This window comes from Streptomyces sp. NPDC007929 (genome assembly GCF_042959065.1).
GTDB lineage: Bacteria > Actinomycetota > Actinomycetes > Streptomycetales > Streptomycetaceae > Streptomyces.
On sequence record NZ_JBIBKD010000005.1, the window covers coordinates 454,672 to 511,736 of the forward strand.

50 protein-coding genes (2 of these 50 only partly in view) are annotated in these 57,065 nt (G+C 72.0%); 22 read left to right on the top strand and 28 right to left on the bottom strand.

All coding sequences use genetic code 11. The annotated features are described in order from the left end of the window. Both ACFZDE_RS19500 and ACFZDE_RS19505 read left to right on the top strand, forming a co-directional pair. A protein-coding gene (locus ACFZDE_RS19500) for a DUF952 domain-containing protein (protein WP_391201018.1) crosses the window boundary here: on the top strand, positions 1-284 show its 3' portion. 79 nt of this gene lie to the left of the window's left edge; the window shows 284 of its 363 coding nt (coding positions 80-363); its start codon lies off the left edge, out of view; the stop codon is at positions 282-284. Positions 285-288: 4 nt separating this feature from the next. Continuing rightward, complete coding sequence (locus ACFZDE_RS19505) at positions 289-969, top strand: DUF4328 domain-containing protein (RefSeq protein ID WP_391201019.1); 681 nt, start codon at positions 289-291, stop codon at positions 967-969. Here ACFZDE_RS19505 and ACFZDE_RS19510 read toward each other — a convergent pair. The 10 genes from ACFZDE_RS19510 to ACFZDE_RS19555 form a co-directional block, all read right to left on the bottom strand. Continuing rightward, positions 920-1,783 (bottom strand): putative RNA methyltransferase, encoded by an 864-nt coding sequence (locus ACFZDE_RS19510; protein WP_391201022.1) that lies wholly within the window; start codon positions 1,781-1,783, stop codon positions 920-922. The genes ACFZDE_RS19505 and ACFZDE_RS19510 overlap by 50 nt on opposite strands. A 276-nt stretch (positions 1,784-2,059) precedes the next feature. Next, the gene (locus tag ACFZDE_RS19515) at positions 2,060-2,593 is read right to left on the bottom strand and encodes a hypothetical protein (RefSeq protein ID WP_391201024.1); all 534 of its coding nucleotides are present in this window, start codon (positions 2,591-2,593) and stop codon (positions 2,060-2,062) included. Further along, positions 2,577-3,068, bottom strand: a complete 492-nt coding sequence (locus ACFZDE_RS19520) for a sigma-70 family RNA polymerase sigma factor (protein ID WP_390998875.1) — start codon at positions 3,066-3,068, stop codon at positions 2,577-2,579. Before ACFZDE_RS19520 ends, ACFZDE_RS19515 begins: the two co-directional genes overlap by 17 nt. Beyond that, a complete protein-coding gene (locus ACFZDE_RS19525) occupies positions 3,065-3,679 on the bottom strand; it encodes a class F sortase (RefSeq protein ID WP_391201025.1) in 615 nt (204 codons plus the stop codon). Before ACFZDE_RS19525 ends, ACFZDE_RS19520 begins: the two co-directional genes overlap by 4 nt. Next, positions 3,676-4,008: a sortase-dependent protein gene (locus tag ACFZDE_RS19530; protein WP_391201028.1), complete on the bottom strand. Its 333-nt coding sequence runs from the start codon at positions 4,006-4,008 to the stop codon at positions 3,676-3,678. Before ACFZDE_RS19530 ends, ACFZDE_RS19525 begins: the two co-directional genes overlap by 4 nt. Before the next feature lie 182 nt (positions 4,009-4,190). Then, complete coding sequence (locus tag ACFZDE_RS19535; protein ID WP_391201377.1) at positions 4,191-4,847, bottom strand: response regulator; 657 nt, start codon at positions 4,845-4,847, stop codon at positions 4,191-4,193. Positions 4,848-5,203: 356 nt separating this feature from the next. Further along, positions 5,204-6,436 (bottom strand): histidine kinase, encoded by a 1,233-nt coding sequence (locus ACFZDE_RS19540; protein ID WP_391201030.1) that lies wholly within the window; start codon positions 6,434-6,436, stop codon positions 5,204-5,206. Between the two features lie 5 nt (positions 6,437-6,441). Further along, positions 6,442-8,646, bottom strand: coding sequence for an MMPL family transporter (locus ACFZDE_RS19545; protein WP_391201032.1), 2,205 nt, complete (start codon positions 8,644-8,646; stop codon positions 6,442-6,444). Between the two features lie 131 nt (positions 8,647-8,777). Next, complete coding sequence (locus tag ACFZDE_RS19550) at positions 8,778-10,706, bottom strand: glycoside hydrolase family 97 catalytic domain-containing protein (RefSeq protein ID WP_391201035.1); 1,929 nt, start codon at positions 10,704-10,706, stop codon at positions 8,778-8,780. A 190-nt stretch (positions 10,707-10,896) separates the two neighbouring features. Beyond that, positions 10,897-11,442, bottom strand: a complete 546-nt coding sequence (locus ACFZDE_RS19555) for a hypothetical protein (protein WP_391201037.1) — start codon at positions 11,440-11,442, stop codon at positions 10,897-10,899. Positions 11,443-11,567: 125 nt separating this feature from the next. Between ACFZDE_RS19555 and ACFZDE_RS19560 the strand changes: the two genes are divergently transcribed. After that, on the top strand, positions 11,568-12,911 hold the full coding sequence (locus tag ACFZDE_RS19560) for a BTAD domain-containing putative transcriptional regulator (protein WP_391201039.1): 1,344 nt from the start codon (positions 11,568-11,570) through the stop codon (positions 12,909-12,911). A 93-nt stretch (positions 12,912-13,004) separates the two neighbouring features. On the opposite strand, the gene pip is transcribed toward ACFZDE_RS19560, so the two are convergent. Next, entirely contained in the window at positions 13,005-13,967 is a 963-nt protein-coding gene (gene pip / locus ACFZDE_RS19565; RefSeq protein WP_391201042.1) for a prolyl aminopeptidase, read from the bottom strand. A 99-nt stretch (positions 13,968-14,066) separates the two neighbouring features. On the opposite strand from pip, the gene ACFZDE_RS19570 reads away from it, so the two are divergent. Together ACFZDE_RS19570 and ACFZDE_RS19575 are read left to right on the top strand one after the other, a co-directional pair. Beyond that, positions 14,067-15,272: a helix-turn-helix domain-containing protein gene (locus ACFZDE_RS19570; protein ID WP_391201044.1), complete on the top strand. Its 1,206-nt coding sequence runs from the start codon at positions 14,067-14,069 to the stop codon at positions 15,270-15,272. A 191-nt stretch (positions 15,273-15,463) separates the two neighbouring features. Continuing rightward, complete coding sequence (locus ACFZDE_RS19575) at positions 15,464-15,847, top strand: ATP-binding protein (RefSeq protein WP_391201046.1); 384 nt, start codon at positions 15,464-15,466, stop codon at positions 15,845-15,847. Between the two features lie 204 nt (positions 15,848-16,051). On the opposite strand, the gene ACFZDE_RS19580 is transcribed toward ACFZDE_RS19575, so the two are convergent. Then, complete coding sequence (locus tag ACFZDE_RS19580) at positions 16,052-16,927, bottom strand: LysR substrate-binding domain-containing protein (RefSeq protein WP_391201049.1); 876 nt, start codon at positions 16,925-16,927, stop codon at positions 16,052-16,054. 100 nt (positions 16,928-17,027) lie between these two features. On the opposite strand from ACFZDE_RS19580, the gene ACFZDE_RS19585 reads away from it, so the two are divergent. Next, positions 17,028-17,393 carry a nuclear transport factor 2 family protein gene (locus ACFZDE_RS19585; protein ID WP_391201051.1) on the top strand — a complete coding sequence of 122 codons (366 nt, stop codon included), beginning with the start codon at positions 17,028-17,030 and terminating at the stop codon, positions 17,391-17,393. 75 nt (positions 17,394-17,468) lie between these two features. Here ACFZDE_RS19585 and ACFZDE_RS19590 read toward each other — a convergent pair whose 3' ends face one another. After that, entirely contained in the window at positions 17,469-18,461 is a 993-nt protein-coding gene (locus ACFZDE_RS19590) for a substrate-binding domain-containing protein (RefSeq protein WP_391201380.1), read from the bottom strand. Positions 18,462-18,729: 268 nt separating this feature from the next. Between ACFZDE_RS19590 and ACFZDE_RS19595 the strand changes: the two genes are divergently transcribed. Continuing rightward, positions 18,730-20,784, top strand: coding sequence for a glycoside hydrolase (locus ACFZDE_RS19595; protein ID WP_391201054.1), 2,055 nt, complete (start codon positions 18,730-18,732; stop codon positions 20,782-20,784). Between the two features lie 282 nt (positions 20,785-21,066). Here ACFZDE_RS19595 and ACFZDE_RS19600 read toward each other — a convergent pair whose 3' ends face one another. After that, positions 21,067-22,515 (bottom strand): DEAD/DEAH box helicase, encoded by a 1,449-nt coding sequence (locus ACFZDE_RS19600; RefSeq protein ID WP_391201056.1) that lies wholly within the window; start codon positions 22,513-22,515, stop codon positions 21,067-21,069. Between the two features lie 154 nt (positions 22,516-22,669). Further along, complete coding sequence (locus ACFZDE_RS19605) at positions 22,670-22,873, bottom strand: cold-shock protein (RefSeq protein WP_003991681.1); 204 nt, start codon at positions 22,871-22,873, stop codon at positions 22,670-22,672. Between the two features lie 347 nt (positions 22,874-23,220). Here ACFZDE_RS19605 and ACFZDE_RS19610 point away from each other — a divergent pair, with 347 nt between their 5' ends. From ACFZDE_RS19610 to ACFZDE_RS19620, 3 genes are all read left to right on the top strand, one after another. Continuing rightward, positions 23,221-25,428 (top strand): MMPL family transporter, encoded by a 2,208-nt coding sequence (locus tag ACFZDE_RS19610; protein WP_390998906.1) that lies wholly within the window; start codon positions 23,221-23,223, stop codon positions 25,426-25,428. 108 nt (positions 25,429-25,536) lie between these two features. Beyond that, positions 25,537-26,772: a histidine kinase gene (locus ACFZDE_RS19615; RefSeq protein WP_390998909.1), complete on the top strand. Its 1,236-nt coding sequence runs from the start codon at positions 25,537-25,539 to the stop codon at positions 26,770-26,772. Further along, positions 26,769-27,449, top strand: a complete 681-nt coding sequence (locus ACFZDE_RS19620; protein ID WP_390998911.1) for a response regulator — start codon at positions 26,769-26,771, stop codon at positions 27,447-27,449. The genes ACFZDE_RS19615 and ACFZDE_RS19620 overlap by 4 nt, the downstream gene beginning before the upstream one ends. Positions 27,450-27,579: 130 nt before the next feature. Here ACFZDE_RS19620 and ACFZDE_RS19625 read toward each other — a convergent pair whose 3' ends face one another. Next, complete coding sequence (locus ACFZDE_RS19625; RefSeq protein WP_391201058.1) at positions 27,580-27,900, bottom strand: GYD domain-containing protein; 321 nt, start codon at positions 27,898-27,900, stop codon at positions 27,580-27,582. A gap of 561 nt (positions 27,901-28,461) precedes the next feature. Between ACFZDE_RS19625 and ACFZDE_RS19630 the strand changes: the two genes are divergently transcribed. After that, positions 28,462-29,670, top strand: coding sequence for a cation:proton antiporter (locus ACFZDE_RS19630; RefSeq protein WP_390998917.1), 1,209 nt, complete (start codon positions 28,462-28,464; stop codon positions 29,668-29,670). Positions 29,671-30,032: 362 nt separating this feature from the next. Continuing rightward, positions 30,033-30,509: a hypothetical protein gene (locus ACFZDE_RS19635; RefSeq protein WP_391201060.1), complete on the top strand. Its 477-nt coding sequence runs from the start codon at positions 30,033-30,035 to the stop codon at positions 30,507-30,509. A gap of 76 nt (positions 30,510-30,585) precedes the next feature. Here ACFZDE_RS19635 and ACFZDE_RS19640 read toward each other — a convergent pair whose 3' ends face one another. The 7 genes from ACFZDE_RS19640 to ACFZDE_RS19670 all read right to left on the bottom strand — a co-directional run bounded on the left by ACFZDE_RS19640 (position 30,586) and on the right by ACFZDE_RS19670 (position 37,505). Further along, positions 30,586-30,873: a DUF4190 domain-containing protein gene (locus tag ACFZDE_RS19640; RefSeq protein WP_266459800.1), complete on the bottom strand. Its 288-nt coding sequence runs from the start codon at positions 30,871-30,873 to the stop codon at positions 30,586-30,588. 128 nt (positions 30,874-31,001) lie between these two features. Further along, on the bottom strand, positions 31,002-31,598 hold the full coding sequence (locus tag ACFZDE_RS19645; RefSeq protein WP_391201061.1) for a TetR family transcriptional regulator C-terminal domain-containing protein: 597 nt from the start codon (positions 31,596-31,598) through the stop codon (positions 31,002-31,004). A 19-nt stretch (positions 31,599-31,617) separates the two neighbouring features. Further along, positions 31,618-33,681, bottom strand: coding sequence for a discoidin domain-containing protein (locus tag ACFZDE_RS19650; protein ID WP_391201063.1), 2,064 nt, complete (start codon positions 33,679-33,681; stop codon positions 31,618-31,620). Between the two features lie 749 nt (positions 33,682-34,430). Next, positions 34,431-34,778, bottom strand: a complete 348-nt coding sequence (locus ACFZDE_RS19655; RefSeq protein ID WP_390998930.1) for a MerR family transcriptional regulator — start codon at positions 34,776-34,778, stop codon at positions 34,431-34,433. Between the two features lie 470 nt (positions 34,779-35,248). Further along, entirely contained in the window at positions 35,249-35,488 is a 240-nt protein-coding gene (locus ACFZDE_RS19660) for a CBS domain-containing protein (RefSeq protein ID WP_390998933.1), read from the bottom strand. Between the two features lie 55 nt (positions 35,489-35,543). Next, positions 35,544-37,121 (bottom strand): DEAD/DEAH box helicase, encoded by a 1,578-nt coding sequence (locus ACFZDE_RS19665; RefSeq protein ID WP_391201065.1) that lies wholly within the window; start codon positions 37,119-37,121, stop codon positions 35,544-35,546. Between the two features lie 180 nt (positions 37,122-37,301). Then, positions 37,302-37,505, bottom strand: coding sequence for a cold-shock protein (locus tag ACFZDE_RS19670; RefSeq protein WP_020119326.1), 204 nt, complete (start codon positions 37,503-37,505; stop codon positions 37,302-37,304). A gap of 730 nt (positions 37,506-38,235) precedes the next feature. On the opposite strand from ACFZDE_RS19670, the gene ACFZDE_RS19675 reads away from it, so the two are divergent. Next, positions 38,236-39,528 (top strand): DUF5933 domain-containing protein, encoded by a 1,293-nt coding sequence (locus ACFZDE_RS19675; protein WP_391201383.1) that lies wholly within the window; start codon positions 38,236-38,238, stop codon positions 39,526-39,528. 64 nt (positions 39,529-39,592) lie between these two features. After that, on the top strand, positions 39,593-40,363 hold the full coding sequence (locus ACFZDE_RS19680; RefSeq protein WP_391201386.1) for a hypothetical protein: 771 nt from the start codon (positions 39,593-39,595) through the stop codon (positions 40,361-40,363). On the opposite strand, the gene ACFZDE_RS19685 is transcribed toward ACFZDE_RS19680, so the two are convergent. Continuing rightward, complete coding sequence (locus ACFZDE_RS19685) at positions 40,357-40,584, bottom strand: hypothetical protein (protein WP_390998937.1); 228 nt, start codon at positions 40,582-40,584, stop codon at positions 40,357-40,359. The genes ACFZDE_RS19680 and ACFZDE_RS19685 overlap by 7 nt on opposite strands. A gap of 147 nt (positions 40,585-40,731) precedes the next feature. On the opposite strand from ACFZDE_RS19685, the gene ACFZDE_RS19690 reads away from it, so the two are divergent. Next, entirely contained in the window at positions 40,732-41,601 is an 870-nt protein-coding gene (locus ACFZDE_RS19690; protein ID WP_391201067.1) for a hypothetical protein, read from the top strand. 9 nt (positions 41,602-41,610) lie between these two features. On the opposite strand, the gene ACFZDE_RS19695 is transcribed toward ACFZDE_RS19690, so the two are convergent. Next, the gene (locus tag ACFZDE_RS19695; RefSeq protein WP_391201389.1) at positions 41,611-42,201 is read right to left on the bottom strand and encodes a sigma-70 family RNA polymerase sigma factor; all 591 of its coding nucleotides are present in this window, start codon (positions 42,199-42,201) and stop codon (positions 41,611-41,613) included. Positions 42,202-42,535: 334 nt separating this feature from the next. Beyond that, positions 42,536-43,240 carry a hypothetical protein gene (locus ACFZDE_RS19700; protein ID WP_391201069.1) on the bottom strand — a complete coding sequence of 235 codons (705 nt, stop codon included), beginning with the start codon at positions 43,238-43,240 and terminating at the stop codon, positions 42,536-42,538. A gap of 217 nt (positions 43,241-43,457) precedes the next feature. Here ACFZDE_RS19700 and ACFZDE_RS19705 point away from each other — a divergent pair, with 217 nt between their 5' ends. The 6 genes from ACFZDE_RS19705 to ACFZDE_RS19730 all read left to right on the top strand — a co-directional run bounded on the left by ACFZDE_RS19705 (position 43,458) and on the right by ACFZDE_RS19730 (position 53,875). Next, complete coding sequence (locus tag ACFZDE_RS19705; protein ID WP_390998947.1) at positions 43,458-43,895, top strand: NfeD family protein; 438 nt, start codon at positions 43,458-43,460, stop codon at positions 43,893-43,895. A 29-nt stretch (positions 43,896-43,924) separates the two neighbouring features. Further along, positions 43,925-45,040, top strand: a complete 1,116-nt coding sequence (locus ACFZDE_RS19710) for an SPFH domain-containing protein (RefSeq protein ID WP_391201071.1) — start codon at positions 43,925-43,927, stop codon at positions 45,038-45,040. Positions 45,041-45,262: 222 nt separating this feature from the next. Further along, positions 45,263-45,895, top strand: a complete 633-nt coding sequence (locus tag ACFZDE_RS19715) for a DM13 domain-containing protein (protein WP_391201073.1) — start codon at positions 45,263-45,265, stop codon at positions 45,893-45,895. A 241-nt stretch (positions 45,896-46,136) separates the two neighbouring features. Next, positions 46,137-46,553 (top strand): hypothetical protein, encoded by a 417-nt coding sequence (locus tag ACFZDE_RS19720; protein WP_390998955.1) that lies wholly within the window; start codon positions 46,137-46,139, stop codon positions 46,551-46,553. Between the two features lie 136 nt (positions 46,554-46,689). Beyond that, on the top strand, positions 46,690-48,726 hold the full coding sequence (locus tag ACFZDE_RS19725) for a flotillin family protein (RefSeq protein ID WP_391201075.1): 2,037 nt from the start codon (positions 46,690-46,692) through the stop codon (positions 48,724-48,726). Between the two features lie 97 nt (positions 48,727-48,823). Continuing rightward, positions 48,824-53,875: a DNA repair ATPase gene (locus ACFZDE_RS19730; protein WP_391201076.1), complete on the top strand. Its 5,052-nt coding sequence runs from the start codon at positions 48,824-48,826 to the stop codon at positions 53,873-53,875. On the opposite strand, the gene ACFZDE_RS19735 is transcribed toward ACFZDE_RS19730, so the two are convergent. Next, on the bottom strand, positions 53,872-54,342 hold the full coding sequence (locus tag ACFZDE_RS19735; RefSeq protein WP_391201078.1) for a DUF5990 family protein: 471 nt from the start codon (positions 54,340-54,342) through the stop codon (positions 53,872-53,874). The two genes, ACFZDE_RS19730 and ACFZDE_RS19735, sit on opposite strands and share 4 nt — an antisense overlap. A gap of 90 nt (positions 54,343-54,432) precedes the next feature. Then, on the bottom strand, positions 54,433-54,882 hold the full coding sequence (locus ACFZDE_RS19740; RefSeq protein ID WP_391201079.1) for a hypothetical protein: 450 nt from the start codon (positions 54,880-54,882) through the stop codon (positions 54,433-54,435). 740 nt (positions 54,883-55,622) lie between these two features. Here ACFZDE_RS19740 and ACFZDE_RS19745 point away from each other — a divergent pair. Then, positions 55,623-57,065 carry the 5' portion of an RICIN domain-containing protein gene (locus ACFZDE_RS19745; protein ID WP_391201392.1) on the top strand. It continues 696 nt past the right edge of the window, so only the first 1,443 of its 2,139 coding nucleotides appear in the window; its start codon is at positions 55,623-55,625; the stop codon falls past the right edge of the window.

Below are 57,065 nucleotides of genomic sequence, written 5' to 3' on the forward strand. Positions count from 1 at the left end.
AGGGCTTCGTGCACTGCTCCCCGGACGAGGCGACCACACTGGCCGTCGTCAACGCCTTCTACCGGGATGAGGCCGGGCCCCTGCTGGTGCTCGCCCTCGACGAGACGCGGCTCACCGCCCGGGTGGAGTGGGAGGCGGCGGCCCCGGCCCCGCCGCCCGGGGTCAGCGGGGCCACCCTCTTCCCGCACGTGTTCGGCCCCCTCGACCGGGACGCCGTCGACCACGTCCTGGAAGTGCGGTTCGACGGGGAGGGACGGGCCTCGGAGTTGCGTACGGCAGGATGATCGAGTGATCGAACAGAACTCCACCCCGGCCCCGCCCGGCCCCGTCCTGCGCCCTGTCCGGGGAGCCGCCCGCTGCGCCGTCGCGGCCCTCGCCCTGGCCGCGCTCGCCTGGGTGGCCCGGGCGGTCTGGCACCTCCGGCTCTCCCTCGCGGGGCAGCCGGCGTCCGGCCCGCCCGACCAGGGCGAGGGCGTGCACCGCCCGCTGAACGCGCTGGAGGACTCCTACCACCTGGTCGCCTCCTTCGGCAGCGCCGTCACGGCCGTGTGCGCGCTCGCGTTCCTGTTCTGGCTGGACCAGGTGCGGGACAACGCCAAGACCCTGTCGGGCACGGCCCCGCGCTACGGCTACCCCTGGCTCTGGCTGGGCTGGATCGTGCCCGTCGTGAACCTCTGGATACCCCGGAGCGTCGTCGCGGACGTCCACCGCTCGGTCTTCCCCGAGCTGCGGCTGCCCGCCGTCGTCAACTGGTGGTGGGGCCTGTGGCTGGCGGGCCTGGCCGGCGGCGTGGGGATCATCTACGCCGACGACACGGACGAGGTCATAGCCCGTGCCTACAGCGAGGTCTGGCCCCTGCTCGCCGCCGACCTGGTGATCGTGGCGGCGGCCGTGGCCGCCGCCCTCATGATTCACACGCTCACGACGGCCCAGCGGCAGCGCCTGGACGCGGGCGGTACACCGACGTGACGAACGAGGCGGTGACCCTCACCGGCGTCGCCATCCGCGCCACCCGGTCCCGCAGTTCCGCCGCGTCGATGTGACGCGCGGCCGGGCTCATGGTCATCAGGGCGGTGACCTCCCCGGCCGTGAGGCTCATGGAGTACTCCAGCGGCTCGGCCCGCTCGCGCCGAAAGCGCGCCCCCAGGGTCCGGCGCAGACGGTCCTCCTTCAGCGGGTCGACGTCCGGCAGCCCCGTGAGCACGCGCAGTTCGCGCAGATGGCGAGCCGTGGGGGTGACCACGAGCAGCGCGCCGTCCGGGCCGAGGACGCGGTGGAACTCGGGCCCGTTGCGGGGTGCGAAGACGTTGAGGACGAGGTCGGCGCAGCCGGTGCGCACCGGCCACGGCCGCCATACGTCCCAGCCGGCCGCCTCCGCCCGGGCATGCGCGCGGGCCGCCGCGCGCAGGGCGGGCACGGAGCTGTCCAGCCCCAGCCCCAGGGCCTGGGGGAGGGCGTCCAGCACGGCCGCGAGGTAATGACCGGTGCCCGCCCCGGCGTCCAGGACGGTGGCGTCCGGCGGGGCCAGTTCCCCGGCGAGTCCCGCGAGGGTACGGGCCAGCGGTTCGTAGTGCCCGGCGCTGAGGAACGCGGCCCGGCCGCGGACCATGTCGGGGGAGTCGGCGCTCGGCGCCCGCCGGTGGCCGGTCAGCAGGCTGACGTAGCCGTGGCGGGCGATGTCGAAGGTGTGGCGCCGGGCGCAGCGCAGGGCGCCGTCGGCGCGCCGCAGGGCGGCCGGGCACAGGGGGCAGGTCAGGACGGACAGGAGTCGGTCGGAAGGCAAGGGTGCTCCTCGGAACGCGGCGCACCGCGGTGGGGCGGTGATGCGCGCGCGGGCGGCGGACGGTGAGACGTCGGCGCCCGCCGGCCGGCTCGCCGTGAACCGGCGGCCGGGGGGCGGGTACGCCGAGGACGGCGACGTGAGCGACTCACGTCGCCGTCCTCACCGCGGCGTCAGAGGAAGCAGTGAGGCAGGGCGTTGCATGCCAGTGCCATACGCCCAGGCTACCGGGTGCGGAGGCGACGGGCGGGGGCTGACCCCGGCGGCCTCCTGCGCAGGTCAGCGGCTGCTGTCCGTCGTACCGCGGTCTGTGCTCGTGCGGGCGCTGGACGGCACCGGCCGCACCGTTGTGGGCGCGGTCGACGGGATGCGGGACACGGCCGCCGGGCCGCTCTCCTCGTCGGTGGCCGGGTCGCTCGTGCCCGGCCGGGGCAGGCCCGGGGCCGACGGAGGGGAACCCGGCGGACGGGACTCCGAGGGGCGGGAGTCCGACGGAGACGGCGCGGGGCTGGGGGACGCCGAGGGGGTGGGCGGCGCCGTCCTGGAGGTGGGCGGGGCCATCGGAATCGTCGGGGTCGCGGGGCGTTCGGGTGCCGTGTCGCGCAGGGGTACGGCGATGAGGGCGGCCGCGACACAACACAGCCCCGCCCCGGCCGCGGTGCGCAGCAGACGGCGGCGGCTCGCCCGGCGGCGGATCGTCTCGAACTGGCCGGGAGGCGCGCCCAGGTAGTCGGGGGAGGAGGGGCGCAGGATCACGGCGAGCGGGTCGTCGGCGCCGGACTGCGGGCCGTCGTCGTCAAGGCGTGTGGTCAAGGCTTCTCCTCAGGTGGGCGCGGAGCAGTTCCCGGGCCGCGTGCAGGTCGGCCTTGACGGTTCCTTCCTTGCGTCCGGTCAGCGCGGACACCTCCCGGATCGGCATGTCAGCGTAGTAGTGGAGGAGGATCGGGACGCGCAGTCGCTCCGGCAGCGACTGCACGAGCAGCCGCACCGAGGGATCGGCCTGTTCGGGGTGGGGGCGTACGGCGGCCTCCGAGGTGACGCGGTGCATGGCCCGGCGCTCGCGCTCCAGTTTGCGCCAGTGGTCCCGGACCAGGTTGGCCGCGGTGACGTAGAGGAACCCGCGCGGTTCCTCCACGGACGTCCAGCGGGCCCAGAGCCGGGTGAACGCCTCCGAGGCGATCTCGTGGGCCGTCCCGTCGTCGTCGACGAGCCGGCGGCACCAGCCGGCGAGGCGCGGGTAGAGGGCGGCGAACAGCTCGGACGCCGCCTTCTCACGGGACCGTTTCAACGCTCTCCAGAGGTGGGGGACTTCGTGCCGCTCAGCGCCGCGAACACGATCACGTTGTCCGCATAGCCGTCGCCGGTCCGTGCTCCGCCGCAGGTGATCAGCCGCAGCTCCGGGCGGTCCACGTTCCCGTAGACGTCGTCGGCCGGGAAGTCGGTTCTCGGGACGGTCCGCACCGCCGTGACGGCGAACTCCGCGGCGGTGCCGTTCTCCAGGCGCGCCACGATCCGGTCGTCCCGGCGCAGCCGGTCGAGCCGGCGGAAGACGCCGTCGCCGTACGAGCCGACCGTGACATGGCCGAGGATCACCGACGGCCCGTTCGCGCCGGGCGTCGGCGAGTGCCGGTACCAGCCCGCGCGGTCGTGGGCCGTGACCGGCGGGACCCGCACGGTGCCGTCGGCCGCCAGCCCCAGCCGGATGACCGGGGTGTCTACGCCGATGGCCGGGATCAGCAGCCGGACCGGGACCGAACGGGCCAGGGGGCGGGCCCGCTTCGCCGGGACCGGCCCAGTGGCGTCCGCAGGCCGGGATTCAACGCCCTCGTGGCTCGTGCACGCCGTCAGCAGGGACGCCAGCGCCCCGGCCGTGAACGCGCGCCTGGAGAACGAGCTCATGCCCCGGTCGCCCGGCGGCGGCGCACGACGAAGACCGTGCCGCCGCCCAGGGCGAGCACCGCGGCGGCGCCCGCGCCGACCGCCGTGCCGCCGGTCCCGGACGAGCCGGCCGCCGCCACACCGGTGTCGGGCGCGCCGCTCGGCCGGACCGACACCTGGTCCTCGGCCGGGGCCCGGGTCGGCTCCGCGCTCTGCGCGGGACGGGTGGAGGGCGCGGCGTCCGAGGCGACCGGGCTCGGGGTCGCGGGCCCGTCCGCGAACGCGGGCCCGCCACCCAGCAGTACGGCGGTGCCCGCGAGGGCCAGGACGCTCAGGACAGTTCGGCGCATGGAATCGCACTCCTTCGTCGGTCCGCCCGACGGTCGGCGGGCGGGGTGACAGTTCGTGCGGAGAGACGAGGGGGCGGCAGGACGGGTTGTAAAAGGATGGCAAAGCCCGGGCCGGAAACAATCAGCTTGGGGCTTGGGGCTTGGGGCTTGGCGCTTGGCGATCGGGGCTTCGGGCTTGAGGTTCACGGCCGCCGCAACAACCCCCGCTCCATCGCCACCACCACCGCCCTCGTACGGTCGTTGACGTCGAGCTTGGCGAACAGCCGGAGCAGATGCGTCTTCACGGTGGCCTCGGCGATGACGAGGCGGCGGCCGATCTCGGCGTTGGTGAGGCCGTCCGCGACCGCGTTGAGCACATCCGACTCGCGGGCTGTGAGCGGGACTTGGGCGGGCTGGCGCATCCGGGCGACGAGCCGCTCGGCGACCCGGGGAGCCAGCACGGTCTCGCCGCGGGCCGCCGAGCGGATCGCGTCGGCCAGTTGTTCACGGGTGGTGTCCTTCAGGAGGTAGCCGATCGCCCCGGCCTCCACCGCGCGCTCGATCTCGGCGTCGGTGTCGTAGGTGGTGAGGATCAGCACCCGGGTGTGGGGGAAGCGCGTCACGATCTCGGTCGTGGTGGCCACCCCGTCCAGTACGGGCATGCGCAGGTCGACCAGGGCGACGTCGGGCGCGTGCCGCTCGACGAGGTCCAGGGCCGCGCGGCCGTCGCCCGCCTCGCCGACGATCTCGATGCCGGACTCGGAGGCGAGCAGAGCCACGACTCCGGCCCGCATGACGGTGTGGTCGTCAACGACGACGACCCGCAACGCACCACCGCTCCTGTCCGCCCCGCCGGCCAGGCTCGCGCCGCCGGTGATGCCCGCGCCGCCGGTCAGGCCCGCAGCGCCGCTCCTGCCCGCTCCGCCGGTCGTGCCCGCTCCGCCGGGCAGGCCCGCGCCACCCGGCAGGCCCGCGCCGCCGCTCGTGCTCGCGCCGCCGCTCGTGCTCGCGCCGCCGGTCCTGTCCGTGCCGCCGGTGATGCCCGCAGCGCGGCTCCTGCCCCCGCCGCCGGTCGTGCCCGCTCCGCCGCTCCTGCTCGCGCCGCCGGTCAGGCCCGCGCCACCGGTCGTGCCCGTGCCGCCGGTGATGCCCGTAGCGCGGCCCCCGCCACCGCCCTCGGTCGCCCCCGCGCCGTTGGTCTGGCTCCCGCTGTCCGTCATGCCCGGTCCCCGTTCTCGTTGCCGGTCGTGCTGCTCGGGCCTGGCGTGTCCGTCTGCGGTATCAGCGCCAGCACCCGCGTCCCGTCCCCCACCGAACTCGTCACCGTCAGTTTCCCGCCCAGCTCCGCCAGGCGTTTGCGCATCCCGTCCAGGCCGAAGCCCGCCGACTCCTCCACCAGGAACCCCGCCCCGTCGTCGGTGATCTCCAGCTCCACCCCGTACGGCTGCCGGGCCAGGACCACACCCACCGTGGAGGCGCGGGCGTGCTTGCGTACGTTGGCCAGGGACTCCTGCGTGCAGCGCAGCAGCGCGATCCGGGTCTGCTGGTCGCACTCCAGGTCCTCCAGCTCCGCGTCGACGGTCAGGCCGGTGTCCTCGGCGAAACGGTCCAGGGTGCGGCGCAGGGTCCCGGCGACCGAACCGGCCACCGCCCGGCCCGGGCCCTGGACCGATCCGACCAGCTCCCGCGCCTCGGCGAGGTTCTCCCGGGCGGTGGACTCGATCGACCGCAACTGCTGGGCGCTGCGCGCCGGATCCACCTCCAGCCCCGCACGGGCCGCCTCGGCGAGCACGATGATCGAGGCGAAGCCCTGCGCGAGGGTGTCGTGGATGTCCCGGGCCATCCGCTCCCGCTCGTCCGCCGCCCCCTGACGCAGCTGCGCCTCGGACAACTCCGTCTGGGTCTCCTCCAACTCGCTGATCAGCCGGGCCCGTTCGGCGCTCTGCTCGACCACCGAGTGTGTCCACAGCCCGATCAGCACACCCACGGCGACGACGATCAGCGTCGAGACGAGGATCTCGGTGAAGAACTCCACCGTCCACCCGTCCTGCCGCGCCACGTTCCCGGCCAGGGTCGCGGCCGTGGCGAGCCCCAGGAACACCATCGAGGCCCGCGGCGTCCGCCCGAACATCCAGTAGTGCGGCAACGTCACCATGAACAGCGCCGCGTAGTTGCCACGCAGATACGCCAGCCCGCCCAACGCGACGACCAGCACCGAGAGATACACGTGCGGCCGTACGACGGGGTTGGCGGGAAAGCGGTACAGGATCGCGTAGCACAGCACCATCGCACCCAGCAGGGCGAGCGCCACGTACTTGCTCCCGCCGGACCGCTCCATGCCGACGAGCCCGACGGCCATCAGCGCGAACAGCAGCCAGCACACCGCGTTCCAGCGGCGCAGCGAGGTGGGCCAGAAGGCGTCGGCGGTGGACCCGGCGAGAGCGGTCATACCCCTCAACGTACGTCGGCCACCGCGCGGGAGGGCGCCCGGTCCCCGCGGGCGCCGAGCGCCCGCCGCACCGCACGCGAGGGCCACCAGCTCGCCTCGCCCAGCAGCAGCATCGCCGCCGGCAGGATCATCACCCGGACCACGAACGCGTCGATCAGCACGGCCGCCGCCAGGACGAATCCGATCTGCTTCATCTCGATGATGTGCAGGAAGACGAAACTGGCGAACACCGTCGTCATCACCACCGCCGCACTAGTCACCACGCTCGCCGAGGAACGGATGCCGTCCAGCACCGCCTGCCGCGTGGGCACGCCCGCGAGCGCCGCCTCCCTGATCCGGCTGACCACGAACACCTGGTAGTCCATCGACAGTCCGAAGAGGATCACGAGCAGGAACAGCGGCACCCGCGACCCGATCGACCCGGTGGAGTCGAAGTCCAGCAGCCCCTCGGCCCAGGTCCCCTGGAAGACCAGCACCAGCAGCCCGAGCGCCGCGGCGGCGGACAGCAGGTTCAGCACGACCCCGAGCAGCCCGAGCACCACCGAACGGAAGGCGTACACGGTCATCGCGAACGTCACCAGCAGCAACGCGCCCAGCACCAGCGGCAGTTTGCCGTTCTGGTGGGCGGGATAGTCGGCGTAGCGGGCGACGTCGCCGCTCACGCCGTACTCGGCGCCGCCGATCCGGCCGACGGTCGCGGGCAGGAAGTCGTCCCGGAGCCGGTCGAGGGAGTCGTGGGCCTCCTCGGAGTTGCCGAGGTAGGGCACCTTCAGCTCCAGGGTGCTGGTGCGGTCGTCGGCCGAGGTGCGCAGCCGCGACGCGCCGGTGAACAGCGGGTCGGCCTGTGCCCGCCCGGCCACCTTCCGCAGGGCGGCGACGACCTCCCCCGCTCGCGCGGCATCGGCGCGCACCACCACCTGATGCGTCACCCGCCGCTCGGGAAACGCCTCGTTGAGCCGGTCGTACACCCGCATCGCGGGGATCTCCCGGGAGTGGGTGTCCCGGCTCATCTCGGTGATCTTCAGTCCGGCCAGCGGTACGACGAGGGAGAGCAGGGCGAGCAGCGAGACGCACAGGGTGGCCAGGGGGTGCCGGGCGGCGGGCCGCAGCAGGGCGTCCCACACCCGGCCGCCGCCTCGCTCCCCGGGCGCCCGGCGGACCGGCTTGCCACGCTCGGCCTGCCGCCGCGCGCGGCGCTCCGCCCGCTGCCCGAGCTTCACGAGCAGCGCGGGCAGGGCCGTCAGCGAACTCGCCACCGCCACCAGTACGACCACGATCGTGCCGGTCGCGAGGGAGGAGAAGATCACGTCGGAGGCCAGGTACAGCGTCGACGTGGAGGCGACCACGGCCATCCCGGAGACCACGACCGCCCGGCCCGAGGTCGCCGCGGCCAGCTCCACCAGCGCCTCGGAGGACAACCGGCCGCCGGAGCGGGCCCGTTCCTCGCGCTCGCGCTTGAGATGGAAGAGCGTGTAGTCGACGCCGACCGCGAGGCCGATCATCAGGATGACGTTCGTGCCGACCCCGGCGTCGGGCGACACGTGGGAGACGACCATGGCCAGCCCGATCGCCGCCGCGATCGACGACAGCGCCAGCAGCAACGGCACCCCGGCCATGGTCACCGACCCGAACACCACCAGCAGCGTGAGCAGGGTGACGGGCAGGGTGATCGCCTCGGAGAGCGCCAGGTCGTCACTGCGCTGCTGGTCGACGCCCTTGCTGACGGAGGGACTTCCGGTCTCCTCCAGCAGCAGCCCGGGGTGGCCCTTCTGCACCGCCGCGGTCTGCGCCTGGAGCGTGTCGACCTTGTCCTTGGCGTCCCGCTCCTCGCCCTTCAGCGCCACCTCGACCATCAGGGTCCGGCGGTCCTTCGACAGCGACGGGTCGGCCACGCCCGCCACGTCGGGCAGTCGCCGCATCCGGTCGGTGAGATCCTCCGCGGCGGCCCGGGCGGCGTCCTGGTCGAGGGCGCCGCCCGAACGGGAGGAGATCAGCACCTGCTCGGCGGCCCTGCGCTCCAGATGGGCCTCGGCGGCGAGGGCCTCGGCACGCCCGGCCTCTCCGACCCGGTAGTCCGCCGTCGTCGCACTGTTCGTGCCGACGGCACCGCCGGCCCCCAGACACAGCACCACGAACACCAGCCAGCCGACGATCGCCTGCCAGGGGTGCCGCGCACTCCAGCGCGCCATGCGCACAGTCAATGAGTTCATGCCCAAAAGCGTTGCTGAACTGGGCAGTTGCCGGACAGAGGCACTCGGTTGAACCTGCCGTCCACCGACCGGCGGACCCGGCCCCAGGGGGTAACCCCCCACCCCCTGTCGGGGAAACCCCCCCAAGGGGCTCAGCCCGGCTTCAGTACGACCGCCTGTCCACCCGCCGGGGCCATCGCCATGTCGAGGCTGTCGTCACGTGTGACGGTCCTGGTGCTCACCACGACCGGGGTCTGGTACGGATTGGCGCCCGGGGTGCCGTCGGCGTAGACCGTCGCCGTGTAGGTGCCGCCGCCGAGGAAGGACAGCGGCAGGGACAGGGTCCTCGACGACTCGTTCGTCATCGCGCCGAGGTACCAGTCGGAGCCGCTGCGCCGGGCGACCGCGACGTACTCGCCGATCGAGCCGGCCAGGGTGCGACTCTCGTCCCAGGTGACCGGGACGGCGTTGAACCAGGGCAGGCCGGGCCAGTTGGCGGGGTTGCTGTACTTGGACGGCTTGTCGTACCAGAAGCAGAAGTTGAGGGGCTGGTAGTACACGGCGGCCATCGCCATCTGGTGGGCGTTGGTCGTCTTGTCGCGGGACTGGCCGTAGCAGATCGTGTAGTCCATCGGGCCGCCGATGTTGCGGGCGAAGGGCAGCGTCACGTTGTGGGTGGCGGTCGGGAACTGCTCGTTGCCGCGCACGCCCTCCAGGCTGATCCAGTTCGGGTACGTCCGCTCGTAGCCGAACGGCCGGACGTCGTCGTGCATGTCGATCAGCAGCTCGTACGCGGCGGCCGTCCTCGCCCAGCCGATGATCTGGTCGGTCATCGACTGGGTCCCGTCGTTGATGAACCCGAGCTTGATCCCCTGCACGCCCCAGCTCTTGTACAGGCCGAACAGGGAGTCCGCGTCGGTCAGCGCGAGCCGGTTGACGTAGAGGAAGACGCCGACGCCCTGGCTCGTGGCGTACGAGATGACCGACGGCAGGTCGATGGCGGCGATGGGCCGCGTGGCGTCCGGGGTGGTGAACTCCGGGCCGTACCAGCCGGCGTCGTACTCGATGTACTGCAGGCCCCGCGCCACGGCGAAGTCGACGCCCTGGAGGCCGGCGGCGGTGCTGAGTTCGCAGCGGAAGACCTTGCCGGGCTTGATCCAGGACGTGTCGGCCAGGGCGGCGGGCGGGGCGAGGTTGAGGACCAGTTCGGCGTTGTCGACGAGTTCGGAGTGACTGGAGCCGATCACCACGGCGCGCCACGGGGTGGCGAAGGGCGTGGTCACGGTCGTGGTGGTCTCCACCGGGCCGGTACCGCGAGCGGTGTGCTCCATCAGGAAGGCGGACAGGGCGTCGGTCTCGCCGGGCACCGAACCGAGCATCATCCGGGGGTAGTTCACCCGTGCCGACTCGCAGACGCAGGCGATGAGGCCGTCCGGCAGCGTGGCGGTCAGGGGCAGGTCGGTGAGGGGGCCGTTGTCGGTGCCCGCGGCGCCGCTGACCGGCACGGCACCCGGCGCGACCGGCTCGTAGGCGTCCTCGTCACGGGCGCTGTAGACGGTGGTGCCGTGGGGGAACACGAACGTCGTGAGCTCGTCCGCGATGGTGACGGTGCCCCGGTCGAGCAGGACGTAGCGCAGGGCGACGCCGGTCTTGTAGGCGCGGACCTCCACCCGGAACCGGATCCCGGTGGCCCGGTCCCTCAGATCCCAGCGCTGCTCCTGGTAGTGGTCGGTGACCGTCGCGTTGCGGCCGTAGACCGGGGTCCAGGTGGCGCGGTGAGTACGGTGCCGGTGCCCGACCGCTCTGACATCGTTGCCAAGAACCGTGCCGTCACCGAGCCGGAGCCCGAGCCCCGAGTCGCCGATCACCGTCCTGCCGCCACGGCGAACGGACCAGCGCAGGGCGCCACCGACGATCGCCAGGCTGACGGACGTACCGCCGAGCCGCGCGGTGAGGCTCTCCGGCCGATCACCCCCGACCGCGTGCGCCGGACCCCCGACGGCGACCGTTCCGGCCCCCGCGGCAGCCCCCTTGAGCACGGTCCGCCGGGACGTCGGCCACTGCTGTGCTGGACCACTCATCGCACGAACCCCTCTCACGCCGTATCCCGGCGGCAGTAAGCGTTTCAGTAAGCGTTTTCCACCGACAGCAAGTTGTACGGGGTGCGGCGAGAGGGGGTCAAGATGTCTGCGGCGAACTGTGCTTGTCCGGGGCCGGGCCGCGCGGGTAGGTCGTTGTCGACGCGCTCGACCGCGATGCGGGGCGGACGGCTCAGTCGATGCGGGCGCAGAGGTCGTCGGTGGTCGCGTGGGTGAGGGCTATGTTCTTGGAGCCGTCGGTGCCGATGTCCATCGTGTAGGCGCCGTCGATGATGTACAGGCCGCGTGGCAGATTGCCCGTCGCGAGGCCGACCAGCACCGGGCCGTGCACCGCCCAGAACTGCGAGCCGTCGTCGCGGTACTCGACGAGGGCCGAGCCGCTCGCGTCGGCGTCATGGGAAGCGCCGGTGTCGGTGTTCGTGACGCGTATGACGAGATCTCCCCGGTACGCCACCCACCGTGCCGTGCCGTCGGGGTGGGTGCTCAGCACGCGCTGCTCGACCTCGTCGACGACGGGCTCGCCGTGCACGGGGAAGTCGCACCGCACACCGGCGCCGACGTCCCACGGCGCGGAGGGCGCGGGCTCCCAGCCCTGGGCGTCCGACCGGGCATCGGCGGAAACCGGTTGCGGGGCAGCTGCGTTCGCGGCGGAGGCCGGGTGCGTGCCCAGGAGCGCGGCCGTAAGGGCCAGGGGGGCCAGGAGGGTTCGGTGGCGCATGGGTCTCCTCGAGGGATCGGTGGAACGACATGGAAGGTGCGCCGAAGGTTCTCCGTCGAGTCTGACCAAAGCCTCACCACGCCCCCGGCCGGGCGGCGACCGCACCGCTACGCTGCCGGGCAGTCATGGATTTTCAGCTGCTCGGTCCGTTCGCCGCCCGTCACGAGGGGCGGTCCGTGCTGCTCGGCAGCCGCCGTCAGGAGCGGTGCCTGCTGGCGGTCCTGCTGCTGCACGCCGGCCAGGCCGTTCCCACCGGCCGCCTCATCGACCTCCTTTGGGACGACGACCCGCCCGCCTCGGCCCGCGCCACCGTCCACACGTACGTCGGCCGGCTCCGCGCAGCGCTCCGGCCCTGCGGGGTGTCCGTCGAGACCCGGCACGACGGCTACGCCGTGGCACAGGGCCCGCACCGGATCGACGCCCAGGAGTTCACCCGGCTCGTCGGGCAGGCGGCCGACGCGCGTGACCCGGTGGAGCGGATCGGCCACTACGACCGTGCCCTCGCCCTCTGGCACGGCCCGCTGCTCGCGGACGTCGCCGACGACCGGCTGCGCGCACGCCTGGGCGGCCGGCTCGCCGAACTGCGGCTGTCGGCCGTGGAACAACGGGCATCCGCCCAGCTCGACATGGGTCTGCACGAGCGGGTCGTGGCGGACCTGGCCGCGCCGCTCCAGGAGCACCCGACCCGCGAACGCCTCGTCGCCGCCCGGATGACCGCCCTGCACCGCACGGGCCGCCGGGCCGAAGCGCTCCAGTTGTACGGGTACACCCGGGCGCTCCTCTCGGACGAACTCGGTGTCGAACCGGGCCGGGAACTGCGCGAGCTGCACGAGCGGATGCTGAGCGGCGACCCCCGGCTGGACCGGCCGCCCGGGCCCGTCTACGCGGTCCGGGTCGACGACCAGTGGCTGCCCTGGACCACGAGCGGGCACCCCGCACTGGAGTTCTGCAACACCTACGCCGGCTGGGGCGGGGAGCCGCGGCCCGGGTCGGAGTGGCTGCCCGGCTACGCCAGCCTCGCCGTATGGGCCGGGCACCTCGACCTGATCGAGGAGCGGCAGACCGCCCGGCTGCGCGAACAGGCCCTGCACCGGCCGGAGGAGGCCGCCGCCGCTCTCGACGAGGCCCGGCGGTTCCGCAGCGACCTGTACGCCTGCCTGACCGACCCGCAGGACGGCCGGGCCTTCAAGGCGGTCGCCCGTGTGGTGGAGGAGGCCGCGAGGGGCTCGGTCCTCACCCGGGGCGTGGACGGCCTGGCCCGCTGGCGCCCCTCCCCCTCGGCGGGCCTGCGACTGCCCCTCCACGCGGTGGCCCGCCCGGTGGGCGAACTGCTCACCGACCCCCGCCGCTTCACCGTCCGCACCTGCCCCGGCCCCGACTGCGGGTGGCTGTTCCTCGACGAGAGCGGGCGGCGGAGGTGGTGCAGCCTGAAGACGTGCGGGGCGGGGCGAACGCCGGGCGGCTGCTGACGGCTGACCGCGATCGGGCTCCGTATCTGCGTCTGGCAGGGCTTTTGCGTGGCTACGGCCTTATGTCTCCACGCCCCCGCTTCGGCGCGTCCCTCACACCCCCCGGAACCCATCCGTCGCCGCCAGTAGCGCCGCTGTCGTGGAGGTTCCCGACAGCCCGTGTCCCTCGTCGCCGATCAGGACGAGTTCCGCGTCGTGCCAGACCTGGGCCAGTTGCCACGCGATGTCCACGGGCCCGCTGATGTCCATCCGGCCGTGGATCATCACGCCCGGGATGCCGTTCAGCTTCCCGGCGTCGCGCAGCAGCGCACCGTCGTCCAGGAAGGCGGTGTGCCGCCAGTAGTGCGTGACGAGGCGGGCGAAGCGCATCCGGAAGAGCGGGTCGTCGTAGCGGGGGTCGGGCCGGTGGCCCGGGTCGGTGGAGACGTGCACGTCCTCCCATCGGCACCACTCCCGCGCGGCCCGCTCCCGTACCGCCGGATCGGGGTCGGCGAGCATCCGGGCGTAGGCGTCGACCAGGCTCCCGTCGCGCTCTGACTCCGGTACGGCGTCCCGGAACCGGGCCCACTCCTCGGGGAAGATCCGCCCCATGTCCCGGGTGACCCACTCCACCTCGCGCCGCGTGGTGCTGGTGACGCTGAACAACACCAGCTCGGACACCGACCCTGGGTGCCGCTCGGCGTAGGCCAGCGCGAGGGTCACGCCCCAGGAGCCGCCGAGGACCAGCCACTCCGCGATGCCGAGGTGCCGCCGCAACCGCTCGGCGTCGGCGATCAGATGGTGCGTGGTGTTGGCGGCGAGCGAGGTCCGCGGATCGGCGGCGTCGGGCGTGCTCCGCCCGCACCCGCGCTGGTCGAGGAGCACGATGCGGTACGCCGCCGGGTCGAACAGCCGCCGCCAGAACGGCCCCGCCCCCGACCCCGGACCGCCGTGCAGCACCAGGGCGGGCTTGCCGGCGGGGTTGCCACAGGCCTCCCAGTACACGCGGTTGCCGTCGCCGACGTCGAGCATGCCGTGCGCGTACGGCTCGATGCCGGCGGGGTAGAGCTCGGGCATGGGGGAGGTCCTCTCCGACTGCCTTGCAAGGCAGGGCAGTTGCTTGATCCGTCACAGCGTCGCCAGGTGCCCCACCCTAGGGCGGCGTACCGTGGCACCGTGGCAAACGAAGACCTGGGACGGACCCTGCGCCGCCTGCGCCGTCTGGCCTCTTTGACGCAGGAGGAACTCGCGGAACGCTCCGGCGTGTCCGTCGATGTGATCCGTCAACTGGAGCAAGGACGCAAGCACTCGGCACGCCTCCCTACGCTGCACGCGCTGGCCAATGGTCTGGGCGTGGAACTCACCACGCTCTTGGGCGACCCGCCCGCGGTCTCCGCCTCTGGTGAGAACGACGGGCCACGCTTCGTCGCCGTACGCCGTGCCATCATGCCCGTGCTCTGGGGGCCGGACCCGGAGCCGCCAGGGCCGGACTTCTCGCTGGAGCGGTTGCGTGAACAGATCGCGGACGGCTGGACGCAGTACCACGCGGCCGAGTTCGACACTGTGATGAAGGCGCTGCCCGACTTGATCTCGGATGCGCGTACCGTAACTTCGTCGACAAGGGACGAGGACCGCCGGGCCGGTTACGCCGCTCTCGGCAAGGCACTTCAGCTGGCCGGACACGTCGCCGTACGGATGGGCAAGACCGACCTCGCCCTGACGAGCCTGGAGCGAGCCATACAGGCCGCGGAACAGTCCTGCGAACCGCTGCTCGTGCCGATGATCGTCAACTCCACGGCGTGGACCTATCAGCGGCAGGGGCGCCTTGAGGACGCGCTGGGCATCGCGGTACGGGCCGCTGCCGACATCGCGGACGCCGAGACGGCCGACGGCCTGAAGGTGTGGGGAGCGCTGACCATGAGCGCCGCCACGTCAGCCGCCAGAAGCGGCGACTACGAGCGTGCGGCATCCATGATGGAGACGGCGGAGAAGGAAGCCGCGCGAGTCGTGAAGCTGCCCGACAGCGGCGACCACCGCATGGTCAGCGTCTTCAGCCCGTCGTCGGTCCGCATCGAGCGCGTCCGGCTGGCCGTCCAGTACGGCCGTCCTCACGACGCCCTGGCGCTGGCCAAGGGCATGCGCCTGAGCAAGGACACCCCACCGTCCTGGCGGACCTGGCTGCTTCTGGACGTGGCCAGGGCCCATACGGACACGGGGGACGCAGCCGGGGCGGTGAAGACCTTGGAGTCGCTGCGCCGAGTCGCGCCGACGTGGATGCAGCACCACACATTGGCCATGGCCATCGTGCGCGACTTGTGGGCGCTCCCCCACCATCCGCCGGGACTGCGCCCGTTGGCGGAGTTCCTGGGAATCGCCGAATAGCGTTAAAAAAGTGGGACGTTGCGCCCCTGTCAGCGTCATGGGTATGCCGCTTACATGACGGTCAGTGCCCCGGAGACCGCGCGAATCGGGCCCGGGGCTCGGCCGATCCGAGAGAGCAGACCGACATGCCGCACCCTGCGAAGCGCTCGCGTTCCACTGGCTGTCCCGGCTACAGCGAGACCCTTCCGCGCATGCCCGAGAGCGTCGGCACGGCCCGGCGCCTGGTACGCATCGCGCTGGCCGCCTGGAGTCTGGACGACCTTGCGGACGACGGCGTGCTGATCGTTTCCGAGTTGGTATCCAACGCTGTTCAGCACGCGCGCAGTCGTTCCATCCGAGTGGCGGTCAGTCGTCCCGAGATGGTGCGGGTGCGCATCGGCGTCGTCGACGAGTGCAGACGGTTACCGGAGGTGCGGGAGCCGCGTGAGGGAGCCGAGAACGGGCGTGGCCTGGCGCTTGTGGGTGCGCTGGCGAAGGACTGGGGACCGACCGGCTGCCGTGGGGCAAACGGGTGTGGGCGGAGCTGCACGGGGAGTTGCGCGGATGACCGGCACGAGGAGCCCCTGGGTCGGTGACTTGGTCCGTGACGAGGCCAATGACCGGCTCGGTGTCGTCACGGATGTCCTCGCCGGTGTGATCTGGGTGCTGCGCCCCGAGTGCGGACCCGGCCGGTGGACGTCACGGCAGCCGGAGCGACTGAGCATGGTGACGCCGAGAGCGGAGAGACGGCCGTAGGAGTCTGGGGGGAGTTCACCGTCGGCCGGCATGGACGTGCGGTGTCAGACGTTGAATGCCCGCTCGCAGTGCCTGAGCAACTCACGTACCGAAGGGCTCCGCCCACTCCGCCAGACCAGGGCGAGCAGCGCCGGTGTCTCGACGTCGTCGATGGTGCGGACTACGACCCGGTCGCTCCGGCCCGACGCCATCGACTCGCTGAGGACGGCCACGCCGAGCCCGCGGGCCGCGAGGTCCACGACGGCGTCCGCGGCCCCGGCCTGCAACGCGATCCGGGGCCGCAGATCCCGCGCGGCGCAGGCACCGTCGAAAACGGTACGCAGGCCGGTGCCTGGGGGCATGCACACGATCGGATGGGCGGCGACGTCCCGCAGCACCACCCGCCGCCTCGACGCCAGCGGGTGACCGTCCGGAACCACCACGACGAGCCGCTCGCTGATGATCGTCAGGGCCTCCAGCCCTTCGGGGACGGCAGCCGTCCCGACGAGGGCCACATCGAGCGTGCCGAGGCGCACCGCTTCGATGAGCCGGTCCGAGTTTTCCTCCAGCAGGGCGATCTCCACCCCCGGATGGGCCCGGTGGAACGCGGCGAGAGCGTCGAACAGGGGTGTGACGGTGCAGCCGATGACCATCCCGACCACGAGCCTGCCCCGGATCAGGCCGGTCACCTCACCCACCGCCTGTCCGACCGCCCCTGCCGCGGCGAGCGTCGCACGGGCGTGGTCGAGCGCCGCCCTGCCCGCGGCGGTGAGCGTCACGGTGCGTGCGGCCCGGTCGAAGAGCTCGGCTCCGAGCTCACGCTCCAACTGGCGGATCTGGGCGCTGACTCCGGACTGGCTGATGTGCACCCGCTCGGCGGCCCGGGTGAAGTTCCGCTCCTCGGCGACCGCGATGAAGTACTCCAGCTGCCTTAGTTCCATGACTTCAGATTCTAGTTTCGATCAGATCCATCTGTTGGACTTCTGATCACCGCACGGTGAGGCTGGAGGTACCGAGGAACACCGAGGTAAGGAGGACTCCGTGCCGGAGTACGAGAAGGCCATGCGCCCCGAGGACATCACCCGTCTGTTCGTCGAACGCTCAAACGCCGGTGACGCGGCCGGAGTCGCCGCGCTCTACGAGGAGAACGCGGTCCTCGCATACCCGCCCGGCCGGCGCACGGTGGGCCGCGAAGCGATCCGCGCGCTCTGGGAGAAGGTCCTGGCCGACCGCCCCCGCTTCGAGCCGGAAGCGCCGCTACCGACCCTGGTCAGCGGCGACATCGCCCTGACGTCGACCCCGCCCAAGGACGGGGCGGGTGCCCGCGCGCAGGTGGTCAGGCGCCAACCAGACGGAAGCTGGCTGCGCGTCCTCGACCAGCCCGAGTTCACCCCTCCCGCCGGATGAGGCCGAAGCGAACCGGCGCCTGACGAGCCTTAGCCGCGTCAACAACGCATCAGGTCAATACAGCTAGATCGTGGCCTAGCCCCGCCCCCGCCGCGCTCCCGTACTCGCCCGCCGCACCAACCGCGTGGGCACCAGCGTCGTCCCGTGTTCCGCCCCGTCCTCCCGCATCTTGCTGAGCACCCCCTCCACGCACAACCGCCCCACCTCCGCGAAGTCCTGGTGGATGGTGGTCAGGGGCGGGAGGAAGGACGCCGACTCGGGGATGTCGTCGAAGCCGATGACACTGACGTCGTCGGGGACGCGCAGGCCGCGTTCGTGCAGGGCCCGGAGCAGGCCGAGGGCCATCTGGTCGTTGGCCGTGAACACCGCCGTGCACTCGGGGTCGTCGGCCAGTTGGAGGCCCGCCCGGTAGCCGGACTCGGCCGACCAGTCGCCCCGGACCAGGGGCGGCGTCACCCGGCCCGCCTCGGTGAGGGTGGCGTACCAGGCGTTGGCACGGCGCTGGGCGGCGAAGGAGCCCTCCGGCCCGGCCAGGTGCCAGACCGTGTCGTGGCCGAGGTCCAGCAGGTGCCGTACGGCGTCCCGGGCGCCGCCCGCCTGGTCGGTGTCGACGACGGTGTAGCGGTCGCCGGCGTCGGAATCGGCCACGACGACCTGCACGCCGGGCGGGAGGGAGACCGTCGCAGCGTCGAGCAGGTGTATCTCCATGATGACGATGACGGCGTCCACGGCGAGCTCGCCCAGCCGGGAGAAGGCGCCGTTCACCTCGTCCTGGGTGGGGACGGCCACGGGCAGCAGCGTGACGGCGTACCCGTGCTCGGCGGCGGAGTTGGCGATGGCCTCCAGGGTGCGGATGTTGCCCATGGTGGACAGGGAGAAGGTGATCACGCCTAGGGTGCGGAACTCGCCCCGGCGCAGCGCCCGGGCCGCGCTGTTGGGGCGGTAGCCCAGCTCCCGCATGGCCGCCAGGACCTGTGCGCGGGTGTCCTCGGTGACGCCGGGGAACCCGTTCGAGACGCGGGAGACGGTCTGGGAGGAGACCCCGGCGAGCTGGGCGACGTCCGCCATGGACGCGCCCTGGCGGGGCCGGGCCGCACGCCGTCTCGTACGGCTCGCGCCTCCTGGCTGGATCTCGCCGTTCACGGTGCCACCTGCCCCTCGTTCCCCTCGCCGCGCACCTGGCGCAATTTTCGGTCCGGAACGAGTCCTTGACCCCTGAGATTCGGACAGTGTAGACATCCCGCCAGTGGATGTTTACGTAAACATTGCCTAGCAGAAAACAGCGGAAATCGTACGAGAAGGCGCCACACCGCACCAGAGCCCTGGAGTACTCGAGATGGCACACCGCACCCGCAAGAGAAGGCTCCTCGGGGCCATCGGCGTCACCGCCGTGGCGACCGGAACCCTCCTGGCCACCACCACCCTGCCCGCCGCGCACGCCGAACCGGCCCAGGCCGCGGCCGCCGGGGTCACCGTCCGGCCGGACCCCTCGTACTCGGGGGACAGGTTCGAGGGCTGGGGCACCAGCCTGGTCTGGTTCGCCAACGCCACCGGCGACTACCCGCCGGCGATCCGCGAGAAGCTCTACAAGCTCCTCTTCGGTGACGACGGCCTCAACCTGAACATCGCCCGCTACAACATCGGCGGCGGCAACGCCCCGGACGCCAAGGACTACCTGCGGGCCGGTGGCGCGGTCGAGGGCTGGTGGAAGGCCCCGGCCGGGACCACCCGCGAGGACGTCGACTGGTGGGACGCGGACGACCCCGCCGACTGGAACAAGAAGGCCGACAAGACGCAGCGCTGGTGGGTCGACCGCATCAAGAAGGACATCACCCACTGGGAGACCTTCAGCAACTCCCCGCCCTGGTTCATGACCGAGAGCGGCTACGTCTCCGGCAACTTCGACGCGGGCAAGGACCAGCTGAAGCCGGGGTCGGTCGACGACTTCGCCAAGTACCTGGTGGGCGCGACCGAGCGCCTGGAGAAGGCGCACGGCATCAAGGTCGACACCCTCGACCCGTTCAACGAACCCAACACCAACTACTGGGGTACGAAGCTGGGCGAGGACGGCGAGCCGACCGGCGGACGCCAGGAGGGCGCCCACATCGGCCCCGAACTCCAGCAGAAGGTGATCCGCGCCCTGGCCCCGGTCCTGAGGAAGTCCCGGTCGGACGCGGAGATATCCGCGATGGACGAGACCAACCCCGGCACGTTCGCCACGAACTGGAACTCCTACCCGCAGGAGGTCCGTGACCTCGTCGGCCAGATGAACGTCCACACCTACGGCACCGGCCAGCGCACCACCGTCCGCGACCTGGCCAAGGCGGCCGACAAGCCGCTGTGGATGAGCGAGGTCGAGGGCGACTGGGGCGACGGCCAGAGTTTCACGGACATGCGGCCCGGCCTGGGCCTGGCCCAGCGCATGGTGGACGACCTGCGTGAACTGGAGCCCAAGGCCTGGGTGTTCTGGCAGCCCGTCGAGGACTACGACAACATGAAGCCGGGCGGCGAGTCCGCCAAGGGCGGCAACTGGGGCGAGATCCAGCTCCCCTTCAGCTGCACCGCGAAGGACACCCTGAAGTCCTGCCCGATCTACACCAACACGAAGTTCGACACGGCCCGCAACTTCACCCACTACATCAAGCCCGGCGACCGGCTGATCAAGACGGACGACACGTCCAGCACCGCGGCGGTCTCCCGCAAGGGCGACGCGGCGACCGTCGTCCACGTCAACAGCACGGCCGGGGCGCGTGACGTCACCCTCGACCTCTCCAAGTTCGGCCGGGTCTCGTCCCGCGCCACCGTCACCCCGGTGGTGACCAGCGCCGACGGCAAGCTGGAGAAGCAGAAGCCGGTCCGTGTCAGCGGCAAGCAGGCCACGATCGCCGTGCCCGCCCAGTCGGTGACGTCCTTCCTGGTCAAGGGCGTCTCGGGGGTCGCGAAGGACGCGGCCGAGCTGCGCAAGGGCCACACCTACCGCCTGACCGGCGTCCAGAGCGGCAAGGACCTCACCATCGCCGGCAACGGCACCGGCCTGGTCATCAGGACCCCGAACACGACCGACCCCAGCGGGCAGCAGTGGCGGGTGGAGCAGATCCGCGGCGAGGACAACCGCAAGCGCTACGTCCTCACCGAGACCGGCACGGACAAGCGCCTGGCCATCCGTGACGGATCCCTGGTCGCCGAGCCCGACGAGGGCCGCCGCGACGCCGCCACGCAGTGGATCGCCTCCTCGACCGGGGACGGTTCATGGACGTTCGTCAACGCGGCGACCGGGCAGCTCCCGGATGTCGGCGGTCAGTCCACGAACGACGGCGCCTCCGTGGGCGTCTGGCAGCCGAACTCCGGATCCAACCAGCGGTGGAGGGTCACGGAGGTGGCGGGCGACTGATCCCGCGCCTCCCGCCCTCCATCCGGCGCGTCGTCCGGCCCTGAACACCGGACGACATGGATGACCCGCGTACACCCTCGACGCCCCCTGCACCACGGCCGCCCTCCGGCCGCGGCGCCGGGGGCGTCACATGTCAGGCTTCCGCGCACCCTGAGTGGCCTTGTGCCGATCAGCCCCACCGCCCGCAGCCCCGGCTCGTCCCGGGACAGCCGCAGCAGGCCCTCGAACGGGGAGAGCACGGTGCTGCGGCCGGCGCCGGGCGCGTTGGGCCCGGGGGCCGGTTCAGCGGCGGCGGCCCCGGGACGGCCTGCCGCGCCGTCCGTTGGAGGCGGAACCCGTGCGCGCCGGGGGCTTCTGGGCGGGCGGCGGGGTGAGGACGACGGGCACACCCGACGGCTCCCGCGCCCCGGTGATGCGGCTGAGGTCGTCCTCGTCCGAGCGGACCCGGGTGACCTGCGGGGTGATCCCGGCGTCGGACATCAGCCGGGTCATCTCGCGGCGCTGGTGCGGCAGGACCAGCGTGACGACGGTGCCGGACTCCCCAGCCCGCGCGGTACGGCCGCCGCGGTGCAGGTAGTCCTTGTGGTCGCCGGGCGGGTCGACGTTGACGACGAGGTCGAGATTGTCGACGTGGATGCCGCGGGCGGCGACGTTGGTGGCCACCAGCACCGAGACCTCGCCGTCCTTGAAACGGGCCAGGGTCCTGGTGCGCTGCGACTGGGACTTGCCGCCGTGCAGGGCCATGGCGCGCACACCGACGGCGAGCAGCTTCTTGGCCAGCCGGTCGGCGGCGTGCTTGGTGTCCAGGAACATGATCACGCGTCCGTCGCGGGCGGCGATCCGGGTCGTGGTGGCGTGCTTGTCGTCGTCCTCCACGTGCAGCAGGTGGTGCTCCATCGTGGTGACCGCGCCCGCGGACGGGTCGACGGAGTGCACCACCGGGTCGTGCAGGTAGGTGCGGACCAGGCGGTCGACGTTGCGGTCCAGGGTGGCGGAGAACAGCATCCGCTGCCCGCCGGGGCGCACCTGGTCGAGCAGGGCGGTGACCTGCGGCATGAAGCCCATGTCGGTCATCTGGTCGGCCTCGTCGAGGACGGTGATGTCGACCTGGTCCAGACGGCAGTCGCCTCGGTCTATGAGGTCCTTGAGCCGCCCGGGCGTCGCGACGACCACCTCGGCGCCGGTGCGCAGCGCGTTCGCCTGCCGGCCGATCGGCAGGCCGCCGACCACCGTGGCGATCCGCAGCCGCAGCGCCTGGGCGTACGGGGTGAGGGCGTGGGTGACCTGCTGGGCCAGCTCACGGGTCGGCGTGAGGACCAGGGCGAGCGGCTGGCGGGCCTCGGCGCGCCGTCCGTCGACACGGGCCAGCAGGGCGAGGCCGAAGGCGAGGGTCTTGCCGGAGCCGGTGCGGCCACGGCCGAGCACGTCCCGGCCGGCCAGGGAGTTCGGCAGAGTCGCCGCCTGGATCGGGAACGGGGCGGTCAGGCCTTCGGCGCGCAGTGCGGCCAGCATCCGCTCGGGCAGGTCGAGTGCGTCGAACGTCTCGACGGCCGGCAGTGCCGGGGTGACGGTGACCGGCGGGGCGAACTCCCGGCTGGGCGCGGGGCGGCGCCCGCCGCGGCCGCCGCCTGCGGGACGGGAGGCGGCGCCTGCGCCGCCCGGCTTACGGCCGCGGAAGCCGTTGCCGCGGGAGTGGGGGGAGCCGTTGCTCCTGCGAGCTGTGCGGTCCATGAAGGAACCTTCCTCGATGCGGCACGCGTCGAGGAATGCGCGACGGCAGAGCAAGAGCCGCGGGATTCGCAAGAGTTGAGCCGGATTGCGACAAAACGAGCCGAGGCCCGCACCGCGAGGGTGCGGGCCCCGGTTCAGGGCATACGCGTACGCGTCAGGCGGGAACGATGTTCTCGGCCTGCGGGCCCTTCTGGCCCTGCGTGACGTCGAAGGTGACCTTCTGGCCTTCCTGGAGCTCACGGAAGCCAGAGGTGGCGATGTTCGAGTAGTGGGCGAAGACGTCCGGGCCGCCACCCTCCTGCTCGATGAAGCCGAAGCCCTTTTCCGAGTTGAACCACTTCACGGTACCGGTAGCCATATGAATCTCCCTTGAGGGCAGTACTCAGGGCCCGCACCTTGCGGACCCGTAGTCGCCGAAATGATCACCCTAAGGAGATCCGAGAATCCTCGGAAACAAAAAAGAGTGCTCGTGTCGACAAAGGTCGAAAGAGCACTCGAAGTCTCTGGGAACCAAAACTGCAACGCCAGCCAAGGTAGCACAGGCGGCGTCGGACGGCTCGGGAATCTCGTACCCGGGGTGGAGCCGGGTGCCCCGCGTACTGCGTTTCGAGTACCGCAGAGTGTCGGCAGGCGCACGACGACGGGACCCCCCTTCCGCGGACAGTCTGGACGGACGTTCGACATCAGATGGGGAGACCTGCTGCCGTGGCTGAATTCCTGTATCGAGTGGGCCGTCTGGCCTTCCGGCGACGCTGGTACGTCGCCCTGGTCTGGGCGGCCGTCCTGGCCGCCGTGGGGCTGGGCTCCCTCAAGGCGCCGGGGGCCGTCGAGGAGGAGTTCTCGATGCCCGGCATCGAGTCCCAGAAGGCGTTCGACCTGATGGAGGAGCGCTTCCCCGGGGCCACCGCCGACAGCGCGACGGCCAGGGTCGTCTTCATCGCGCCGGGCGGCGAGAAGGTCACCGCGGCGGGTAACAAACAGGCCATCGAGAAGGCCGTGGCCGGACTCGGCGACGGCACGCAGGTCGCGAGCGCCGTCGACCCGTTCCAGGCGAAAACGGTCAGCCAGGACGGCACGACGGCCTTCGCGACTGTCACCTACAAGGTCGGCTCGCACGACCTCACCGACGCCAGCCGCGACCACCTGGAACGGGCCATCGACGAGGCCCGGGACTCCGGGCTGACCGTCGAGGCGGGCGGCACCGCGCTGAGCCAGGAGGGCGGACCGGGCGGCGCTGCCGAGGTGATCGGCGTCGCCATCGCCGCCGTCGTGCTCCTGATCACCTTCGGCTCGCTGGCCGCCGCCGGACTGCCCCTGCTGACGGCCGTGGTCGGTATCGGCGTGAGCATGGCCACGATCCTCGCGTTGTCCAGTGCCCTCGGCCTGTCCACGACCACCGGCACCCTGGCGATGATGCTGGGCCTGGCCGTCGGTATCGACTACGCCCTGTTCGTCGTCTCCCGCTACCGGGAGGAGCGCGCCCGGGGCCGCACGCCGCAGGAGTCGACGGCGCTGGCCGTCGGCACGGCAGGCTCCGCGGTGGTGTTCGCCGGGCTCACCGTGGTGATCGCGCTGGCGGGGCTGGCCGTGGTCGGCATCCCGATGCTCACCAAGATGGGGCTGGCCGCGGCGGGCGCGGTCGTCGTCGCCGTACTGGTCGCCCTCACCCTCGTCCCGGCGCTCCTGGGCTTCTGGCCGAACGCCGTGCTCAGCCGGCGGGCCCGCAGGAGCGGCCGGATCGAGGAGGGCACCGGGACGAACGCCGGCACCCGCTGGGCGCGGTTCGTGCTGCGCCGCCCCCTGCCCGTCCTGCTGCTCGGCGTCGTCGGTCTCGGTGCCCTCGCCCTGCCCGCCGCCGACCTCCAGCTGGGCATGCCCGGGGACGAGGCCAAGCCGACCTCCACGACCGAGCGCCGGGCCTACGACGCGCTCGCCGAGGGCTTCGGGCCGGGCTTCAACGGGCCGCTGACCGTCGTCGTGGACGCCAAGGGCGCCGCCGACCCGAAGGCCGCCGCCGACCGGGTCGCGCAGGAGATCGGCGGCACCGAGGGCGTCGTGTCCGTCTCCCCGGCCCGCTTCAACGACGCCGGTGACACCGCGGTCTTCTCCGCGGTGCCCGCCACCGCGCCGACCGACGAGAAGACCAAGGACCTGGTCACCACCATCCGGGACGAGCGCCCCGGCATCGAGTCCGGCACCGGCGCGAGCTACGAGGTCACCGGCACCACCGCGATGAACATCGACATCGCCGAGAAGGTCCAGGCGGCGCTGATCCCCTACCTGGTCGTCGTGGTGGGTCTGGCGATCGTGCTGCTGCTGGTGGTCTTCCGGTCCCTGCTCGTCCCGCTCAAGGCGGCGCTCGGCTTCCTGCTGTCGGTGCTGGCCTCCCTCGGCGCGGTCGTCGTGGTCTTCCAGCAGGGCCACGGCGCCGAACTCCTCGGCGTGGAGCAGACCGGCCCGATCATGAGCCTGATGCCGATCTTCCTGGTGGGCATCGTCTTCGGCCTGGCGATGGACTACGAGGTGTTCCTGGTCTCCCGGATGCGGGAGGCGTACGTCCACGGCGAGCCGGCCGCCGGTGCGGTGACGTCCGGCTTCCGGCACAGCGCGCGGGTGGTGGTGGCCGCGGCCCTGATCATGATCGCGGTGTTCGCCGGGTTCATCGGTGAGAGCGACTCCATGATCAAGATGATCGGCTTCGGGCTGGCCGCCGCCGTCCTGCTCGACGCGTTCGTGGTGCGGATGGCGATCGTGCCGGCCGTCCTCGCCCTGCTCGGCGACAAGGCCTGGTGGCTGCCGAAGTGGCTGGACCGGGCGCTGCCCCGGGTCGACGTCGAGGGCGAGGCCCTGTCCCGTCCGGAGCGGGAACCGGCCCAGGACGCGGCCCCCGACCTGGAGCCCGCGCGCACCTGAGGAAGCCGCAGCGCAGGGCCGCCCGTGGCGAAGGACACGGGCGGCCTCCCGGGCGTTCTGGCCCGAAGTCGACCACGATGGTCCCAGTCCCACCGACCGGAGAGCCCGATGAGCATCCCCCTGGAGCGTCGCTACGCGGATCGCGTCGAGGAATTCGCCGAGCAGCACCCCTTCCTCATCGACCTGGCGATGATCTCGGCACTGATGGCCTGCGCGGCCTTCGGCATCTCGCTCACCCTGCCCGGCGCCGACCCGCCCGACCAGGACCCGACCGGAGTGATCCTCATGGGCGTGGCCTGCCTCGCGCTGCTCAAGCACCGGGCCTTCCCACGCACCGTCGTCGTGATCACCATGGGCTGCACCGTGACAGTGGTGATGATGGGCTACCTGCTCACGCCCCTGCTGCTGGCACCGATCATGGCGGCGCTGTACTGGCTCGCCATCCTCACCGACCGCGCGACCACCCGCGTCTACGGCCTCGCCACCATGGTCGCGGTGATCGTCGCGGCCGTGTTCTCCGCGTCCATGGACCACATCTCGCTGCTGCTGCGCACGATCGGCCCGTTCTTCTGGCTGATGCTGCCGCTGGCCGCCGGGAACATGACTCGGCTGCGGCGCGCCTACCTCCAGGCCGTGCAGGCCCGGGCCGAGCACGCCGAGCGCACCCGCGAGGAAGAGGCCCGGCTGCGCGTCACCGAGGAGCGGATGCGCATCGCCCGGGAGCTGCACGACGTCGTCGCCCACCACATGGCCCTGGCCAACGCCCAGGCCGGCACCGCGGCGCACCTCGCCCTCACCCGCCCCGAGGAGTCCCGGAGGATCCTCGACGACCTGACCGGCACCACCTCCTCGGCGCTGCGGGAGCTGAAGGCCGCGCTGGGCCTGCTCCGCCAGGACGGCGAGCTGCCCGGCGCCGAGTCGCTGGAGCCCTCCCCGGGCCTGTCCCGCCTGCCCGAGCTGGTCTCGGCGTGCGAGTCGGGGGGCCTGGAGGTCACCGTCACCACCGAGGGGCAGCCGCAGCCGCTGTCGCCGGGCGTCGACCTGACCGCGTACCGGATCGTGCAGGAGGCGCTCACCAACGTCACCAAGCACGCCACGGCCGAGGCCGCCCACGTGCTCCTCGCCTACACCGGGTCCCGGCTGCTGATCACGGTCACCAACGACGGCCCCAGCAAGCCGGAGGCCGCCCGGGGACGCGGCTTCGGCGTGATGGGCATGCGCGAACGCGCCCTGTCCATCGGCGGCGAACTGTGCGCGGGCCCCCGCCCCCAGGGCGGCTTCGAGGTCACCACCGCGCTCCCCCTGCAACCCGCCCTCCACCTCGCGGAAGGAACCACCGCATGAGCATCAGGGTGCTGCTCGCCGACGACCAGGCCCTGCTGCGGGCCACCTTCCGCATCCTCATCGACTCGTGCGCGGACATGGAGGTGGTCGCCGAGGCCTCCGACGGCGCCGAGGCGGTCGCCCTGACCCGCAGGCTCCGCCCCGACATCGTCCTGATGGACATCCGCATGCCCGGCACCGACGGCCTGACCGCCACCTCCGAGCTGTGCGCGGATCCCGCACTGTCCGCCACCCGCGTCCTGATCCTGACCACGTTCGAGACGGAGGACTACGTCGCCCAGGCCCTGCGCGCCGGGGCCAGCGGCTTCCTCGGCAAGGACGTCACCGCCGACACCCTGCTGTCCGGGCTGCGCACGGTGGCCTCCGGCGAGGCTCTCCTGTCGCCCGTCGCCACCCGCTCCCTCATCACCCGCTTCCTGATGGCACCCGCCTCCGACGCCTCGCTCGCGCCACCGGAGCGTCTCGCCGATCTCACGGGCCGCGAGCGCGAGGTGATGGCGCTGGCCGCGGAGGGCAGGTCCAACGCGGAGATCGCCGAGGACCTCACACTGAGCCCGCTGACCGTGCGCACGCACATCCACCGGGCCATGACCAAACTGCACGCCCGCGACCGCGCCCAGCTGGTCGTCATCGCCTACCAGACGGGACTGGTGCGGGCCACACCGCCGGTGACGTGAGCGGACTGGTCTACGGCCTGCCGTAGGCCGCCACCATGATCTTCTCGGCGGTGCGGTTCATGTCCGGGCCCTTGGCGTCGGTGGAGTTGACGCTGTAGACGAGGGTGAAACGGTAGCGGGGGCGGGAGGTTCAGGCGCCGGGTGCGCGGAAGGGGACCTGGCGGCGGGCGGCCTCGTCGATCTCGTCGTCGGTGAGCAGGGGGGTGGCCCGGGTCTGCACGGCGCCGCTGGCCTTGACGGTGAGGGCGGCGGCGGCCATGGAGACGCTGTCGGGGAAGTCGACGATCACGACGAGGTCGTCCGCCCCGAAGGCGTAGTACATGGCCTCGACCCGCCCGCCGAGCCCGGCGACGGTCTGCTCGACGGCGGATCGCCGGCCACTCGCGCCCTCCCTGAGCAGCCCGCGGGCGCCGTCGGCGGTGTAGGAGGCCTGGATGAGGAATTTGGGCATGCGGCAGGCCTTCCCGAGACGGCCCGGGCGGTCACCCGGACCGGGCCGCGTTCACTCTTTGGCACGCGCGCCCGATCGAGGGTTTCGTCCTTCCCGGAACGTGTGAACGATCAGCCGCTGTTGACGTGCGATAGGATTCTTTACCGAGCTCTTACGCTCGGTTGAGCGATGCCGTGCACAGTCGTACGGCCGCTCGGTTCGTCGAAACAGTGGCCGCCCGGTTTCCGGGCCGGCGTGAGGGGGGCGTGACATGGGGCGAGTAGTGCCTGTCCGCGTTCACAACGCCGCCCGTGACGGCGTCCCTGATACCGACCGCGCCGCCTGAGCGGTCTCCTCTCCGTCCGACGCGTGACACCTGACGCCTGACCCCCGCTGTCCGGGGCACGGCGCACCGTCCGCGTCCCCCGGCCGACCACGGCCGCGGCGGAGCACACCACCGGGCCACCCATCCCTTTCCACGCGAGGGCACGCACCGCCGCGCCGCTCGCCGAGCCTCACCCACGGGCACCCACGCCCACTGGCACAGACGCCGCAGACCCGATCACCGGAGGTCAGACGCCCGTGCACGACACCACCGCCATGCTCATCGAACTCGGGGCGATCATCCTCGCCCTGGGACTCCTTGGACGCCTCGCCGGACGGGTGGGCTTCTCGCCCATCCCCCTCTACCTGCTGGCCGGACTCGCCTTCGGCCAGGGCGGCATCCTGCCGCTCCAGGCCAGCGAGGAGTTCGTCGCCACCGGCGCCGAGATAGGCGTCATCCTCCTGCTGCTCCTGCTCGGCCTGGAGTACAGCGCCTCCGAGCTCGTCACCACACTGAAGACCCAATACCCCTCCGGAGCCGTCGACTTCGTGCTCAACGCCCTGCCGGGAGCCGCGATGGCCTTCCTGCTCGGCTGGGGGCCGGTGGCCGCCGTCGCCCTGGCCGGGGTCACCTGGATCTCCTCCTCCGGGGTTATTGCCAAGGTGCTGGGCGACCTGCGGCGGCTCGGCAACCGCGAGACACCGGTCGTCCTCGGGGTGCTGGTCCTGGAGGACCTGGCCATGGCGGTCTACCTGCCGATCCTCACCGCGCTGCTGGCCGGGGTGAGCCTTGCGGGCGGCGCGGTGACCCTGCTGATCTCACTGGGCACCGTGGGCGCCGTTCTCTACGTGGCGCTGCGGCACGGCCGCCTGGTGAGCCGTGCCGTGTCCTCCGACAGTGCCGAGATGCTGCTGCTGGCCGTCCTCGGTCTCACCCTTCTCGTGGCGGGCGTCGCCCAGCAGTTGCACGTGTCGGCCGCCGTCGGCGCGTTCCTGGTCGGCATCGCCCTGTCCGGTGAGGTCGCCGAGGGCGCCAGCAGTCTCCTCACCCCGCTGCGGGACCTGTTCGCCGCGGTGTTCTTCGTCTTCTTCGGCCTGCACACCGACCCGGCCGCCATCCCGCCCGTGCTGCTGCCCGCACTCGCCCTGGCCGCCGTCACCACCCTGACGAAGATCGCCACCGGCTGGTGGGCCGCCCGCCGCGCCGGGGTCTCGCCCCGGGGCCGCTGGCGCGCGGGCGGCACGCTCGTCGCACGCGGCGAGTTCTCCATCGTCATCGCCGGACTCGCCGTCGGCGCCGAGCCCCGCATCGGCCCCCTGGCCACCGCCTACGTCCTGATCCTGGTCGTCCTCGGCCCGCTCGCGGCCCGCTGGACGGAACCGCTGGCCCGCCGGGCGACCCGCCGCCCGGCCCAGCCGATGCCGGTCGTCGAGCCGGTCAAGGACACGGCCCCGGCCCACCGTTGAGCGCGGCTCGCCGCGACGAGGACGTCGCGCGTGGCCTGCGCCGGGCCGGTCACCGGCGCATGGACTGTCTACGCGAGCTCTACGGGGCCTTCTGTCCCGACGAGGGCGAGGTCGAGGGCCCGCTGCCGCACACAGGTCCTCGCGGTGGTCAGGGAACGGTTGCTGAGCTGAGCGGCTTGGCGTGAACAACTGCTCTGCTCGCGGTAGCAGTTGCGGGCCCGAAACGCCGCAGGCGTCACCGGCTGGCTGAATCGGGTGTTTCCCGGGCAGGGCCGTGCTGGCACCCTGGCGAGCAGCCCGGGAGCCGGTGGGGGAGGCCAGGGGGAGAATTCCGTCCAGGAGGACCGGAAGGAAGCACCAGCATGATCGAGTGGATGCCCCTGGGCACCGGAGCCAGGCCCGTACCGCAGCCCGTGGCCACACCGCTGGTCTGGGCCGGGGCCGGCGGCGGTGCCCTGGTGCTGGTGGCGGTGGTCAACATCGTGGTCGGGCCCGACCGGCCGGAACTGGCCCTGCCCGCGCTGTCCCTGCTGGCCGCCCTGCTGGGCGTGTGCGCACGCTTCACGGCCGCCCCCGGGACGGCCCTGCTGTGCTGGCTGTTCCTCAACGGCTTCGCCATACCGCCCGCCGGTGCCCTCACCTGGGCCGGGCACCGCGACACCACCTGGCTGGCCTGCCTGCTCACCGCCGCCCTCATCGGCACGGCCCTGGCCCGTCTCGCCCACGCCCGCGCCGCCTACCGCCGCCTCGCCCCCGGCCGGGCCCGGCCCGACCTCGCGACCGGCGACGGACCCTACGATTCCGCTCGCCCGGACAGACGCCACCGCCCGGAATGGTGACCTGCCGGGGCCGCGTACCCGGCCCGCGGGAGGACCGGGGCCGCGTACCCGGCCCGCGGGAGGACCGTGACGGGGGCTAGCCGCCGACGTACCAGCTGAAGCCGCCGTTGCTGCTGGCCACGGCCAGGAGCACGAGCCACAGCACCACGTCGACGATGCCGAGGATGATGCCCGCCTTCGCCATCCCGGCGCCGTTCCTGACCGACGCCTGGCGGCGGGCGACGGCACCGAAGACGATGGCCAGCGGACCCAGGATGATGTTCAGGAAGAACAGGCCGATGATGCCGCAGCACAGGCTCGCGATCGCCAGGCCGTTGGTGCGCGAACCGGAGGACGCGGCAGAAGAACCGCCGTAACTCGCCATGGAGAACTCCCAGTTGTCGATGGCGCGGACCGAAGGGGGCCGCACTCTCCTCACTTTCGACTCGTTGTGTTCGAATGCCCCTCAGAGCCGTTCCCATGACAACCAGTTCTGGAGAAGGGGCCGGCCCCTCAGTTCTCGTCCACCAGCCCGGCGACATGCGCGGTGACCATGTCGAGGACGCCCGCCCAGGCCGAGTCGTCGCCGAGCACGAGGTGGCTGAGCGTCAGGCCGTCCGTCATGGCGGCCAGATAGCGGGCCAGCACCGGGACCGGTACACGCAGCCGCAGCCCCATGGACTGCCGTAGCTGCTCGATGAGTTCGGTGTACGTCTCGGCGTACAACTCGTACTGACGACGCGCCAGATGTTCGAAACCGGGCTGGCGCAGGGCGTACTGCGTGAGTTCATAGGTCAGCATGTGCTCGTCGGGATGGGCCCGGACGTGGTCCCAGTACGCCTGGAAGCCCGCCCGGACCGTCTCCTCCAGGGTGGCCCTGGGCCGCAGCGCCTCCCGCACCACCGTGACGTAGTGCCCGGTGATGGTGGTGATCACGGACTCGATCAGCTGCTGCTTGGAGTCGAAGCAGTAGTGGAAGACGCTCAGTGAGACGTCCGCCTCGGCGGCGATGGACCGGGTCGTCGTCCTGGGGACGCCGTCCCGGGCCATCGCCCTGATCGCCGCTTCGGTGAGCTGTCGCCGCCGCTCGGCGGACGGCAACCGTGCCATGGAGCCCCTCTCGTGCCCGTCAGTTGCTGTGGACGCCGACCTCGCGGAGGGAGTAGCCCCAGCCGGTGCCGCGCTCCAGCCCGTGGACGCGGACGTACCGGGCCGGTTCGGCGGCGAACCGCGCGGTGTCCAGGCCGCCGTCACCGGCGGTCGTGGACCAGGCGGTCCGCCAGTTCACGCCGTCGCCGGACAGCTCGATCCGGTACGACTTCGCGTACGCGCGCTCCCAGTCGAGGGTGACCCGCCCGACGCTGCGCGCCGCGCCGAGGTCGACCTGGTACCACTGGTCGTCGCTCCAGTCGCTGGCCCAGCGGGTACCGAGGTCGCCGTCGACGGCCCGGCGCGGCTGGTAGCTCGTGAACAGGCTCCACTCCGAGGAACTGGCCGAAGTGGCCGCTCCCGTCGCGAGGTTGGCGCCCGGCTTGTGGTTCTCGGAGGCCGCCCAGGTGCCCAGGTAGGACTCCGCGCCCCGGAACAGGTCGTCGACGGTGTCCTGGCCGCCGACCCGGCGGATGTCCTCGATCCAGTCGGGGACCAGGCCGTAGTGGGCGGCGCCGTCGGTGTTCAGGTCCCAGGTGCGCTCGCCGGTGGTCTGCCGGTCGATGACCGAACCGCCGTCGACGCTCTTGAACGGGTAGACGACCTTGTTCGGCGCGTCCGCCCCGCGCGGTCCGGGCCAGCCGCCGACGCCGTTCATGTCGGTGCCGAAGCCGTAGCCCACGCCGTACTTGTCCCGCAGGCCCTCGGTGCGCTTCGCCTCCGCGATGAAGCCCTCGGAGCCGTGCATGTACTGGGCGATGAAACCGCCGAGCCCGTAGACCCGCTCGGTCCAGTCCATGTCCATCCAGCTGTGCGAGGAGAGCACGCCCGGGTAGGACTCGGACTCGAAGATGTCGAGCACCCGGCCGGTGGCCTTGACGCTCATGTGGTCGATCTCCAGCATCATGCCGCGCTTCATCATGCCGCGGACGGCGTACTCGCCGAGATCGGTGAGCCCCCGCACGTTGCACTGCGCGTCGGCGCTGTACGACGGGACCTCCTCACCCGCCGGGAGCTTCTTCTCGGCCGCGGGCGCCGCCGCGTTGCCGATGGGGTTGTCGGCTTGCGGGCCCTTGCAGGTCTCGGTCTTCCAGTAGGTGCCGGTCGACAGGAACTGCCCGACGTTGATGGCCGTACCGAGCGTGCCCGAGTCGAAGCGCACCCCGCACAGGGCGTTGTCGAACTTGTGGCACAGGAACATGCTGCTCACGCCCAGCGCTTGGAGCTCGTCGAGCCCCTTGTCGATGTCCGCCTTGCTGCACTGCGCGATGTCCAGGATCTGCTTGCAGCCGAACGGCTCGGAGGTCTCGACGCCCATGACGACGGCCAGCTTGCCCTGCTCGATGACCTTGCGGGCCTGCGCGCTGTCGGTGACGACCCGGAACCAGCCCTTGCCGGGCCCGCCGTACATCTTGTCGACGTAGGCCTGCATGTCGTACGTCAGCTTGGCCTGGAGCCGGATGGACGTCATCTCGTCGCAGGAGCGGTCCTTGAAGAAGTACACCGAGCAGATCACGCCGTTGGTGACGAGGTCGTTGACCAGCACGCGCTGTCCGCCGCGCCAGGCCCGCTCGATCCAGGCGTAGTAGTTCTGCTGGTGGGTCAGCGAGTCGTGCCGCGGCCAGTCCTTGAAGGTGGGCCAGCCGTTCGGGTCGTGCTTGCCGTCACCGCCGTTGGTGATGAAGTCGAAGATCGCGAGCGAGCCGTCGGGGTAGTGCTCCGGGCAGTCCTTGAGCGCGTCGGCCACGCCCTGCTCGGAGAACGCCTTGCCGCAGATCAGCCGGCCGCCGAAGGCCTCGTTGGAGAAGATGTGGTCGTGCGCGTCGACGAACCCGCGCACCTTGCCCTCGCCGTCGGTGCCGGTGAAGGGCTCACCCGTGACGTTGATCCGGGAGTCCGGCGCGGGCCGTGCGGTCGGCTCCCACCAGTCGTTCCCGGCCGCCGCACTCGGGGTGGGGCCGAGCGCGAGCGACAGCACGAGCAGGAGGAGCGACACAACGGTGACGTTCTTGCGTCTGCGGTACGGGCGTCCGGAACTGATCACAGCCCACGTCCCTAGGTCGGCGGGGTCGCGCGGTCGTCTTGTCATGACCTCGCAAAGCGTGCGACGAGGATCGCCACTGGGGCTGAATGAGTCAAGGGTTCAGGACGGTTGACCTGATGAGGCGGGGCGCGTCGGGGGCCCGGGGGCGAACCCCGGGAGGAGGCGGGGCGGTTCTACGGGGGGCCCGGGGCCGCCTTGGGGAGACCGCAGATCCGCCACCGGGGAGCGTAGGGCTGGCCTGGGGGTGGACGGGGCGGCTCCGGGCGGACGGGGGTCGGCTCCGGGTGGGCGGAGGGTCGGCTCGGCTCCGGGCGGGCGGAGGAGTGGTCTCGGGCGTGAGCTGGTCCCGGGCGTGACGGAGCACTGGCCCCGGGCGGGACGGAAGCCAATGTCGGGGCGGGCGGAGGGCCGAACTGGGGGTGGACAGAGGGCCGGTCGCGGGCGGGACGGAAGCCGAACGCGGGGTGGACGGAGGGCCGACTCCGGCGTGACGGAGGGCCGACTCTGGGCGGGACGGAGCACCGGTCTCGGGCTGGACGGAAGCCGAACGCGGGGCAGAGGAGGGCCGACTCCGGCGGGACGGTGGACCGACTCCTCCGGGCGGGACGGAGCACCGACCACGGGCGGGGCGGGCGGCCGGCCCCGGTATGGCGAAAGGTCGCCCTCGGGATGGTGGCGCACGCACCCGGGCGATGGAAAACCCCAGGTCGCCGACCGGGGGTCGCACGGAGGGGGGCGCCGTCCCGCGATCAGCTCGTGGCGGGAGCGGAACCGCCGGAGGCCTCGTGCGCGGCGCGGTACTCGGCGTGGATGCGCTGGGCTTCCTCAAGCTGGTCCTCGAGGATGACGATGCGGCAGGCGGCCTCGATCGGCGTCCCCCGGTCGACGAGCTCGCGGGCGCGCGCGGCGATCCGCAGCTGGTAGCGCGAGTAGCGGCGGTGCCCGCCCTCCGAGCGCAGCGGCGTGATCAGCCGGGCCTCCCCGATGGCGCGCAGGAAGCCGGGAGTGGTGCCGAGCATCTCGGCGGCCCGGCCCATCGTGTAGGCCGGGTAGTCGTCGTCGTCCAGACGATCGCTGAGCGGGGTATCTGCTGCCATGTCACCTCGTAGTGCAACGCGTCGAGGGGCCCTGGCGCCGTACGGCACCAGGGCCCCGAAGGAAATTCAACACCATCTGTCGGCCCTTATGCGGTGCCGACCTTCTGTGTCCGCTACCCGGCCCGGCTGCGGGAGGGGTAGCGAGGATCGCGGCTGCGTGACCGGGGACCACCATCCAATCCGGGGTCTTGCGGTACCCGGACCGAGATCTTCCCGGCCGGGCGATCCTGATGGCGTCTGCTCCTCCGTCCTTCCTCGGTTCTCCTCTGACCATGTCTACGAGAAGAAGACTAACCACGATGAGGAGCAATGTCTACCCTGACAAAGACAGATTTTGGAGTCCGGTGGGAGCAGCCATCTGGCCGGGGCGTCCTTCGGGGCCGATCGTGCGCCGATACGGCAGTAGGGCCCTGCCGACGCGCGTCGGCAGGGCCCTACTGGGTCTCTGGTGGCGGGTTTCCCGCCGGGTCTCAGTCCGTGTCCGCCGGGACGTCCCTCAGACGGACGCGGTCCGTGTAGGTCGGGGCGTTCCGCAGCCGGGTGAGCCGGGCCAGGGTGACCAGGCCCGTGCTCTGGTCGTCGCCGTCGCAGAGGACGAGGTGGTCGACCTGTGCGCCGGCCATGAGGGACAGCGCCACCTCGACCGTCATGTCGTCACGGATCCGAGGGGCGTGGGCCGTGGCGGGGTGCTGCGTCAGGACCGGCGTCATGGGTGTCTCCTGCCGAGAGGGGAGGGGCGATGGGACGGCTGGTGCGCGCCGGGCGCTACGCGGCCGAGCCGGAACCGGTCCGTCGCTGCCCCTGCCGACGCCCCGCCTCACCGGCGGGACGGCCCTGCCCGGCGAGGCGGCCCTGCCCGGCGGGGCGTCGGCCCCGGCGGCTCCGGGAGCCGGCGGACGCGCCGCGGGAGCGCTCCGCGCGCGGCGCGGGGATGACGACCGGGATCCCGGAGGGGGCCTGGGCGCCCGTGATGCGGCTCAGCTCCGCCTCGCCGGAACGCACCTGGGCGATCTGGGGGGTGATGCCCGCCGAGGACATCAGCCGGCTCATGCCGCGCCGCTGGCCCGGCGTCACCAGGGTGACCACGCTGCCGGACTCCCCGGCCCGGGCCGTACGGCCGCCGCGGTGCAGATAGTCCTTGTGGTCGCCGGGCGGGTCCACGTTGACGACGAGGTCGAGGTTGTCGACGTGGATGCCGCGGGCGGCGACGTTGGTCGCCACCAGGACCGTCACGTCCCCGCTCTTGAACTGCGCGAGGGTCCGGGTGCGCTGCGGCTGGGACTTGCCGCCGTGCAGGGCCGCGGCGCGGACACCGCTGTTCAGCAGGTGCGTGGTCAGCCGGTCCACCGCGTGCTTGGTGTCGAGGAACATGATCACCCGGCCGTCACGCGCCGCGATCTCGGTGGTCGTACGGTGCTTGTCGGCGTCGTGCACATGGAGGACGTGGTGCTCCATCGTGGTGACCGCGCCCGCGGACGGGTCGACGGAGTGCACCACCGGGTCGTGCAGGTAGGTGCGGACCAGGCGGTCGACGTTGCGGTCCAGGGTGGCGGAGAACAGCATCCGCTGCCCGCCGGGGCGCACCTGGTCGAGCAGGGCGGTGACCTGCGGCATGAAGCCCATGTCGGCCATCTGGTCGGCCTCGTCGAGGACGGTGATGTCGACCTGGTCCAGACGGCAGTCGCCCCGGTCGATGAGGTCCTTGAGCCGCCCGGGCGTCGCGACGACCACCTCGGCCCCGCCACGCAGGGCACTGGCCTGCCTGCCGAGGGACATCCCGCCGACGACGGTGGCCAGCCGCAGGCTCACGGAGCGGGCGTACGGGGCGAGCGCGTCGGTGACCTGCTGGGCCAGCTCGCGGGTGGGTACGAGGACCAGGGCGAGCGGCTGCCGGGGCTCGGCGCGCCGCCCGGCCGTGCGGGCCAGTGCGGCGAGGCCGAAGGCGAGGGTCTTGCCGGAGCCGGTGCGGCCACGGCCGAGCACGTCCCGGCCGGCCAGGGAGTTCGGCAGGGTCGCCGCCTGGATCGGGAAGGGCACGGTCACGCCCTCGCGGCCCAGGGTGGCCAACAGCCGGTCGGGCAGGCCGAGTTCGTCGAACGCCTCGACGGCCGGCAGCGGGGGAGTGAGCGTCTTCGGCGGGGCGAACTCGCCCTGGGGAGCCCTGCGCTGTCCGAAGCCGCCGGAGCGGTGCGGACCACCGGAGCGGCGCGGACCACCGGAGTAGCGCGGGCCACCGGAGCGCCGGGGACCGCCGGAGCGGCCGTCGGGGCCACCGGAACGGCCGTCGGGATCGCCGCCCTGCGGGAAACGGTCACGGGTACGAGATGTGTGGGCACGCTTCATGCGGGACCTTCCTTGACGGGCGCGTAGCAAGGAAATCCGCAGCAGAGGAGCGGCGCAGAGAATCTCGAGACGAGCCGAAGTCGATGGGGCCGGATCGAACCGGCGGGAAAAAGCAGCGAGCTGGGGCCCGCACCCCTTCAGGTGCGGGCCCCAGCTGCGAAATATGCGCGAGCGCCGATGTCAGGCGGGCACGATGTTCTCGGCCGTCGGGCCCTTCTGGCCCTGCGCGATGTCGAACGACACCTTCTGGCCCTCAAGCAGCTCGCGGAAGCCCTGGGCGGCGATGTTCGAGTAGTGGGCGAAGACGTCGGCGCCGCCGCCGTCCTGCTCGATGAAGCCGAAGCCCTTTTCAGAGTTGAACCACTTCACGGTACCGGTAGCCATTTTGTTCTCCTTCGGAGGCGGTTTCGGGAATTCACCTCGTGTGAATTCCGTGTCGCCGTGATGATTACCCCGTAGGAAATGAACCTTCTGGCAACCACACCTGCAACTTCGATCGACAGTAGCACGATGGCTTCGGCCCTGTGGTGACGGAAAATTCCGGTCCGGCGGACGATCGAGGAATATTCGGCAGGCCCGGCTTCTCTTTCTCATTTTGCGAGCACAGATATTGCCCTCCACCGGCGCGGGCCTACCTGCCGCGCCCTCGCCCCGCACCCCTGTGACCTCCTCCTACGGCCGATGCGCCGCTGCCGCCGCCATCGGCGCACGCACCTCGGCACACGGCCCGGAACGCCACCGCGGCGACGAAGGTCACATCCCCCGGACGGCCCAGCCCCCCAGAGGGCGGTGAAGGCCGGGGGGCGTAGGGGCTCGTGCTCCACGACGCACGAGAAGGACGAAAAGGACGGCGCTGTACTGTACGCAACATGTCACTGGCCGGGCACTGGGCGGGCGCGTCGACGGGCTGTTCGGTACCGACCCGCTCGCGGAAGCGGTGACCGGATGAGGGGCTCCGATAGCATGTTCGACCGCGCGGTGGTCCCGCCATCGCGGTCCGTCTCCCAGGCATTCGGATGAATCGGCCAGAAGATTGATAGCCAGAACACCGCGGGAGTCCTCGCGAACAGGCGGCCTGACGTCATGGGCCGCGTGGCCCCACCGGCGTGCCACGCTGTGGACAGCGGCGGCCGTCGTGGCGTGCGGATTCCTCGTCGCGCTGGAGATCGCCTCCCGCGGCTACGGCGAACCGGGACCGATCACCAACCAGGTCAGGGCCCTGGTCTTCGCCCCCAAGCCGGGCCCGCTCTACGGCGGCCTGGTGCTGATGATGGTGGTGCTGACCTGGCGGCAGCGGTTCATCGCGGCCGGGGCCGCGATCGCCCTCGACTCCGTCCTCCTGCTGGTGCGCTGGGCGGCCGGTGTCGAGGCGGCCGACGGCGAGTTCTTCGGCACCGGCGCGCTGTGGGTGATGCTGGGCTTCGGGGTCGTCGCCGTCACCCGCCGCACCGGCGCGGAGCGCGCCCTGCTGCTGAAGGGCGTAGGACTGGGCCTGCTGCTGGTGGCCGCGCGCAAGACCGGTGACACCTGGCTGCTCATCACGTCGAAGACCCGCCCGACGGTGCTCGACCAGTACGTGGCGATGGCCGACCACGCGCTGGGCAACCCGTCCTGGCTGGCGGGCCGGCTGGTCGAGGCCACCGACCCGGTCAGCTCGCACGTCCTGCAACTGGTCTACGGCCAGCTCGCGGTGGCCGCCGTGGTCGTCGCGGCGTACCAGTTGCGCGACGTGGTGGCCGAGCGCCGCTTCCCGAGCCATCACCTGGTACGCACCTTCCTGGTGATAGGCCTGCTCGGACCGGCCTTCTACATGCTCTTCCCCGTGGTCGGACCCGTCTTCGCCTACGGCCCGGGCGCCTCCGGAACCGGCGGCGTGGAGTGGGCGGCGGCCAACCTGTGGCCGCACACCCCGCTGCCGATCACCACCCCGGCCCCGATGACGTACGACGGGATCACCCCGCGCAACTGCATGCCCAGCCTGCACACGGCCTGGGCCGTCGCGATCTTCGTCCACTCCCGCCGGGCGCCGCGGCTGCTGCGGTACGCGGGCACGTTCTGGCTGGTCGCCACCCTCGCCGCGACGCTGGGATTCGGCTACCACTACGGCGTCGACCTGGTCGCGGGTGTGGTGTTCGCCCTGACCATCGAGGGGGCGCTGCGCGCGTCCGAACGCGGCTGGGACCGGCAGGGCGTGCGACTGGTCGCCTACGGCACCGTCGTCTTCACCGCGCTGCTGGTGTCGTACCGCTACCTGCCGATGGAGATGGCCCGCCACCCGGAACTCTTCGGGCCGCTGCTCATCCTGGCCATGACCTCGGTGATCTACGGCTACGTCCGGACCACCAGGCGCTGGGAAGCGACGCTCGCCCCGGCCCGGCAACCGGAACCCCAGCCCGAGCCGGCCTGAACACGCCGTAGGGTGGGGACCTTCGGACGGCGTGAGCCGGACGGAGTCCCCGAAGGCCGGGCCCATGCATCTCACCGACCGTCCCGCACACCGCCGCCTCGACGCGGCGCTGGAGCACCTCTCCGTCACCTTCCGCGGCATGACCGCGCATCCGGACGAGCACAACTGCGAGTGCCACTGGGGCAGTCCCGAGGAACTCGCCCTGCTCAAGACACCGGACGTGGAGCTGGAGCCGGACCTGCTGCGCCGCACCTGGCAGGCGATCGACTGGTCCGATCACGGTGCCGTGCTGCGCCGCGTCCTGCCGCAGTTCGCCGGGGTCCTGGTCGCCGGTCGCGCGGACCCGATGTTCGGACAGCTCCAGGAGGCCGGGTACTCGCTGGCCCGCGGCCGCTGGCAGCAGTGGCCCGCAGAGCAGGCCGGTGCGGTGCGGGAGTTCCTCGACGCCTGGTGGGCGCAGAGCCTCACCGATCCGGACGCGGTCGTACCGGCCCACCAGGTCTTCGCGCTGTGCGCCGAGGCGTCCGGAACGGTTGCGCCCTGGCTCGCCGAGTGGGAGCGGCAGCCCGGGCGCCTCGCCGACCTGCGGCTGGCCGAGGCGGCGGCGGAATGGGAGTACGAACTCCTCGGGGACAGCCTGCCGTGGAGCGTCGACTGGTACGAGAACGACGCCGAGCGGATGCGCGCCGACCTGGTCGCCTGGCTCCTCGACCACGCCGCGGCGCGCCTCGAAGCGTCGGGCGCGCCGACGGAGCTGCGGCACCGGATACGGCTCCTCGGCCTCACCGACGAGGCCCGCTGGACGGACGAGCACTGGCCCGGCCACCGCTACTGACGCCCGCGGGGCGGCGGCATCGTGTCCTCGATGCCCCCTGCCCCCGCGAAGAAGCGGGCCGGGTTCGGAGGCACGCGTGGGGGCGGGGGCGTCGGCGGCGCCGTGTAGCGCTGCGGCCAGTCATACGTCGAGCGCCGCGCATCGACGATGGCGCGCAGGACCATCAGCAGCGGGATCGACAGGACGAGGAGAAGGCCGAGCAGGTTCCAGATGCTGTCCATCGACACCTCTGTCGGGTGATATGCGCGGGTACGAGTCCCTCAGAGTCACACCCCCGGGTGGGGCGCACCAGGGGCGTGCGACGCACTCACGGGGGCGCGCGGCGTTTTGTCCGCGAGACCGCCCGGCCTGCGACCTACGCTCGGCCGGTGGCACGAACCGAGCAACGCGCCGAGGGAGCGGGACCGTTCACCACCCGGCTCACCTGGCACCCTCCGGACGGGGGCACCGCCGTATGGGAGTCACGGCCCGCGCGACGGCGCGGAACCCTCGCCGTCCGGCCGCCCGGCTCGGCCACCACGCGGCACACCAGGGCCGATGACGTAGCGCTCCGCCGCCTGCGCGGGCTCAACGCCACCGCCGCGACCGCCTTCGTCATCGGCGGAGCCCTCTTCGCGGTGGGCGCGGGCATCGCCCAGTTCGGCTCCGGCGACGAGACCACCTGCGCCTCCGTCTACTTCGCGGGCGGCCTGTTCTTCAACACCGGCGGCTACGTCTCCCTGCTCCAGGTCGTCAACGCGCCCCGCCACGTGCCCGGCGGTGAAGGGCGGCTCGTCACCCAGGACTGGCGCTGGTGGAGTTACGAGCCGGGGCGGGTGGACTGGCTGAGCGCGTTCGTCCTCTTCGCCGGCACGCTGGTGTTCGCCGTCGACCTGCTGGACTCCTTCCTCCAAGGGCTGACCGTCCAGCAGATCGACCGGCTGGTCTGGGCCCCGGACGTCATCGGGTGTGTGCTCTTCCTGATCTCCGGGCACCTCGGGTTCGTCGAGATCTGTCACGGCCGGCTGTGTGTCCGCCGCCGCAGTCTCGGCTGGTGGATCGTCGCCGTGAACCAGCTCGGGTCCGTCCTCTTCATGCTCTCGGCGATCGCCGCCTTCACCCGGCCCTCCACCGGTGTCCTGGTCGACGCCGGCCTCGCCGACCGGTCCACCGGGATCGGCGCCGCGTGCTTCGCGATCGGCGGCCTCCTGCAGTTCTACGAGCGCCCCGCCCAGCCGGATCAGCGGGGCGCCGCGTAGAGCGGTCGGTCAGGCCGCCGCCCCGGACGGACCTGGGCGTTCCGCCTCCCGCAGCGACGCGGCCAGCGAGGTACGGGCCCGGGCCACCCGGGACCGGACGGTGCCGACCGGGCAGTCGCTGAGGTGGGCCGCCTCGGCGTAGGGCAGCCCGAGGAGTTGGGTGAGGACGAACGCCTCGCGCCGGTCCTCGGGCAGCTCGGCGAGGAGCTGGGCGAGCGCGACACCGTCGTCGAAGCCGGGCAGGCCGCGCGGCTGGACCCGTTCGGCGGCGTACTGCCAGTCGTCGGTGTCGGCGAGTCGGGGGCGGGCGGCGGCGTGGCGGAGGCTGTCGATCACCGCGCGGCGGGCGATGGACAGCAGCCAGGTGCGGGCCGAGGAGCGGCCTTCGAAGCGGTGCAGGCTGCCCAGCGCGCGCAGGAACGTCTCCTGGGCGAGGTCGTCGGCGGCCTGGGCGTCGCCTCCCAGGTGGATGACGTAGTGGCGGACGTCGCGGTGCAGGGCGCGCACGAAGCGTTCGACGGCCTCGGGGTCGCCGCCGCGGGCCGCGAGCGCCCACGCCGTTATCGACTCCTCGGCCGGTGTGGCGGTGTCGGCGTGCAACGGGTGGTCGGGGTGCGAGGTCTTGTCGGCGTGCGCCGTGTTGTCAGCGTGCGCCGTGTTGTCGGCGTGCGCCGTGTTGTCGGCGTGCGCCGTGTTGTCGGCGTGCGCCGTCTTCTCGCGCGGGGTCGGCAGGACAGAAGTGATCACCTGGTGTCCTTCTCGGAGATCCGGCATCCGGGCCGACGCGAAGGGCCGGCGGAGCCGGTGAGGGTGTGGGGTGCGGCCGGACGCGCGCACGCCGGCGCATCACCAACGGATGCGCGGCGCGGCGTCCGACCGGTGCCCGAGCCGCCCGGGCGCGATGGCGCCGTGGGAGGTCGGGAAACCGGCTGTCTCAGGCGACAGCGGTCCCCACGGGCGGACCCCGGGTGGTGATGGCGTGGGTGAGAAGGAGCCCGCGTGGTGCCCGGGCGGAATCAGCGCGGCGCGCGCGGACGCGGGGGCGGTGCGGTGGTGCCGGAAGGCGGAGCAGCAACCGCAGGGGCGCGACGAGCCGTCCGGCGAGCGCCCGCAGGACGCGGAAGGCGGCCCGCTCGCCGTGCGCGAGCCACAGCCCGCAGAGCAGGGCGGCCAGCAGGTGCGCCGCGAGCATGCCGGTGGAGGACATACCGGCCATGCCGTGCCCGGCCGACACCAGCGTGTCCATGCCACCCATGCCGTCCATGCCACCCATGCCACCCATGCCGCTCATGTCGTGGCCCGAGTGGGACATGGGCATGGAGTGCGTGCCGTGCTCCATGGCGTGCGCGTGTACCGGTACCGAGGGAGCCTGTGCCGGGCTCACGGCCGTCTGCGTGAAGGAGAACCAGGCGTGCAGCGCCGTCTGGGCGGCGACCGTGAACGGCACGACGACGCGGAGCCCGCGCTCCCGCCCGGCCAGCAGCCACGCCGAACCGCCGACCGCCACGGCTCCCGTGACCAGCGCCCACCAGGCGACGGCCGCCTCCGCCATGAGGACGTGACCCAGGGCGGCGAGCACCACACAGACAGCCGCGAACACCGCGGCCCGTCCTGTGCGTGAACACCACCCCGCAGTCATGGCGGCTCATCCTCGCATCCGTGGATCCGGCCTCAGGGATTGGGTACGGCCGCCCCCCTGGTGTCACGCTCAATGCGACCATAGTGATGCGCGTCACAGGTTGGGAACCGGCCGGTGGGTGGCGCTCGCCCGGACCCGGAGGAACGCCGTCCTCTGTCCGGTGCCCGGTCCCGGACGGTAGCTTGGGTGGAGAGGGCCCCTGAAGAAGGGCGATTCGATGGCGTGGTTCGCGTGGCTGCTCGCCGCCGCGGCGCTGGGCGCCGCGGAGTTCTTCACCCTGACCCTGGTCTTCGGCCTGCTGGCGGGTGCCGCGGTGGTCGCCGCCGTCGTCGCCGGGGTGGGCATCGGCGTGGTCGGCCAGTTCGTGGCCTTCGGCGTCGCGGCGGCCGCGGGCCTGGTCGTCGTCCGTCCCGTCGCGCTGCGGCAGATGACACAGCAGCCGCTCAGCCGCGACGGCAGCGACGCGCTGATCGGCAAGCGGGCCGAGGTCGTGCAGGAGGTCACCGCGACCCGCGGCCTGATCAAGCTTGCCGGCGAGGAGTGGTCGGCCCGCGCGCTCGACGAGAGCCATGTGATCCCGGTGGGAGCGCTGGTGGACGTCATGGAGATCGAAGGCGCCACGGCCGTCGTCTACCCTCGCGAGCTCCTTCCGTGAACGGCTGAACGCACAGCAACGGAGGCACCGTGGAACCAGTTGTCGTACTCGCCCTGGTGGCGGCCATCGTCGTCGTCTTCCTCGTGGCCTCCAGCGTGCGGATCGTCCCGCAGGCGCGCCGCTACAACGTGGAGCGGTTCGGCCGCTACCGCCGGACGCTCCAGCCCGGGCTGAACCTGCTCCTGCCGGTGGCGGACCGCATCAACACCAAGCTCGACGTGCGCGAGCAGGTGTATTCCTCCGACCCCAGGCCCGTGATCACCGAGGACAACCTCGTGGTCAACATCGACACCGTCCTCTACTACCAGATCACCGACCCGCGGGCGGCGGCGTACGAGGTCGCCGACTACCTCCAGGCGATCGACCAGCTCACCGTGACGACCCTGCGCAACGTCATCGGCTCCATGGACCTGGAGGAGACGCTCACCTCGCGCGAGGAGATCAACTCCCGGCTGCGCGCGGTCCTCGACGACGCCACCGGCAAGTGGGGCATCCGTGTCAACCGCGTCGAGATCAAGGCCATCGATCCACCGCACACCATCAAGGAGGCGATGGAGAAGCAGATGCGCGCGGAGCGGGACAAGCGCGCGGCCATCCTGCACGCCGAGGGCGAGCGGCAGGCCAAGATCCTCACCGCGGAGGGCACCAAGCAGAAGGACATCCTGGAGGCGCAGGGCACGCAGCAGGCCATGATCCTGCGGGCCGACGGCGAGGCGAAGGCGGTGGAGCTGGTCTTCCAGGCGGTCCACCGCAACAACGCGGACGCGAAGATCCTGGCCTACAAGTACCTGGAGACGCTGCCGCACCTGGCCAACAGCGACAACAACACGTTCTGGGTGATCCCCGGGGAGCTGACCGAGGCGATCCGGACCGTCACCACGGCGTTCGGAGACCAGTCGACAGCGAGCGGCCCCGCACCCGCGCAACCCGGGGAGACGCCCACGGCCGCCCACGACCACGACACACCGCAAGAAGGCCGGACTCCGGAACTCGGCGCGGGCTCGACGGCCGCCCTCGACGCCGCCGCGGCCGCGGACGAGGCGGGCCGCCAGGCCGCGGCCGCGGTCAGCGACGCGAGGGCCGAGGCGGAGGCGGCGAGATCACCACAGACACCACGCCGGGGCCAGACCCCCGGAGGCTCATAGACGGCCCCGCCGCCCCACTCACCGCCGCCCCCTGACCGCCCGCGGCCACACCCGGCGACGGCCCGCGGCCCGTGAACTCCTGGTCCGCGCCCCGTACATGACCGGACCACGCCCCGGCCGTAAGACTTCCGTCATCCGCGCCGGGGTCCACCGCCGCCTGTCCGGCCCGTTGAATGGACGTTGAAGCGAAGCGGCAGTGAGCACTCGGGAATCGGGGCGGGCATGGGGCGTGGGCGCAAGAAGCGGGGCGGGCCGTTGGTCATTGGGGCGCTGGTCGTGGCGCTCACCTGCGTCGGGCTGGGGCTGTACTGGTTCCAGCCGTGGAAGCTGTGGCAGGACGAGACCGTGCAGGAGGCCCTGCCCGGTGTGTCGGGCGTGCCCGGCGTGCCCGGTGCCGTGGCCCCCGCAGACCCCACGACCCCCGCACCCCCCTCAGCCCCCACGACCCCCGCAGACCCTCCGGCGGCAGCATCCTCCTCGCCGACTTCCCCGGCCTCTGCGCCCCGGACGCTGGCGGGTGGCGGGCTGATCAGCCACGAGCACGCCACCTCGGGCCAGGTGAAGCTCATACGGCTCGCCGACGGCTCCCATGTCGTACGGCTGGAGGACCTCGACACCAGCAACGGCCCGGATCTGCGTGTGTGGCTGACCGACGCGCCGGTGAAGGAGGGACGGGCCGGCTGGCACGTCTTCGACGACGGCAAGTACGTCAGCCTCGGCAAGCTCAAGGGCAACAAGGGGAGTCAGAACTACGTCGTCCCCGCTGACGTCGACCTCGCCCGGTACACCAGCGTGAGCATCTGGTGCGACCGCTTCGACGTGTCCTTCGGCGCGGCCGAACTCGTGCGCGCCTGACGGTCACGGCGCTGGTTCCCGCCGACGGCCCCTGGGCAACCGTCCGGCACGCAAACCCCGCTCAACGTTGCCGGAATCCGGAAATGCGCGAGTGTGTGCCGGCGATGCAGGATGGGTCGCGGGGAGCACTACGGGGGATTCGGTGCCGGACGTCGGCAGACGTCCGGCAGCCGAACCCCGAACAAGCGGTGCACCGCCCAGCAGGGTTGACGTGCAGTGCGGAAGAGACGGGGGGTCGGGCATGGGGACGTTGCTCTCGGCTGCCACCGGCCCGCCCACGCTCCTCCTGACCACCGCCCTCGTCGTGGTGCTGTGCTTCTGGCTCCTCGTCGCCGCGGGCGTCACCTCGGCCGGCAGTTTCGACGCGGACGTGGACCTCCGTGCCTGGGGCATGGACGGCGTACCCGTCGCGGTGGCCGTCTCCACGCTGACGGCCGTGGCCTGGTGCCTGAGCGTCGGGGGCGTCCTCCTGCTGGCCGCGTGCACGCCGCCGTACCCCGCCACCGGCCTGCTGCGCATCGCCCTGCCCCTCGCGGCCCTGCCCGTCGCATGGCGGCTGACCTGCCTGTTCGTGCGCCCGCTGCATCGGCTGCGCCCCGACGAACCCGGCCCGTCCCGTCGCGGCGAGGCACGGCGGCACGTCGACCACGCCGCCTGAGCAGCGCCCCGTCGGCCCTCAGCGCCGGCCTCCCTCAGGCGCCGCCTTCTTCACCCATCGACGCCGTTCACGCACCGTCTCCTCGACGCACCGCCCTTCAACGCTTCGACTCCTTCACGCCTCAAGGACGTTTGCCATGACTGTCATCCTCCTGGGCGTCGGCGCGCTCCTCGCCGTCTCCCTGCTCGCCCTCCTGCTCGTCTCCCGGCTGTTCCGCAAGGTGGAACAGGGCAAGGCGCTGATCGTCTCCAAGCTGCGGAAGGTCGACGTGACCTTCACCGGGCAGGTCGTGCTGCCCGTGCTGCACAAGGCCGAGGTCATGGACATCTCGGTGAAGGCCATCGAGATCACCCGGACCGGCAAGGACGGTCTGATCTGCCAGGACAACATCCGCGCCGACATCCGGATCACGTTCTTCGTGAAGGTCAACAAGACCGTCGAGGACGTCATCAAGGTCGCCCAGGCCGTCGGCACCGCACGGGCCAGCGACCGGGACACGCTCCAGGAGCTGTTCCACGCGAAGTTCTCCGAGGCGCTGAAGACCGTGGGCAAGCAACTGGACTTCACCGACCTGTACACCAAGCGCGAGGAGCTGCGGTACCGGATCATCGAGGTCATCGGCGTCGACCTCAGCGGTTACCACCTGGAGGACGCCGCGATCGACTACCTGGAGCAGACCCCGCTCGCCCAGCTCGACCCGGCCAACGTCCTCGACGCCCAGGGCATTCGCAAGATCACCGAGTTGACGGCCGTGGAGCACGTGCGCACCAACGAGTTCCGGCGCACCGAGGAGAAGGAGATCACCCGGCAGAACGTCGACGCCCGCGAGGCCATCCTGGAGCTGGAGCGCCGGCAGGCCGACGCGGAGATCAAGCAGCAGCGCGAGATCGCGACCGTACGGGCCCGGGAGGAGGCCGAGACGGCCCGGGTGGTGGAGGAGGAGCGGCTGCGGGCCCAGACGGCCTTCCTGGCCACCGAGGAGAAGCTCGGCGTGCAGCGCGAGAACCAGGCCCGCGAGGTCGCCGTCGCCGCGAAGAACCGCGAGCGGGTCATCGCCGTCGAGAACGAGCGCATCGAGAAGGACCGCCTCCTCGAAGTCATCGCCCGGGAGCGGGAGACGCAGCTGACCAGGATCTCCGCCGAGAAGGAGGTCGAGGCGGAGAAGCGGGACATCGCCGAGGTCATCCGCGAGCGCGTCGCGGTGGACCGTACGGTCGCCGAGCAGGAGGAGTCCATCAAGAAGCTGCGGGCCGTGGAGGAGGCGGAGCGGGAGCGGCAGGCCGTGATCATCGCCGCCGAAGCCGAGGCGCAGGAGAAGCTGGTCAAGGACATCAAGGCCGCCGAAGCCGCCGAGCAGGCCGCCACCCACCGCGCCGCCGAGGAACTCACCCTGGCCGAGGCCCGGTTGAAGACCGCCGACCTCGACGCCCGGGCCAAGCTCCGCCTCGCCGAGGGCGTCCAGGCCGAGGCGGCCGCCGAAGGGCTCGCGGCCGTCCAGGTCCGCGACAAGGAAGCCGACGTCATCGAGAAGGCCGGCCGCGCGGAGGCCGTCGCCACCGAGGCCCGGCTCCGGGCCGAGGCGGAAGGTGCGCAGGCCCAGGCCCTGGCGGAGGCCGCGGCCATCGGCGAGAAGCTCAAGGCCGAGGCCGAGGGGCTGACCCAGAAGGCCGCCGCCATGGCCGCCCTCGACGACGCCTCCCGTGGGCACGAGGAGTACCGGCTGCGCGTCCAGGCGGACAAGGAGGTCCGCCTCGCCGGGCTCGACGTGCAGCGGCAGGTCGCCGAGGCGCAGGCGGCGGTGCTCGCCACCGGCCTGGAGGGCGCCGACATCAACATCGTCGGCGGTGAGTCGGTCTTCTTCGACCGGCTGATGTCCTCCATCGCGCTCGGCAAGGGCATCGACGGGTTCGTCCAGCACTCCGAGACCGCTCAGGCACTGGCCCGGCCCTGGCTGGACGGCACCTCCAGCTTCACCGACGACCTGAGCCGCATCCTGGGCTCGGTCTCCACAGCCGACGTGCAGAACCTGACCGTCTCCGCGCTGCTGATGAAGCTGATGAAGACCGGCGGGGCCGACTCGGGGCAGCTCCAGCAGCTGCTCGACCGGGCCGGCGAGCTGGGCCTGGCGGACAAGCCGCTCACCCACCTGAACGGCAGCGCCGCCCACGCCTGACCCGCCACCAGGGGGCTCGCGCCCTCCTGGTCCGGAGCCGCCGCGCAGGGGACGGCGGCTCCGGACCGGCCCTGACCGACTTCCTGAGAGGCACGCCATGACGATCGGCCCGGACGCCGGCGGCACGCACGTTCCCGTGGACGCCGGGGGCACACACGCCCCTGTGGACGCCGACGCCACGCACGCTCCCGGAAACTCCGGTGCCACGCACACGCCCGGAAACCCGGGCGGCACGCACGCCCCCGCAACCCCCGCCACCACGCCCGCCCCCGTAGACGCCGGCACGTACGAGGTGCTGCGCGACCGTCTCACCGCGCAGGCCGCCGAACTCGCCCGCCGCGCCGAGGCGCTCAACGCCCGCCGGAGCGAGGAGTTCGGCTCGACGCGCCTCGACCTCGGCGGCACCGGGCGACTGCGCACCGAGCACGCCGCGGTGCCCCGGGACATCGTGGCCGTCGGCGACGTACTGCTCTCCGGCAGCAACGCCGTCCCGAGCCGCGCGGCCGGCACGAGCGTCGGCGACGTCCTGGCGCTGTACGACCGCGACCTGAACCGGCTGCCCGACGACGCCGTGCCCGGCCTGCTCGACGACCCCGGCTTCGTCCGCGAGTTCGGCGCCCTGCACCGCTACTACCGCCAGGCCCGCCTGCTCCGGCTCCGGCACACCGAGGGCCGGCTGCTCGCCGTCTTCCAGACCGGCGAGAAGGCGGACGACACCAGGGTGCTGCGCTGGGCGGTGTCCGACGGCGGACAGGCCACGTTCCTCGACGCGCGGGGCGAACGCGACCACGTCCTGCCGCCGTCCCACGACGTCGAATGGACCGACAGCACACGCGAGGACCACGTCCTCGGACGCCACCCGCACGTGTCCATCGGCGGCGAGATCTTCGTCTCCACGGTCGGCGGCGCCCTCACCGTCAAGACCGACGACGACACCGAGACGGCGGAGGGCGTCCACAGCGAGCCCGTCGACGAGCCGTTGCAGTCCCTTGCGGACGCGGACATCGCCCACGCGCGCGTGGGCGCCCTGATCCTGCTGCGCGTGCGCCCCTACAAGGAGAACACCGACCGCCACCTGGTGTTCAACACCCTCACCAAGACCGTCGTCCGCCTCGACGGCATCGGCCGGGCCTGCCGCCGCCTGCCCGACGACCAGGGGATCGTCTTCCCCGGCGGCTACTGCCTGGCCACCGGCACCCACAAGACGTACGAACTCGACACGGCACGACTGGAGTTCGAGTCGGAGATCCGTTCCCCGAACGGCGAGGACGTCCTCTACGCCTTCCACGCGCGCGCGGAGGGCCGCAGCCTCCTCCTGCCGTACAACACCATCCGCAAGGAGATGGCCAACCCCCTGCCCTGCGAGGGCTGGGCGCTCTTCGACGACGGTGCGCTCGTGACCCTGCGGGCCGACACCGACGAGCCGCGGCGCGTCCACCCCGTGCAGCTGTGGACCTCCCCGTTCGTCTCGGACACCCACGCCGCCGCCCAGCCCGTCGGCACCGGCCCCCTGGCCCGGATCGGCAACGCCGACCTCGTGCGCGGCATCTCCGACTGCCTGTCCATCACGGGCGCCGTCGCCGACACCACCCCCACCCGCGAGGTGTACGAGGCGCTGCTGGCCGCCTGTGCCCGGGCTGCGGACACCCACCACTGGCTGGGCGACCCCGAACTCGGCGACCTCGCCACCCCGTTGACCGATCTGCGCGACACGGCACAGCAGGTTCTGACCGAGTTCGAGACCGTCCAGACCCTCACCCGGCAGGCCGAGGACGCGCTCACGGAAGCCGCCACGCGGGTCGCCGAGGTCGTACGACGGCTGCGGGGCGAGTCCGCGCGCAGCGCCGCCGACTGGGTGACCGGCCTGACCGAACTGCGCCACGCGCAGGGCCATCTGCTCACCCTCAAGGACATGCGGTACGCGGACACCGCCCGCATCGACCGACTCGCCGCCGACACCGAGTCCGACCTCACCGCCTTCGGCCGGCGGGCCGTGGCCCACCTCGCCCGCGAGGACGCCTTCGCCGGCCACCACGCGGACGTCGAGCGGCTCGTCGCCGACGCCGAGGCGATCGCCACCGTGGCCGAGGCGGAGCCCGTCGCCGCCCGCGTGGACGAACTCGCCGACGGGCTGCGCACGGTGACCGAGGTCGTCGCCGGTCTGGACATCGCCGACGCCACCGTCCGCACCACGATCCTGGAGCGCGTCGCCGAGGTCCTCGGCGACGTCAACCGCGCCCGCGCCGCCCTCGACGGCCGCCGCCGCGCACTCCGCGACCGTGAGGGGCGGGCCGAGTTCGCCGCCGAGTTCGCCCTGCTCGGCCAGTCCGTCACCGGCGCGCTCGCCGCCTCGGACAGCCCCGAGGCCTGCGACGAGCAGCTCGCCCGCCTGCTGGTGCAGGTGGAGAACCTGGAGTCCCGGTTCGCCGAGTCCGACGACTTCCTCGCCACCCTCGCCGACAAGCGCGAGGAGATCCACGAGGCGCTCTCCGCCCGCAAGCAGACCCTCGCCGACGCCCGCGCCCGGCGCGCCGAACGCATGGCCGAGTCGGCGGCCCGCGTCCTCGGGACCGTCGCCCGCCGGGCCGCCGCCCAGCCCGACGCGGACGCCGTCGCCACGTTCTTCACCTCCGACCCGCTGCCCGCCAAGGTCCGCCGCATCGCCGGTGAACTGCGCGACCTCGGCGACCAGGTGCGGGCCGAGGAACTCGACGGCCGCCTCAAGGCCGCCCGCCAGGAGGCGCTGCGCGCGCTGCGCGACCGCACCGACCTCTACACCGACGACGGCCGCACGATCCGCCTGGGCACCCACCGCTTCGCCGTCAACACCCAGCCCCTCGACCTCACCCTCGTCCCGCACGGCGACACCCTCGCCTTCGCCCTGACCGGCACCGACTACCGCTGCGCGGTCACCGACCCCGACTTCGCCGCCACCCGCCCGTACTGGGACCGCCCCCTGCCCTCGGAGTCGCCCGAGGTCTACCGCGCCGAACACCTCGCCGCCCGCCTCCTGCACGAACACGGCCCCGAGGCCCTGGCCGACGCCGACCTGCCCGCCCTCGTACGGCAGGCCGCGCAGGCGTCGTACGACGAGGGCTACGAGCGCGGTGTCCACGACCACGACGCGACAGCGATCCTCACCGCGCTCCTGAGCCTGCACGAGACCGCCGGCCCGCTGCGCCACGAACCGGCCGCCCGAGCGGCCGCCCAGCTGTTCTGGGCGCACGGCACGACGGACGGGGAACGGCAGAGCTGGACCCGGCGCGCGGTGTCCCTGGCCCGGGCCCGGGACACCTTCGGCCTGGCACCCGCCATCACCGACCTGCGGCGGGAACTGGCGGAGGTCGCGGGCGGTACGGCGGCGGCCGCGTACCTCTTCGAGGAGCTGACCAGCGGCCCGCCCGGCTTCGTCATCAGCGCCGGCACCCGCACCCTGCTCGACAAGTTCCGCCGCGCCGTGGGCACCTCGGCCTACGACGACGACCTCACCGCCCTCACCGACCCGGCCGCCCGCGAGCAACTGGTCGAGGCCTGGCTGACGGCGTACACCACCGCCACCGGCACCGACCTCACCCCCGGCGACCTGGCCGAGGCGGTGGCCGCCGAACTCTGCCCGGACCTGGCCCGCTACGAGTCCGACGCGCCGCTCACACGCACCGTCACGGGCCTGCGCGGCACCCACCCCCGCGTCACCGACGGCGCCCTCACCCTCCGCATCGACGAACTCCTCGCCCGCACCACCCGGTTCCGCACCCACGACGCACCCGCCCACCGCGCCTACCAGCATCGCCGGACCGCCCTGGTGGACGCCGAGCGCACCCGCCTCCACCTGGACGACCACCGCCCCCGCGTGCTGTCGTCCTTCGTCCGCAGCAAGCTCATCGACGACGTCTACCTCCCCCTCATCGGCGACAGCCTCGCCAAGCAGCTCGGCACCACGGGCGAGTCCAAGCGCACCGACACCGGCGGCCTGCTCCTGCTCATCTCCCCGCCCGGCTACGGCAAGACGACCCTCATGGAGTACGTCGCCGACCGGCTCGGCATGATCCTGGTCAGGGTCGACGGCCCGGCACTCGGCCACGCCGTCACCTCGCTCGACCCGGCCGAGGCCCCGAACGCCACGGCCCGCCAGGAGATCGAGAAGATCAACTTCGCGTTGGCGGCGGGCAACAACACCCTCCTCTACCTCGACGACATCCAGCACACCTCGCCCGAACTGCTCCAGAAGTTCATCCCCCTCTGCGACGCCACCCGCCGTATCGAGGGCGTCCGGGACGGCGCGCCGCGCACCTACGACCTGCGCGGCAAGCGCTTCGCGGTCTGCATGGCCGGCAACCCCTACACCGAGTCCGGCGGCCGCTTCCAGGTGCCCGACATGCTCGCCAACCGCGCCGACGTGTGGAACCTCGGCGACGTCCTCACCGGCAAGGGCGCCGCCTTCGCGCTCAGCTTCATCGAGAACGCCCTCACCGCCAACCCGGTCCTCGCCCCGCTCGCCGGTCGCGACCGGGCCGACCTGGCCCTGCTGATCCGCCTCGCCGAGCATGACGCGACGGCCCACGCGGACCACCTCACCCACCCCTACGCCCCCGCGGAGCTGGAACGGATCCTGGCCGTGCTCCGCCACCTGCTCACCGTCCGGGAGACGGTCCTGGCCGTGAACGCGGCGTACATCGCCTCGGCGGCCCAGTCGGACACGACCCGCACGGAACCGCCGTTCCGGCTCCAGGGTTCCTACCGCACCATGAACAAGATCGCCCAGCGCGTACAGCCCGTCATGAACGAGGCCGAGCTGTCCGCGCTGATCGAGGACCACTACCGTGCCGAGGCCCAGACCCTCACCACCGGGGCCGAGGCCAACCTCCTCAAGCTGGCGGAACTGCGCGGCACCCTGACGGTCGAACAGGCGGCGCGCTGGGCCGAGTTGAAGGCAGCCCACGTCCGGGCCCAGTCCCTCGGCGGCCCCGAGGACGACCAACTCGCCCGGGCCGTCTCCGCCCTGGGCCTCCTGGCCGACCGGATCGCGGCCGTCGAGTCGGCGATCAACCGGGTCGGCGACCCACGCCACCTGATCGCCAACCCGGCAGCCCGGCATGCGGCCCGGCGGGTGATGGAGGGTGACGGGGCCACCCGGGCCGACGGTTCCTAGCCGGGGCGGGCGGCGGTCCAGGTGATGTGAGGGGGCTCGACACGTGCGCACAGGGGCCCGCCCCGCGCATCGGTCAGGCCGAGGCGTCCGACCAGCAACCCGTCGCGTGCGGCTGCGGCGAGAACGTCGGCGGGGATGACGTCGAGCATGAGCTTGGCGCGGCGGAACATCGTGAAGGTGCCCGACTCGTCGACCGTGCCCCACGACAGGTAGATGAACCGTCGGCCCAGACGGTCCTGCACGTAGGGGCCTTTGACCTCGATGCCGGTCAGCGAGGCGCTCGTGGTGCACTCCAGGGTCCACGTCGCGGACAACCCGTCGGCGGGCTGTGGCTCAAGGAGTTCGGCCGGACGGTCACGGCGTTGCACGGCGACGTGGAGGTTGCCGTAGGAGGAGGGGGCTTCGCCGTCGACAAGGGCGGGGCGGGTACGGCCGGGCAGGTCGACTGCGTCGATGCGGATGCGCATACGTCCATCATCCCCGCCATCGCCCGCGCACGGCCTGTCAGCGACCAGGGGTCGGGTCTGCGTTCGGCCGTTGGCTCCCGCTGTTCCCCCTCATGCGCCTGCGTTCTCGGCAACGCAGACATACGTGGGCGGTTGTGCACCGCCCTCGTTCGGAAAGTCCAGGACTCCCGGATAAGTCATCCTGGTGCCCGGGTAGTCCCCCTCACAGTACTGGGGAGTGTCCGAGAAGACAGAAGTGCCGTCCGCGTTGATCACCTGTCCGTCTGGGCCAACGAGATAGGCACCACACTGATAGCCTGCCGCGTTCATAAGAAGGGTGGCGTCCTTCCCCGCGCCGTCGCTGCTGCCGGTCCACGCGAGACAGTAAGTGGCACCGGGATCCCCGCCGGTGGCGGGCTGCGCGATGACGTGGATGGATTGCAGTGGCGCGGGGCCGCCGCACAGCCCGTCGATGTCTGCCGCATGCCAGGGTGCGCCCACAACACAGACATCGGCTTTCGGCTTACAGTCCGCCGGGCCGTCAGGCGTCTTGTAGGTCACCGGGACGCATGACGGCGATGCGTCCGCTGAGCGAGGCGGTGCGGCGCTCGACGCCGAGGGCGGCTCCGGGGGTGTCGGAGAGGTTCCGCTGTTCGCCTGCCCAGCTCCCGCGACGCCGTGTGTCGCCTCGGGGAGCGCCTTCCCGTCGGGAGCGTGACCGGATCCCGTGTGCTGGTGCAGAAACAGGGCCACGCAGACACCGACGACCGCTGCCCCGACCATCGTCGCCTTCCAAGGGACCCGCGGCGTGCGGGGTGCTGCTTCGTCGCGGATCACGGGGATGTTCTCCAGCGTGTCCCCGTTGTGGAAGGCAAGCACTTCATCAGGACGCGGCGGCCGCTGCGGTGCCGGTGGTGTACTCACGGTCCCCCTCGCTTGCTGTGCGTGACGGTCACGGTAGGGCACCTCTGGCACGGACGAGGCAGATCGCTTGAAGTGCAACATTGTCGTGATTCCGGTACCGGCGATCCCAGAGGGGCCGGAGTGGTGCGTTCGAGGCGTACACCTGACCTGCATCTCGGAGCTGGTGGCCCGGTCCTCTCGTCAATATCCGGTCACCGCCTGTATGCGAAACACTTTCGGAAACGGGCCCGTGACACACAGCCGCTGCTTCCCAATACTGTCCTCACCTTTCGTCCGGCAATTTCTGCCAGAGGAACCGCTCAGGCCACAAAGGAACCGCGTTGATTCGTTCACTGATACGGAAGGTGCTCGCGGCGGCAGCGGCTGCGGGCATCGGTATGGCATTCACCATCGCCTCAGCGGGGAACGCGTCGGCTTATCAGCCGAGTCCCGCGAGCCTTTACACGGCGACGAATTCCGCCGCGTGCAACAAGAGTCCCTGCGTGCTGTACCCGAAGTCGGCCCAGTTGCCGAGCGGCCGGATCGTGGCGACGTTCGAGGACAGCGAGACCGCTCCGGTGGGGCAGACCATGCCCGTCTACAAGAGTGACGACGACGGCACGACGTGGGCGAAGCTGGCCGATGTCAAAGCCCCCGCATACCTGTCCGGCGACTCCGCGTACGCGAAGTACACGAGCAACTGGACCAACCCGTATCTCTACGTCCTCCCGCAGGACGTGGGCGACCTGAGCGCCGGCACCCTGCTGCTCGCGAGCATCGTCTCGGGCGACGACTCTTACTACAAGGAGCAGAAGGCGGCGAACTCCAGCTGGACGCCGACCGGCGACGGCGACCGGAAGGACGTGGCGCTGGCCCTGTACTCCAGCAACGATGACGGGGCGACCTGGAGTTTCCAGAACATCATCGCCGCCGGTGGCTGGCAGGGCGGCAGCGCGGGCAGCCTCGGCCGTACCTCCACGGCGAACACGTACAAGCAGGTCGACCCGGTCTGGGAGCCGCATCTGCTCGCCCACAAGGGGCAGCTGATCGCCTACTACTCCGACGAGAACGACTACACGGGCTACGACACGTCCACCGGCGCCCCGACCCTCGACCCCGACAACGCCACCGCCACGGACTCCGGCGGCCAGGTCCTGATGCACCGCACCTGGGACGGCACCAGCAACTCCGACTGGAGCAACCCGGTCGTCGACGTTCCCGGCTCGACGGTGAGCATGGGCAGCGGCAAGACGGAGATCGGCGGCGGACGCCCCGGCATGACCACGGTCGCGCCGACCACCGACGGCAAGTGGCTCATGACGTACGAGTACTGGGGCGGCGGTACGAACGTCCGCTACCGGATCGCGGACGACCCGACGAAGTTCCGCTCGGGCACGGACGCGGCGATCACCTCGCTGCCCGTGCCGTCGGGCGGCAACACGCTGTCCACGGGAGGCAGCCCTGTCCTCCTTCCGATGCCCGACGGACGGATCGCGTACAACGCCTCCGGCAGCGGCAGCGTGTGGGTGAACGAGTCCGGGCTGAGCACCGGCACCTGGAAGCAGTACCAGACGACGATCGCCGGCGGGTACAGCCGTCATCTCCAGTACGTCGACGGAACGGGACGCGTGCTGATCCTGCAGGCGTCATGGAGCGGCGCGAGCGTCGGGCCGGTCAAGTACGCCGAGGTCGACCTCGGCCGGTCCGACGGCGCCTACCACACCCTCGTCAACCGGCTGACCGGCCAGGCCCTCGCCCCCGCCTCCGGCAAGACGCAGGACGCGAACCTCACCGGCGACGCCGCCGACCTGGTGACGAGCGCCGTGAGCTCCTCGGACGAC

What these genes read in the sequence shown, in the direction of transcription:
- ACFZDE_RS19660 (WP_390998933.1), bottom strand. Translation starts at nt 35,488, where the DNA reads ATGACGCCGGTCCTGACGCAGCACCCCGCCACGGCCCACGCCCCTCGG.
- ACFZDE_RS19560 (WP_391201039.1), top strand. Translation starts at nt 11,568, where the DNA reads ATGGATTTTCAGCTGCTCGGTCCGTTCGCCGCCCGTCACGAGGGGCGG.
- ACFZDE_RS19715 (WP_391201073.1), top strand. Translation starts at nt 45,263, where the DNA reads ATGGGGCGTGGGCGCAAGAAGCGGGGCGGGCCGTTGGTCATTGGGGCG.
- pip (WP_391201042.1), bottom strand. Translation starts at nt 13,967, where the DNA reads ATGCCCGAGCTCTACCCCGCCGGCATCGAGCCGTACGCGCACGGCATG.
- ACFZDE_RS19735 (WP_391201078.1), bottom strand. Translation starts at nt 54,342, where the DNA reads ATGCGCATCCGCATCGACGCAGTCGACCTGCCCGGCCGTACCCGCCCC.
- ACFZDE_RS19545 (WP_391201032.1), bottom strand. Translation starts at nt 8,646, where the DNA reads ATGAACTCATTGACTGTGCGCATGGCGCGCTGGAGTGCGCGGCACCCC.
- ACFZDE_RS19620 (WP_390998911.1), top strand. Translation starts at nt 26,769, where the DNA reads ATGAGCATCAGGGTGCTGCTCGCCGACGACCAGGCCCTGCTGCGGGCC.
- ACFZDE_RS19540 (WP_391201030.1), bottom strand. Translation starts at nt 6,436, where the DNA reads ATGACCGCTCTCGCCGGGTCCACCGCCGACGCCTTCTGGCCCACCTCG.
- ACFZDE_RS19720 (WP_390998955.1), top strand. Translation starts at nt 46,137, where the DNA reads ATGGGGACGTTGCTCTCGGCTGCCACCGGCCCGCCCACGCTCCTCCTG.
- ACFZDE_RS19555 (WP_391201037.1), bottom strand. Translation starts at nt 11,442, where the DNA reads ATGCGCCACCGAACCCTCCTGGCCCCCCTGGCCCTTACGGCCGCGCTC.
- ACFZDE_RS19600 (WP_391201056.1), bottom strand. Translation starts at nt 22,515, where the DNA reads ATGGACCGCACAGCTCGCAGGAGCAACGGCTCCCCCCACTCCCGCGGC.
- ACFZDE_RS19700 (WP_391201069.1), bottom strand. Translation starts at nt 43,240, where the DNA reads ATGACTGCGGGGTGGTGTTCACGCACAGGACGGGCCGCGGTGTTCGCG.
- ACFZDE_RS19685 (WP_390998937.1), bottom strand. Translation starts at nt 40,584, where the DNA reads ATGGACAGCATCTGGAACCTGCTCGGCCTTCTCCTCGTCCTGTCGATC.
- ACFZDE_RS19550 (WP_391201035.1), bottom strand. Translation starts at nt 10,706, where the DNA reads ATGAGTGGTCCAGCACAGCAGTGGCCGACGTCCCGGCGGACCGTGCTC.
- ACFZDE_RS19725 (WP_391201075.1), top strand. Translation starts at nt 46,690, where the DNA reads ATGACTGTCATCCTCCTGGGCGTCGGCGCGCTCCTCGCCGTCTCCCTG.
- ACFZDE_RS19665 (WP_391201065.1), bottom strand. Translation starts at nt 37,121, where the DNA reads ATGAAGCGTGCCCACACATCTCGTACCCGTGACCGTTTCCCGCAGGGC.
- ACFZDE_RS19635 (WP_391201060.1), top strand. Translation starts at nt 30,033, where the DNA reads ATGATCGAGTGGATGCCCCTGGGCACCGGAGCCAGGCCCGTACCGCAG.
- ACFZDE_RS19645 (WP_391201061.1), bottom strand. Translation starts at nt 31,598, where the DNA reads ATGGCACGGTTGCCGTCCGCCGAGCGGCGGCGACAGCTCACCGAAGCG.
- ACFZDE_RS19655 (WP_390998930.1), bottom strand. Translation starts at nt 34,778, where the DNA reads ATGGCAGCAGATACCCCGCTCAGCGATCGTCTGGACGACGACGACTAC.
- ACFZDE_RS19575 (WP_391201046.1), top strand. Translation starts at nt 15,464, where the DNA reads ATGCCCGAGAGCGTCGGCACGGCCCGGCGCCTGGTACGCATCGCGCTG.
- ACFZDE_RS19640 (WP_266459800.1), bottom strand. Translation starts at nt 30,873, where the DNA reads ATGGCGAGTTACGGCGGTTCTTCTGCCGCGTCCTCCGGTTCGCGCACC.
- ACFZDE_RS19680 (WP_391201386.1), top strand. Translation starts at nt 39,593, where the DNA reads ATGCATCTCACCGACCGTCCCGCACACCGCCGCCTCGACGCGGCGCTG.
- ACFZDE_RS19530 (WP_391201028.1), bottom strand. Translation starts at nt 4,008, where the DNA reads ATGCGCCGAACTGTCCTGAGCGTCCTGGCCCTCGCGGGCACCGCCGTA.
- ACFZDE_RS19595 (WP_391201054.1), top strand. Translation starts at nt 18,730, where the DNA reads ATGGCACACCGCACCCGCAAGAGAAGGCTCCTCGGGGCCATCGGCGTC.
- ACFZDE_RS19670 (WP_020119326.1), bottom strand. Translation starts at nt 37,505, where the DNA reads ATGGCTACCGGTACCGTGAAGTGGTTCAACTCTGAAAAGGGCTTCGGC.
- ACFZDE_RS19615 (WP_390998909.1), top strand. Translation starts at nt 25,537, where the DNA reads ATGAGCATCCCCCTGGAGCGTCGCTACGCGGATCGCGTCGAGGAATTC.
- ACFZDE_RS19625 (WP_391201058.1), bottom strand. Translation starts at nt 27,900, where the DNA reads ATGCCCAAATTCCTCATCCAGGCCTCCTACACCGCCGACGGCGCCCGC.
- ACFZDE_RS19580 (WP_391201049.1), bottom strand. Translation starts at nt 16,927, where the DNA reads ATGGAACTAAGGCAGCTGGAGTACTTCATCGCGGTCGCCGAGGAGCGG.
- ACFZDE_RS19525 (WP_391201025.1), bottom strand. Translation starts at nt 3,679, where the DNA reads ATGAGCTCGTTCTCCAGGCGCGCGTTCACGGCCGGGGCGCTGGCGTCC.
- ACFZDE_RS19605 (WP_003991681.1), bottom strand. Translation starts at nt 22,873, where the DNA reads ATGGCTACCGGTACCGTGAAGTGGTTCAACTCGGAAAAGGGCTTCGGC.
- ACFZDE_RS19590 (WP_391201380.1), bottom strand. Translation starts at nt 18,461, where the DNA reads ATGGCGGACGTCGCCCAGCTCGCCGGGGTCTCCTCCCAGACCGTCTCC.
- ACFZDE_RS19730 (WP_391201076.1), top strand. Translation starts at nt 48,824, where the DNA reads ATGACGATCGGCCCGGACGCCGGCGGCACGCACGTTCCCGTGGACGCC.
- ACFZDE_RS19705 (WP_390998947.1), top strand. Translation starts at nt 43,458, where the DNA reads ATGGCGTGGTTCGCGTGGCTGCTCGCCGCCGCGGCGCTGGGCGCCGCG.